Origin of the sequence: Mesorhizobium sp. M1348 (assembly GCF_040317925.1) — a bacterium.
In the GTDB taxonomy this organism is placed as follows: Bacteria; Pseudomonadota; Alphaproteobacteria; order Rhizobiales; family Rhizobiaceae; genus Mesorhizobium.
Map to the genome: position 1 here is coordinate 1 of NZ_JAMYLH010000023.1, position 57671 is coordinate 57671.

Below are 57671 nucleotides of genomic sequence, written 5' to 3' on the forward strand. Positions count from 1 at the left end.
AGTTTTCCGCGCGCAATGCCGGGCCCGCCATGGATGCCCATGCCGATCTCCATCTCGTCCAGTCCGATCTCGAAATTGGGCCGGCGGGTCTGCGGCAGCGAGCAGGGCGACAGCGCCACGCCCATGGTGAAGGTGTAATCGTTGGCCTTCCTGGCGATGCGCTCGCATTCGTCGAATGACAGCATCCGGTCGCAGGCGGCACCGGCGGCCTTGAAGATGAAGAAATTGCCGGCGACGCCGCGTCGCTTCTGCCTCTGGTCGCGTGGCGCCGAGGCGACGTCGTCGGTGGTCAGCACGGTGCGCACTTCGATGTCGTCCATTGCCGCCATTTCGGCGGCCATGTCGAAATTCATCACGTCGCCGGCATAGTTGCCATACATGAACAGCACGCCAGCACCGCCGCTGGCCGCCTTGGCGCATTCAAGGATCGGGTCCGGCGGCGGCGAGGCGAAGACATTGCCGATGGCCGCGGCGTCGGCCAGCCCCTTGCCGACGAAGCCGAGGAAGGTCGGCTCGTGGCCCGAGCCGCCGCCGATGACGAGGCCGACCTTGCCGGGGCGTGGGCCGTCGCGGGCGATGATGGAGCGGGGGCTTCCGTCCGCGCTTTTAAGCTGGCGGGGATGCGCGGCCAGGATGCCTTCCAGCATCTCGTCGACCGTGCGGTTGCCGTCATTGATGATCTTCTTGGTCTGCACCTGCATCCTCCCGATTTCGGTATTTTCGCAGATAGTACAGCGTGTTACCGGGATTTCCACCCGGGGACGGACATTTCACGCGGCGATGCGTTCCAGCGCGGCCAGGATCTGCACGCAGGCATTGGCTGCCTCTTTGCCCTTGACCTGGAAGTGTTCGAAGAAGAAGCGGTGATGGTCCGCGCTGTCATGGTAGTTGTGCGGCGTCAGCACCGCCGAAAGCACCGGCACGCCAGTCGACAATTGCACGGTCATCATACCGTCGATGACCGCACTTGCCACGAATTCATGCCGGTAGATGCCGCTATTGACGACGAACGCGGCGCCGAGGATAGCGGCATAGCGGCCGGTCTCGGCAAGCGTTTTTGCATGCAGGGGAATCTCATAGGCGCCTGGCACATCGAAGACATCGACGGCAAAGCGTTTCTCTCCGAGAACCGCCAGTTCCGCCTCGAATGCTTCAACGCATTGGTCGACGATATCGGCGTGCCAGCGCGCCCGAATGACGGCAAAGCGGATCGTTTCATAGTCGTTGTGGGAATGCTGATTCATGGGTCCATCTTTCCGTTTCGATCCAGAATCAGGACGCACGATACGGAATCCGAACCGCGAAAGCGGACCGTCTTCCGTTCGTTCTCTTCCATCCGGACTGTGACCGTCGGCTCCGGAATCACACCGGATCTGCTGACCCTTCCGGCTAACCGGAAAGCGCTCGCGGGCTTGGGCCGAGACCCTTACCGCCGGTGGGGACTTTCACCCCGCCCTGAGAACATTGACGGCGTTTGTATGGAAGGCCGCATTACCGATGTCAATCGACGCCGTGGCTGGAGCTGTAATCTCCCCCCTTGAGGGGGAGATGGCCGGCAGGCCAGAGGGGGTCGTCTCACGTAGAGCGCCAACATCTTCTCGGCCTAGAAGGCGCGGGCGCTCCACACGCTGCGACCCCTCTGTCGCCTCCGGCGACATCTCCCCTCAAGAGGGAGATCATCCGCGCTCGGGAAACATCGCCCTCAGGCCTTCGCGTGAGGCCGTAGCGACACCGCGTTCCGTGATCAAGCCGGTGACCAGCCGCGCCGGCGTCACGTCGAAGGCCGGATTGGCCGCCGGCGTGGCTTCCGGCGATACGCGGACCTGGGCGATCTCGCCGGAAGCCGTCTTGCCCCAGACCAGCGAGACCTCGTCGGGCGAGCGCTGTTCGATCGGGATTTCGGCCAGCCCGTCGCCCACGGTCCAGTCGATTGTCGGCGACGGCAGCGCTACATAGAACGGCACGTCGTTGTCGTCGGCGGCGAGCGCCTTGAGATAGGTACCGATCTTGTTGCAGACATCACCGTTGGCGGTGGTCCTGTCGGTGCCGACGACGACCATGTCGATCTGGCCGCGCTGCATCAGATGGCCGCCGGCATTGTCGACGATCAACGTATGCGGCACGCCGTGGCCGGCCATCTCCCAGGCGGTCAATTGGGCACCCTGGTTGCGGGGTCGCGTTTCGTCGACATAGACATGGACTGGAATGCCGGCTTCCGTCGCCAGATAGATCGGCGCAGTGGCGGTGCCGTAGTCGACGGTGGCCAGCCAGCCGGCATTGCAGTGGGTCAGGATATTGACTGGTTCGCCCGGCTGCTTGCGCGCCGCGATCGCCTTGATGATTTCGAGCCCATGGGCGCCGATGGCGCGGTTGAGGCCGACATCCTCGTCGGCGATCTCGCCGGCACGTCGATACGCAGCCGCGGCACGTTCTGCCAGGGGAAGCGTCAGCAGGAAGCGCTGCATTTCGTTCAGCGCCCAGCGCAAATTGATCGCCGTCGGGCGCGTTTCGTGCAAGGTTGCCCAGACCGCGTCGAGCGCCGCATCCGACGGATCGTCGGCCATCTGCATGGCTACGCCATAGGCGGCGGTGACGCCGATCAGTGGCGCCCCGCGCACCCACATGTCGCGGATTGCCGTGGCGATGCCGGCGACGGTATCGATCTTTTCGATGCGGAAATCATGCGGCAGCCAGCGCTGGTCGATGATCTCCACCGAACGCCCGTCGTCGCTCGGCCAGATGGTACGGTAGTGGCGGTCGCCGACGTTCAAATCCTGCTCTCCCGTTCGATCAGCGCGGCCAATTGATTGACCTCGTCGATGCTGTGGATCTGGCGCCGGTTGACGGCGAGGTGACGGCCGAATTTCAGCGCCCTTGCTTCACATCTGGCGCGCAGATCCGGATCGGCAATGGTCTCGAAATCAGCATTATGGGCAAGGCCGAGAATGCGCCGGTGAACCTCGACGCCGGCAAAGCCGAGCAGATCGGTCCAGATCGAATGCAGCATGTGGTCGAGCGCCTGCTCGGCGCCAAGCCTGTCGCCCTGATCTTCGAACAGGCTCTTCTGGTAGAGCATGCCGGTACGCTCGGTTCGCCACAGATGCGAGAACTCGCTGCGGAACACCGACCATGTCTCGACCGTAACGCCGAGCAGATAGTCGCGCATGGCGTCGCGGCTTCCGCCCTGTTCATGGCCGCGCTGCGAGAAGAACGCCATCCAGAAATTGGCGAGCAGCATGCCGACGTCGAAGGCGATCGGGCCGTAGAAGGCGAATTCGGGATCGATCATCCGCGTTTCGGTGTCGGTGACCATGATCGAGCCGGAATGCAGGTCGCCATGCAGCAGCGTCTCCGCATTGGCGGCGAAGATGTGCTTCATGCGCTGCGCCTCGACCTTGAGGTCGCGGTCGGCGCGCAGCTCGGCGACAATGCCATCGAGCTGCGGGCTGGTGTGCCGGTTCATCTTGGCATCGAAATACGGATCCGAGAAAACCAGGTTCTCGGTGATGTCGCAGAGTTCGACATTGTCGGCGAACAGCGCCAGATCGGCCTTGCGGGCCTTGGTCGCCATATGCAGGTCGGAGCCGCGAAACAACGTGCGGGCCATGAACAGGCCGATGTCTTTCGCGATGTTGGGCAGTTGCCGGCCCTCGATCAGCGCCCGCCGCAAGATAATGTGCGGCGACAGATACTCCATGATGATCAGCGCCTGGCCTTCATCGAAGTGGTAGATATCCGGCACCGAACCCGGCGCCCGTGCCTGTTGCCGCGTCAGCGCATGATATTCGAAGAAGGAGCGTTTTAGCGGCAGCGGCCAGCTGTCGCCGACCAGCCGGACATAGGGCAGGGCCTGCTTGACGACGGCCGCACCCTCAGCGCCTTCGACAATGAACACCAGGTTCAGATTGCCGTCGCCGACTTCACGAACCTTCCACTGGCTCGTGTCCTTGCCGATCTGCGAACGCAGGGCCTCGTTGGCACGGAGACGGCCCGCCAATGTCTCGACCGACAGTGCTTCGAACGGCGATTTCCCAGTCATCCTCACCTCCCGCTCATGTGCTCCGATGATAGCGGAGCCAACGCGGTCGGGCCAAGCTAGGAAGCCTGCTGGCAATTGTCAATCGTGTTGACAATTGCCGATATAGCCCATAGCGTCACGGTCAGGGAGGAACGAATGGGCAATGATGCCGTGTTCCGCGTCGACGGCCTGAGGAAATCCTTTGGCCATATCGAGGTGCTTGGCGGCGTCTCGCTCGAATTGCATGCCGGCGAAGTGACCGTGCTGATGGGCGCCAATGGCGCCGGCAAATCCACCCTCGTCAAGATCATCAGCGGTGTTTACGACCATGGCGGCGGCTCGATGTCGCTTGCCGGTCAGGATTTCGCCCCGAAAACGCCGGCGGAGGCGATCCGCGCCGGCGTCGTTACCGTCCACCAGAACATCAATGACGGTGTCGTCGCCGACCTCGACGTCGCCACCAATCTTACCCTCGACAGGTTGAGCGGCAGCGGCGTGCCGATGCTGTTCAATCCAGGCCGGGTGCGTCGCGAGGCCAAGGCGGTTGCCGACCGCATGGGACTGGTCATCGACCTCAAGGCCCGGATCAGCGATCTCTCTCTTGCCGACCGCCAGATGGTGGCGATCGCCCGCGCCATGGCACACCGGCCGAAAGTTCTGATCCTCGACGAGCCGACCTCCTCGCTGTCCAGTGCCGAGGCCGACCGGCTGTTCGCATTGCTCGACCGGCTCCGCCAGCAAGGCGTGGCCATTCTCTACATTTCGCACCGTATGTCTGACATCAGGCGGCTTGCCGATCGCATCATTTCGATGCGCGATGGGGTTATCTCAGGCATCTTCGACAAGAAGCCGCTGGATTACGAAGGTGCGGTCAACGCCATGCTCGGCCGCAAGATCCAGCTCGAGCGGATCGTCGCCAGGAATTCGGCCAAAGCAATTTTTGCCACGGACGGGTTGCGGATTGCAGAAGGCGCCCGGCCGATTTCGCTGACGCTCGGCGACGGCGAGGTCGTTGCCATCACCGGCCTTGTCGGCGTCGGCAAGACCGCGCTCGCCGAGACGCTGTTCGGCCTGCGCCAGCCGCTGGCCGGGACCATGATGCTGAACGGGAAACCCTATGCGCCGGAGTCGACGGGGGAAGCGATTGCCGCCGGTGTGTTTCTCGTCGCCAAGGACCGGGGCGAAAACGGCATCGTCGGCGACTTCAACATCCAGGAGAATATCAGCCTGCCGTTCCACAGGCGCATGTCGCGTCTCGGCGTCCTCAAGCGCCGCATCGAACGCGCCGTTGCCCGCCAGCAGATCCAGGAACTGGGCATCGTCTGCCGCTCGGAAAAGGACGAGATGTCCACCCTTTCGGGCGGCAATCAGCAGAAGGTGATGGTCGCCCGCTGGATGTCGCAGGGCGCAAGGCTTTTCATCCTCGACGAGCCGTTTCAGGGCGTCGACATTTCGGCCAGGCGCGATATCGCCGCCAAGCTGCGGGCCAGCGCCAGCGGCCGCGCGACGCTGCTGTTCGTCACCGAACTCGACGAGGCCCTGGAGACGGCCGATCGCATTCTGGTGCTGTCGGAGCAGACGATCGTCGGCGAGCACCGCAATACCGATGTCGATCTCGAGCGTCTGCTGGCCGAAGTAGCGGGCGGGCCGTTGCACAGCGCAGCCTGACGGCGGGAAGACAAAGAGAATTGGAATGGAGAGGGCATGAGTTCGGGTTGGATAAAGACGGCGTCAGCGTGCGGGAGCGCCGAATGATCCTGCGCGACAATGCTATTCGCTACGGCTTCATCGTTCTGTTGTTCGGGTTGATCGCCTATTTCGCCATCGCCGCCGACGGCTTCGTCTCGCCGCAAAGTGCTGTCTTCATCTTCCAGTCGGTCGCCATCACCGGCGTTCTGGCGCTCGGCGTCACCGCCACGCTGGTCGTCGGCGGCTTCGACCTGTCGATCGGCTCCGTCGCCACCAGCGCCATGATGGCGGCTGCCTATGTCATGGTGGTGCTGGAACAGAACGCCGTCGTGGCGGTCGTCGTCTGTCTCGTGATCGGCGCCGTCGTCGGCCTGATCAATGGCTGGCTGATCGTCTATATGCGGGTGCCGGACCTCTTAGCGACACTCGGCATGATGTTCCTGCTTGTCGGTCTGCAACGCATCCCGACCGAAGGCCGCTCGATCGCCACCGGCATGACCATGCCGGACGGCTCGGTCGCCAACGGCAGCTTCGGCGCCGCCTTTCTGGCGCTTGGCCGCCATCGCTTCGATTTCTTCATCCCGAACCTCATTCCGGTGTCGGTCGTCGTCCTGCTCGTGCTGGCGGTACTGATCTGGTTCTTTCTCGAATACACCCGTTTCGGGCGCATGATGTACGCGGTCGGCAGCAACGAACGCGCTGCCGAACTCGCCGGCGCGCCTGTCAAGGCATACAAAATCTGGGCCTACGTTATTTCGGGAGTATTTGCCTCGATCGGCGGCATTTTGCTCGCCGCCCGGCTTGGACGCGGCGACATCGCCTCGGGTAATAATCTGTTGCTCGACGCGGTGGCTGCTGCACTCATCGGTTACGCGGTTCTCGGCGCCGCCAAGCCAAACGCCTTCGGCACGGCCGTCGGCGCGGTGTTTGTCGGCGTGCTGCTGCAGGGCCTGACGATGATGAACGCGCCTTACTACACGCAGGATTTCGTCAAGGGCGTGGTTCTCGTGGTCGCCCTTGTCTTTACCTTCGCCCTGTCCGGCAGGGGCAGGAGATAGGGTTCGACCGGGTCACATTTTGGGTTCAACAAGTGGAGGAAGCGACGTGAACATCACAAGAAGACTTTTGGGGAAGGCAGCGCTCGGGCTTGCCGGCGCAACATTGCTGATGCAGATGCCGGCGATGGCGCAGGACAGGCCGGCGCCGTTCGACAAGCCGGGTGCCGTCAAGATCGCGCTGGTCCGCTATCTCTCGACCGGCGACTTCTTCCAGGCGTATTTGTCCGGTGTCGAAGCGCAGGCCAAGGCGCTCGGCGTCGACCTGCGCGTGCTCGACAGCCGCCAGGACGCGGCGCTTCAGGCGGACATGGTCGACCAGGCCATCGCGCTCGGCGTCCAGGGCATCATCATCCAGCACGGCTTGACGGAATCGATGAAGGACGCCGCCCAGCGCGCGGTCGACGCCGGCATCAAGGTCGTCGCCTTCGACGTCAATGTCGAAAACCCCAAGATCCCGCAGATCGAGCAATCCGACCGCGACCTCGCGCGCCTCGCACTCGAACAGGCGGTCAAGGACAATGGCGAGAGCTGGAAGGCCGGCTATGTCTATGTCGCCGGCATCGCGCCGCTCGACCGCCGCAACGAGACCTGGGTCGAATTCAAGAAGAAGTATGCAGGCATCGACGAAGTTGCCATGTTCGGCACGCTCGACAACCCGATCGCCAATTCGGTCGCCAACCAGGCCCGCTCGGTGTTGTCGGCCCACCCCGACATCAAGGTGATGTTCGCGCCCTATGACGAATTCGCCAAGGGCGTGAAGATCGCCGTCGACGAGGCCGGGCTGAACAAGGACATCAAGATCTATTCGGCCGACATCTCGACCTCGGACATCGCCGCGATGCGCGAGCCCGACAGCGCCTGGGCGGCAACCGCCGCTACCAACCCGGCCGTCGTCGGTCAGGTATCCGTGCGTGCGCTGGCGCAGCTTCTGGCCGGCGAAGATCCCGGCCACAACGTCATCGTGCCGCCGACGCTGATCACCCAGAAGGACCTGCTCGACAAGGACATCAAGAACATGGAGGATCTCTCGGCCAAGCTGCCGCAGTTCGCCCATGCCGATGTCGCAATGCCGGCCTGGATGCCGAACCCGAACGCGAAGTAGTCTTTCGCTATCGGCAAAGAAAAAGAGCGGCTCGCGGGCCGCTCTTTTTGTTGGTCCGGTGTTTAGATCTACCTCAACGCCGCTGCGATGTTGCCGCCGTCGACCGTCGTCACATCGGCGGTGGTCCGCTCGGCCAGCGCTTGATGCAGAAAGGCCTGGGCGACGTCTTCGGCCGTCACTTCCTGCCCGAGCAGGTTGCCGGACATGTACTCCTTCTCCGACACGCCGCGCGCGCCCGAGCGGCTGGCGATCATGGCTTCGGTCAACAGCCCCGAACGGATGCGGTCGGCGTTGACGGCATTGGAGCGGATGCCATTCGCGCCGTAGTCGAGCGCATATTGCCTGGACAAAAACAGCGTTGCCGCCTTGGGAATTCCATAAGCGCCGAACTTCGGCCCCGGATTGACCGCCTGCTTGGAGGTGTTGAACAACAGCACGCCGCCGGTGCCCTGTTCCAGCATGATGCGCACGGCATTCTGCGCCGCCGACTGGTGGGCGAAGAAATTGAGTTCGAAGCTCTTGCGCAAGGTTGCGTCGTCGAGCTCGCCGATCCGGCCCTCCCAGGCAGCACCGGCATTGGAGACGAGAATGTCGAGGCCGCCGTAGACGGCGACCGCTTTGTCGAACGCAGCGCGCATCTGCGCCGGATCGGTGATGTCGGCGCCAATGCCGATCGAACCGTTGCCAGCTTTTTTTGCCGCCTCGGCAGCCCTTGACGCATCGAGATCGACGACGACGGTATGGGCACCGTTGTCGGCGAATAGCTTTGCCGTGGCCGCACCGATCGCGCCGGCGCCGCCAGTGACCAGCACCACCTGGCCGGTCAGCGGCTTCGGCTTGTTGGCGGCGAGCTTGGCCTGTTCCAGCGACCAGTATTCGAGCGGGAACAGGTCGGCTTTGGAGAGCGGGCGGAAATCGCCGACGGCTTCGGCGCCGCGCACTGCCTCGATCCACATTTCGCCGACGTCGGAGGCGATCTTCGCGTCCTTGAGCGTGCGGCCGTGGCCGAACATGCCAAGGCCGGGCACCAGCGTCAGCCGCGGCATCGGGTCGAGCATGGTGCGCTTCACATCGTCGAGCGCATCATTGGTCTCGAAATAGGCGCGATAGTCCTTGGCGAATTTCTCGACATGCTCGCGGATGACGGATTTGTAGTCGCCGACCTTGTCAGCGTCGGGCGCCGGCAGTGCCATCGGTCCGGTCTTGATGCGGATCGACAGGTCGGGTGTCGAGACGCCGCGCCCGGCATAGTCGGCAATTTTTGCCGAATTGATGAAGTCGACGATCGCATCCGAGGTCCGGAAATCGCTGATCATCCGGTCGAAGCGGCCTTCGCCGCGCGCCACCGCCGCCGCGCCGCGCAGCATCGGCGCAATCTCCGCGGGCTTCGCAAGCCTGGCCGGCAGGGCCACTTTTTCGGTGCGCGGCTTGCCGTGGCTGGCGATGAAATCCTCGGCGACGTTCACGTAATGGATCATCCGGTCATAGGCCTGCTTGGCATCGTCGCCGAAGGTGAAAATGCCATGCTTGTCGAGGATCAGGCCTTCGACCGTCGGATCGGCGTCGAAAACATCAGCGGACGCCTTCGCCAGATCGAAGCCCGGCATGATGTAGGGCACAAAGCCCATCTTTTCGCCGAACACCTTCCGGCTCAGCGCCTCGCTGTCCTCCTGGTCGACGATGGCGAGGATTGCGGTCGAATGCGTGTGGTCGACGAATTTGTGCGGCAGGAAGGCGTGCAGCAGCGTCTCGACGGAGGGATTGGGCGAGGACGGATCGATGAGGTTCGCCCGCTGCAGCGCGACCATGTCCTCATCGGAGAGCTTCTTCAGCGACCGCGCCTTCAACAGCGCGCCGAGCTTGACCGCCGGCAGGCCCTGCGGCTCGATGACGCCCATGTCCCAGCCGCTGCCCTTGACGCAGAGCACGTCCCATTCGTCGCCGACAAGATCGGTGGCCCTGGTCTTGCACGAGGTGTTGCCGCCGCCATGCAGGACGAGCCGCGGCTCGCCGCCCAGCAGCCTGGTCGTGTAGACGCGCAGCGCCAGATCGCGGGCCACACCCTTCTTTGCATAGTCGGCGACCAGCTTCTCCGCCTCGTCGTCATTCCACAGGTTCTTCATGTCAGCTTCGTCCGATTTCTCTTTGTTGTGAACAGGAATGCCGCGACAAATTGATGACAACGCGCCGGCGGCTGGAAATGTACTGTCTAGGCGACCTTTTCTGCTGCCGCTCCGGCATGGTCGAGCAGCCGTCGCGCCATCCGTGCGTCGACGACGAGATGAGTGCATAGCCCGCCGGCGATCGCCGCGACGAGCGGTTCGAACTTGCTCTCCTCCTGCACCACCACAAGGCGCTTTTCGATGCTGCGCAACGATGACAGCTCTGCCGAAATCAGCCGGCGGTTGTAGCTGCAGTCGAGCGCCTGGCCTTGGGCGTCGATGATCTGCCCGGCAATGACGCCGGCCGCACCCGCTTTGCGCAATACAGCCATTTCGCTTGGCGTCAGCGCGCCGCATTTGACCAGATGGCTGTCGGTGTCCACCGAGCCTACCGAATACAGCGCCAGGTCGCATTCGCCGATGCCCGACAACTGCTCGCGGATCACCGGCTCGGCGCGCAGGCCGCGTGCCAGTTCTTCCGTCGTCAGCACCAGCGGCGCGTAAAAATTCAGCCCCTTGGCATTGAGCCGGCGTGCGATTTCCATCGTACATTGGTCCGGCCGGTACGAATAGGGGGCGCCCAGATTGCCGCAGAGCTGCACCACGGTGACGTCCTGCAGATCGGCATAGGACATGATGTCGGCGATGGTGTAGATCGTCCGTCCCCAGGCGACGCCGATGCGGTCGCCCTTCCTGATCAGCTCGAGAAAGACGCTTGCCGCCAGCACCGCGATATCGGTCGAGGGGTCGGCGACATAGCCGTTTTCCGGCGCGATCCAGACCGCGTCGAGCCTCAGCGCGTCTTCCAGCTTGCGTGCCAGCACGTCGTCGGTGAAAAGCTGGGTCGAGGTCGAGATGTTGACGATGCCGGTCTCGCGCGCCTTGCGCAGATACATCGCCACCGAGGCACGGGAAATCTTGAGCTGGCTGGCCACCTGGTCCTGGCGCAGGCCGTGTGCGTAGTAAAGCCAGGCGGCCTTGTGGATAAGCTGTTCTGCCGGTCGGATCGCCATGCCATCTCCTCGCTGACATTATTCACGGCTCTCGACAAAAGTCAAATTAAGACAGGAGGCATGATATGGCATTGGAGCATTGCCGATGTCAGTAATTGCACATTTATTGTTATTGCGGTACCATTTGATCAGACAGGAGATCCGAGAATGAATGTATCATTGGGAGAGCGATGGGAAACCTTCGTGTCCAATATTGTCAAACGCGGCCGCTACGGCTCTGCCAGCGAAGTCGTGCGTGAGGGCCTGCGCCTGGTCGAAGAGCGCGAGGAAAAGTTGAAGGCGCTGCGTGCCATGGTGGACAAGTCGTTTGCCGAAGGCGGCGAAGCCTCGGAGCAAGATATTGACGCGGCCTTGGAAGCCAAGGCCAAGCAGCTCGCAAAGGAAGGTTTTTAGGAGTGCCGCGGCTGCGCATGCTGCCGTCGGTACAGACAGATTTGGTCGATATCCTTGAATACATCACCGGCCAAAGCGGCAGCCTATTGATCGGCCGGCGCTTTGTGGATGCGTTGCGTCAGAAATGCCGCGATCTGGCGAGCTTGCCTGCGACGATCGGTCGTGCTCGTCCCGAACTCCGGCCTGACGTCCGAAGTTTCGCTTTCAGGGGGTACGTGATTTTCTTCCGTTACTATGGCGATTTCTTCGAGGTGGCGAACATTGTGGAAGGACATCGGGACATCGATGCTTTGTGGCCAGAGGGTGAAGGCGAGTAGGGGCGCCCAGGTGGATAGGCGAAGCCGCATACCGTTGAGGTGGCTTCGATGAGATATTCACCAACGGCGGGCACTTGCATCGCGAAAAGACGGTCGCAACAGACCGGCGATGCACAAATCCTACACCGTGTTCAAAGCCTGGTGGTAAGAAGGCCTAATAACACATTGCGGAGGACGGGATGGGCAATCCTTACGAACAGGACCTCGACAGGAACCCGGCCAACCACCAGCCGCTGACGCCGCTGACCTATTTCGAGCGGGCGGCAAAAACCTTTCCCGACCAGACCGCCATTATCCATGGCCGCCAGCGCACGACCTATCGCGATTTCTGGAAGCGCTCGCTGAGGCTTGCCTCGGCGCTGGCGAAGCGCGGTATCGGCAAGGGCGACACCGTCACCGTTATGCTGTCCAACACACCGCCGATGCTGGAAGCGCATTTCGGCGTGCCGATGACCAGGGCGGTGCTGCATTCGCTCAACACCCGCCTCGACGCTGCGGTCATTGCCTTCCAGCTCGACCACGCCGAAAGCAAGGTGCTGATCGTCGACCGCGAATTCGCCGGCGTGGTTCGGCAAGCGCTGGCGCTGGCCAAGGTCAAGCCGCTGCTGATCGATTACGACGATCCCGACTATGCCGCCGATGCGCCCTATCCCAAGGGGGAACGGATCGGCACGCTGGACTATGAGGCGTTTGTCGCCGACGGCGACGAGGATTTCGCCTGGTCGATGCCGGACGATGAATGGGATGCTATCTCGCTCAACTACACCTCTGGCACGACAGGCAATCCGAAGGGCGTCGTCTGTCACCATCGCGGTGCGGCACTCATGGCCTATGCCAACACCATCCATGCCGGAATGGGCAAGCACCCGGTTTATCTGTGGACGTTGCCGATGTTCCACTGCAACGGCTGGTGCTTTCCCTGGACGCTTGCCGTGCAGGCCGGCACGCATGTCTGCCTGCGCTGGGTGCGGCCGAAGCCGATCTACGACGCCATAGCCGATCACGGCGTCACCCATCTGTGCGGTGCACCGATCGTCATGTCGGTGCTGATCAACGCCAGGGACGAGGACAAGCGGCAGTTCCCGCAGACCGTCAGCTTCAACACCGCCGCAGCGCCGCCGCCTGAGGCGGTGCTGTCGGGCATGGCCGATGCGGGCTTTGCCGTCACGCATCTCTACGGCCTGACCGAAACCTATGGCCCGGCCGTCGTCAACGAATGGCACGGCGAGTGGGACCGGCTGGAGAAGGGGGCGAGGGCGGCGAAGAAGGCCAGGCAAGGCGTACGCTACGCCGCGCTCGAAGGCCTGATGGTGATGGACCCGCAGACGATGCAAGAGACGCCGGCCGACGGCGAGACTATCGGCGAGGTAATGTTCCGCGGCAACATCGTCATGAAAGGCTATCTCAAGAACCGCAAGGCGAGCGACGAGGCCTTTGCCGGCGGCTGGTTCCATTCGGGCGACCTCGGCGTCATGCATCCTGACGGCTACATCCAGCTCAAGGACCGTTCCAAGGACATCATCATCTCCGGCGGCGAAAACATCTCCTCGATCGAGGTCGAGGAGGCACTGTACAAACATCCCGCCGTCGGCTCCTGCGGCGTTGTCGCCCGATCCGACGACAAATGGGGCGAGGTGCCGGTCGCCTATGTCGAGCTGAAGCCGGGCAAGGCGGCGACCGAGGCCGAAATCATCGAGCACTGCCGCGCGCTGCTCGCCCGCTTCAAGGTGCCGAAAGCGGTGATCTTCGCGGAAATCCCGAAGACTTCGACGGGCAAGATCCAGAAGTTCCGGCTGCGGGAGATGACGAAGCAGCCTTAACGCCTGATCTGAAAACATCAATTCAAAATCCTTTGCGTCGAACAGACGGGGCGGCGTTGCAGGCGCGCCCGGCGGGACCCACATGCTTTTCATGGTCCAACTCCGTCCAGAGATGTCACCATCTGTCATCAGCGGCCAAAATCGGCCTTGACAGGTGATGGTTTTCAATTTACGAGTGACGAAATTCTAAATTCGTCAGTCGTAAATTTGGCAAACAAGATGCTGGAAACTCTAGACACCACCGCCGATTCCGCCCGCCAGGAAAATGTCACACGCATCCTGGATTGCGCGGAGCGATTGTTCCGCCACTACGGCTACGGCAAGACCAACGTCGCCGACATAGCGCGCGAACTCGGCATGTCGACCGCCAATATCTACCGCTTCTTCGCCTCCAAGGTGGAAATCCACCAGGCGGTTTGCGGCCGTATGCTCGAGACCTGCTACCGGTTGACCTACGAAGCCTGCCATAGTCCCGGCACCGCCAGCGAAAAGCTCCGCCGCTACGTGCATACGCACTATCAGTGGACGCTCGAGACCATGATCGACCAGGAGAAGGTGCACGAGATGGTCATCGTCGCCATCGAGCGCGACTGGCATGTCATCGAAAAGCACATCGACAGCATCCACGAACTGGTTGCGGAAGTGATCCGCGAGGGCATCGCCACCGGCGAGTTCGTCGATCAGGATCCGGTGATCGCGTCCCGGTGTTTCGGTGCTGCTATTATCAGCCTCTGTCATCCGCAGATGATGGCCCAGTGCCTCGCCAAGAAGAACCGGGCGACACCGGACGAGCTTACCGAGTTTGCCATCAGAGCCTTGAAGAAATGACCGTTGCCGCCCGTCGGGCGGTGATGTCGGCAATTCATCCCCACAGTTCGGGAGTACGAAAAGTGTCTTTGTCCAAGTCCATCACCTACAGGCGACCGGCCGCCGGCCTGGCACTGATTATCGTTGCCGCTCTCGGCCTCGCCGGCTGCTCGCAGGAGAAAGCCGAGGTCACCGAGATCATCCGCCCGGTCAAGGTGGTCGAGATCGCTAAGGCGAGCGATACCCGTCAGCTCTCCTATTCCGGATCGGTGCGTGCTCGGACCGAGATGAATCTCGGTTTTCGCATCAACGGCAAGATCACCGAGCGCCTTGTCGACATCGGTGACCGCGTCAAGCCCGGCGACGTTCTCGCCCGCATCGATCCCACCGACTACGAGCTTTCGGTGAGAAGCGCTCAGGCCAGCCTCGATGCTGCCGACCGTCAGGTCGAGACAGTCGAGCTTACGCGCAAGCGCGCCGAACAGCTCTACGCCAAGAATTTCGCGCCGAAGTCGCAGCTCGAGCAGGCAACGCTCGCCTATAATCAGGCGGTCGCCACGCGAGACTCCGCCCGCTCACAGCTTGCCCAGGCACAGAACCAGGTCCGCTATACCGATCTCAAGGCGGACAAGAACGGCATCGTCACCGCCGTTGCCGCCGATGTCGGCCAGGTCGTCGGCTCCGGTACGCCGGTGGTGACCGTTGCCATCGACGGCGAGAAGGAAGTGCTGATCGCTGTTCCGGAAACCGATATCGCCGAATTCAAGCCGGGCAAGACCGTCAAGGCGGGCTTCTGGTCCGATGAGGCGCTGACGCTCGACGGCAAGGTCCGCGAAGTCGCCGGCAGCGCCGATCCGCAGTCGCGCACCTTTGCCGTCCGCGTCAGCCTGCCCAACGATCCGCGCGTGCTGCTAGGCATGACCGCCTCCATCGAAGCCGCGGCGGATAACCGGCAGCAGCTGGTGTCGATCCCGCTGGCCGCGTTGGCGCAAAAGGACAGCCAATCGATCGTCTGGACAGTCGACCGCAATGGCGGGACCGTCCATGCGCATCCGGTCAAGGTCGCCGCCTTCACCCCCGACGGCGTCAGCGTCGCCGATGGGCTGAAGCCGGGCGACGTGGTCGTCGCCGCCGGCACGCAGTTCATGACCGAGAATCTGAAAGTCAAGCTGACCGGTGATGCAGCGCAACAGTCGGCGTCGGCCGATGACGACGCCGCAAGGCGCTTGCGCTGACGGCCAGGCAATCCACAGTTTCCGGGCGGCAGGCGGCCCCCCGATTTTCGAGATCTCAGGTCGATGTAACCCCCACGTCGATCCTCGCGTCCCACCGCGATGTAGATCTCTCAACTCGGAAAGCCTCGCCGCCCGGAAGCCCACATCGGAAGTTCCTTGGGCATGCGAAAGCGCGTGCTCTGTTGATCAAATTGAAACGGACTGACGCCGATGACCACCGACACCAATGAAAAGCGATCTTTCAATCTTTCGCGCTGGGCAATCGGCCATCCGAGCATTGCCCGCTTCCTGTTCGGGCTGATCATCGTCGCCGGTGCGCTCGGCCTGATGCGCATGGGCCAGAAGGAAGACCCCGATTTCACCTTCCGCGTCATGGTCGTCCAGGCGATCTGGCCTGGCTCCTCGATCAAGGAGATGGAGGACCAGGTCGTCAACAAGATCGAGCGCAAGCTGCAGGAAACGCCGCATCTCGATTTCGTCCGCTCCTACACCCGCGCCGGCAGCGCCATCATCACATTGCAGGTCAAGGGCGACACCAATCCCGCGCAGGTCGCGGATGCGTTCTATCAGGTGCGCAAGAAGGTCGGCGATATCTCGAATGAACTGCCGCAGGGCTCGCTCGGGCCCTACTTCAACGACGAATTCGGCGACACATTCATCACCCTGCATTCGATCAGCGGCGACGGCTACAGCTATCCCGAGCTGAAGAAATTCGCCATCCAGGCACGCGACATGCTGCTGACGACGCCCGGCGTCGAGAAAGCCGTGATCATCGGCGACCAGCCGGAAAAGCTCTACATCGACGTTTCATCCAAGGTACTTGCCGAACGCGGCCTGACGTTGACCGACCTGCAGAATGCGATCAGGGGCCAAAACAATGTCGACCCGGCGGGCTCGGTCGACACCGGCCAGCGTTCCGTGCGCATCTCGGTCGAAGGCGACGTCACCAGGGCGGCCGACATCCGCGAGCTTCGCCTGCGCGCCGGCAACCAGGTGACGCGCCTCGGCGACATCGCCACGGTGACCTCCGGCCTCGAGGATCCCTATCAGCGCAAATACCGTATCAACGGTCACGACAGCGTCCAGCTTGGCGTCGTCATGGCAAAGGGCTTCAACGTCACCGACGTTGGCAAGGACGTCGAAGCGACCTACAAGCGCTTCGAGGAGGCGCTGCCCTATGGCGTCTCGGTCAATCAGATTTCCGATCAGCCGGGCGTCGTCAAGGATGCGGTGGCCGAGTTCATGGAAGCGCTCGGTGAAGCGCTGCTGATCGTGCTTGTCGTCTCGTTCCTGTCGATCGGCTGGCGTTCGGGCCTGGTGATCGCCATCGTCATTCCGCTGGTCCTGGCAGCCACCTTCGCCATCATGTACGAACTCGGCATCGACCTGCAGCGCATCTCGCTCGGCGCGCTGATCATCGCGCTTGGGCTCTTGGTCGACGACGCGATGATCGTCGTCGAAATGATGGAGCGAAAGCTCGAGGAAGGCTTGGTCAAGGTCGAGGCGGCGAGCTTCGCCTATTCCTCGACCGCTTTCCCGATGCTGACCGGCACGCTGATCACCACAGCCGGCTTCATCCCCGTCGGTTTCGCAGCCTCGACGGCCGGCGAATATGTGCGCACCCTGTTTTACGTCGTCGGCATCGCGCTGGTCGTGTCCTGGTTCGCTGCGGTCTATTTCACGCCATGGCTCGGCCACATGATCCTGAAGCAGCGCAAGCACGCCGGCAGCCATCACGATGTCTTCGACACGGGTTTTTACCGCCGTCTTCGCTCGACCGTGTCATGGGCGGTGCGCCATCGCATCATCGTCCTGGTGATGACGCTGATGACCTTTGCCACCAGCCTGTGGGCGTTCCAGTTCATCCCGCAGAATTTCTTCCCGCAATCGTCGCGTCCGGAAATCCTCGTCGATCTCTGGCTGCCGGAAGGCACCAGCATCAAGGAAGTCGAGACGCAGGCCAAGGCGCTCGAAGCCAGGATGATGGACGACAAGGACAAGCGCTTCATCGCCACCTATATCGGCGAAGGCGCGCCGCGCTTCTTCCTGCCGCTCGACCAGCAGCTTCGCAACCCGAACTTCGCCCAGCTTCTGGTCATGGCCAATGACGAACCGGCCCGCGAGCGGCTGATCGTCAAGCTGCGCACCGTCCTGGCCGAGGATTTCCCATCGATCCGCGCCAAGGTTGATCGCCTGTTCCTCGGTCCGCCGACTGGTTGGCCGGTGCAGATGCGCGTCATGGGTCCGGATCGCCAGGAAGTGCGCCGCATCGCCGACGAGGTGAAGGCGAAGTTCCAGGCAAATCCGTTGCTCGGCGCCATCCACGACGACTGGCTGGAGCCGGTGCCGGCGATGAAGCTGGTGATCGACCAGGATCGTGCCCGTGCGCTCGGCGTCACCTCGCAGCGCATCCGCCAGATGCTGCAGGCGACCATGTCGGGAGCGCCGCTCGATGATTTCCGCGACGGCGAGGAGACGGTTTCGATCGTCGCCCGCGAACCGGAGGCAAGCCGTCACCTGCTGTCGGCGGTCGATTCCGTCTATATCCCGACGGATTTCGGTGGCTCCGTGCCGCTGTCGCAGGTCGCCAAGATCGTTCCGGTGCTGGAGCAAGGCGTCGAATGGCGGCGCGACCGCTTGCCGACGATCAGCGTACGCGCCACGCTGCCGGACGGCGTGCAGCCGAACGATGTCGCCATGAAAATGTACAGCGACATGCAGGGCCTGCGCGCCAGCCTCGCACCCGGCTACAAGATCGAGATCCAGGGTGGCGCCGAGGATGCGGCCGAAAGCCAGGCCTCGATTGCAGCGAAAGCGCCGATCATGCTGGCCGTCATCGTCGTGTTGCTGATGATCCAGCTGCAGCATTTCGGCAAAGCCATGCTGGTGCTGGCGACCGGTCCGCTTGGCATCATCGGCGCGGCGGCGGCACTCTTGATCAGCGGCGCCCCGTTCGGCTTCGTCGCCATCCTCGGTGTCATCGCCCTGCTCGGCATCATCATGCGCAACTCGATCATCCTGGTCGATCAGATCGATCAGGACATCGCCGCCGGTGTGGAGCGCTCCGAGGCCATCATCGGCTCGGCGGTCCGCCGGTTCCGGCCGATCGTGCTGACGGCGTTGACTGCGGTGCTGGCGCTGATCCCGATCTCGCGCGGCGTCTTCTGGGGGCCGCTCGCCTACGCCATGATGGGCGGCATTCTCGTCGCCACGGTGCTGACCATCCTTGTCCTGCCGGCAGCCTACGCGCTGTTCTTCGGCAGGGAGCCCAAGAAGGTGGTGGAGCAGGCGGCCGAGACGGAAGAAAAGAACGAAAGGCCGCAACTGGCCCTGGCGGCCGAATAGAGCTGTTGGCAAATGTGACCTCCGGCGGTTTAATCCGCCCACCAGGCGTAGGCGCCGGAGGAGGACCGTCATGACCATAGCTCAGACAAAGGCACCGCTGCGGCTGCCGATCGACGGGCGCCATCGCCAGATGTTCATCGGCGGTGGCTGGGTCGATGCCCGCTCCGGCCGGACCATGGAGAGCCGCAATCCCGCCACCGGCGCGGTCATCGCCACGGTTCCCCGCGGCGACCGCCAGGACATCGACTTGGCGGTGACTGCTGCGCGCAAGGCGTTCGAGGGCCCGTGGAGCCGGTTCAAGCCTTATGAGCGGCAGGTGCTGCTGCTGAGGATCGCCGACCTCTTCGAAAAGCACTGGGAAGAGATCAGCCGCTCCGACACCACCGACATGGGCATGCCGATCGTGCGCACCCGCGCCAACCGCAACCGCGTCATCGGCATGCTGCGTTACTATGCCGGCATGGCGACGGCGCTGCACGGCGAGACCATCGAGAATTCGCTGTCCGGCGAAATCGTCTCCTTCACCCGCAAGGAGCCGGTCGGTGTCGTCGGCGCCATCATCCCGTGGAACGCGCCGACGGCAGCGTCGATCTGGAAGATCGGCCCGGCGCTGGCGACCGGCTGTACTATCGTGCTGAAACCATCGGAAGAGGCGCCGCTGACGCCGCTTTTGATCGCCGACATCATGAACGAAGCCGGCGTCCCGCAAGGCGTCGTCAACATCGTCACCGGCACCGGCACCGAGGCGGGCGCGGCACTCGCCGAGCACATGGGTGTCGACAAGATCGTCTTCACCGGCTCGACGGCGACCGGCCAGTCGATTGTGCGGGCCTCGGCCGGCAACCTCAAGCGCGTCTCCTTGGAACTCGGCGGCAAGTCGCCGGTCATCGTCTGCGCCGATGCCGATCTCGACAAAGCGGTGCCGGTGGCGGCAATGTCGGTCTTCGCCAATTCCGGCCAGATCTGCATTGCCGGCTCGCGCCTGTTTGTCGAACGCGCCGTCCATGACGAGTTCGTCGAGCGACTGGCGGCATATGCCAAGGGTCTCAGGGTCGGCGACGGCATCGACCCCGCGACCGAGATCGGTCCGCTCGTCTCCGAAAAGCAGTTGCAACGGGTCACCGGTTACCTCGAGGCCGGCACTGCGGAAGGGGCGAAACTCGTCACCGGCGGCGAACGGCTTGTGGAAGGCGCGCTTGCCGCCGGCAATTTCGTCGCGCCGACGGTCTTTGCCGGTGTCTCGGACGACATGAAGATCGCCCGTGAGGAGATCTTCGGGCCGGTGATTTCAGCCTTGCCGTTCGATACGCTGGACGAGGCGGTCGAGCGGGCCAACAACACGCCTTACGGCTTGGCTGCAGGGGTCTTCACCCAAAATCTCGCCACCGCCCATCAGCTGTCGCGCAAGATCCGCTCCGGCTCGGTCTGGGTCAACACCTATCACGCCATCGATCCGGCCGTGCCCTTCGGCGGCTACAAGATGAGCGGCTACGGCCGCGAGGGCGGCGCCGAACACCTTGACGAATATCTTAACACCAAGGGCGTGTTCATCAAGATCGATTGAGCCCGCTAATGCATGTCGCGCAAAAGTGTGCAGCGGTTTTGCGATAACGACATGCATAAAAACAAGAATCTAAGGCGCGTCGCATGAGGCCGATCGAACGCGACGCGCTTTTAGCCCAGAAACGAAAAACCCGCCTCAGCGGCGGGTCTCGGGGCGAATCAGCACCATAGCGAAATTAATAGCATAGCTGCCGGCACAAAGCAAGAACAAAATGCAGGGACCGGGCGCATCGCGCGCCCGATCCCTCAAGGCAAGCCTCAGATGACGAACAGCCAGTTGGCGAGCAGCATCACCGCGACGCCAGCGACCAGCGTCAGATAGGGCAGCATCCCGGCCTTTCGCACTGCGAGGTCGGACGAGTTCATGCCGAGATCGGCCAGCATGTGGTCGGGGAACTTGCCCTTGTCCTGGATGTAATGCCGGAAGCAGAACACCGGGATGATCAAGGCTGCAGTGATCAGCCCGGCCCACAATGCCATCGGGTTCCAGACCTTGGCGCCGGCGCCCATGAAGACCGCGTTGACATAGGCAAAGATCGCACCGAGGCCGAGCAGCCAGCTCGGCGCCTTCCATGGCCGCGCGATGTGGCCATTGTCGATGCGGTGGATCCAGCCGGCATTGAGGTTGAGGAAGTTGAAGATGATGTAGCCGCAATTCGACACCGCGAGGATGAAGAAGAAGCTCGTCGCGTCGGCCGAAGCGATGGCCAGCACAATCAGGTTGAAGATCAGGTCGGTCCACATCGCCCGCGTCGGCGCACCGTGCTCGTTGACGTGGCTGAGGTAGCGCGGCAGCCAGCCGTCGACCGAACCCTGGTAGAGCGTGCGCGAAGAGCCGGCCATCGCCGTCATGATGCAGAGCACCAGCGCCAGGATCATCAGCATGACCAGCAGGCTGTGGATCAGCTGGCCGCCGCCGACCATGCCGGCCAGCGCATCGGCAACGCCGGAGCCGTCGACGATCGGCGTCGCCAGCATGCCGTTCAAGCCGAGCACGCCCTGGAAGGTGAACGGCACCAGGATGAACAGCAGCATACAAAGCAGGCCGGAGTAGAAGATCGCCTTGAAGGTATCGGTGCCGGGGTTCTTGAATTCGGAGGTGTAGCAGACGGCGGTCTCGAAACCGTAGGTCGACCATGCCGCGATGAACATGCCGCCGAGCACCAGCGTCCAGCCGGCGATGTTCCATGCGCCGGGCTCCGGCGCATAGGCTGCCGCCAGCGGCACCAGCGGCGAGAAGTTTGCCCAGTTGATCTGGCCGGTGACGATCGGCACCACGCCGACGATGAGCATCGGGATGATGACCAGCAGGCCGATATATTTCTGCACATTGGCCGTGCCCAGGATGCCGCGATGCTGGATCGAGAAGATGATCAGCATCAGCACCGCGCCGATGAAGAAGGTGGCGTTGAAGGTGAAGGAAACCGGGCCAAGCGTGTGACCGTAGAGCGTCCAGTTGCGGATCGCCGGCGTCGCCGCCGCGGTGACCGCGGTGATGGCATCGGCGGCGCTGGTTCCGGCATGGGCTGCGATATAGGCGGCGACTTCCGGCGAAGTGTGGGTGAACAGCGGCACCGGCGCCAGTGCGTTGAGGATATAGGCGGCGGCGATCGAGCAGCCGAGCGACAGCACCGGCGACCAGGCGAACCAGTTGCACCACACAGAAAGCGGCGCGATGAATTTCGAATAGCGCAGCCAGGCGGTGGCGCCGTAGATCGAGGCGCCGCCGGACTTGTTCGGGAACAGGCCGGCGATTTCCGCATAGGTGAAGGACTGCAGGAAGCCCATGATCATGGATACTGTCCAGATCAGGAAGGCCAGCGTTCCGGTGGTGCCGGCAATGCCGCCGATCGAAAACAGGACAAGGGCCGGAACGCCGCTTGCGACCCAGAAGGCGCCGCGCCAATCGATGTTCCGGTGCAGCTGCCCTTCGGCAGGCGGCACCAAGGTGGTGACTATCGTGCTCATGTACGTGGATTCCCCATTTTTGATGTTCCCCATCGGCAACAGCCGCAATCTCGCGAGGCGTCATCGACGCTCACGTTGAACGGCCCAGGCGTTTTCCGCTCAGTAGTATTTTATTCTTAGCAGTGAAGATTGACCCAACGCGCTTTCACGTCAAGCGCTTTGTGACGCTGTGCACATTGCTGTGAAAGACAGGACAAGCAGCCGCATCGCCGAAAGGCCGGACTAAGCCTCCCGTGGGGGCGATCGATCAGGAGCGCGGCCTGGTCTTTTGCGGATCGTAATGGGCGAAGGCGACGACGCGCGCCGGCAGCCGCTTGCTGTGGCCGTCGAGCTTGCCGATCTCCACCTCGGTGCCGATCGCCGAATGCGCGACCTCGAGCCTGGCCAGCGCGATGGTCTTGTTCAGCACCGGCGAGCGCATGCCGGAGGTGACGATGCCGATCTGGGCGCGGCCGACATGCACGCAATCGCCATGGCCTACCGCGACATTGGCGTCGATGTCGAGGCCGACCAGCTTCCTCTGCGGGTTTTCCTTGCGCCGGATCAGCGCCTCGCGGCCGATGAAATCGTCGCTCTTGGTCTTCAGCGGCACGGTGAAGCCGATGCCGGCCTCGAACGGATCTGCCTGGTCGGAGAACTCGTAGCCGGCAAAGATCAGCCCGGCCTCGATGCGCACCATGTCGAGCGCCTGTAGCCCCATCGGCTTCAGGCCGTGCGGCTGGCCGGCCTGCCAGATCGCGTCGAACACCTTTTCGGCGTCGCGCGGATGGCACCAGATCTCGTAGCCGAGCTCGCCGGTGTAACCGGTGCGCGAAACCACGACGGGAATGCCGTTGCCGCCACCGATGCGGGCGACCGCGAAACGGAACCATTCAAGCTCGTCGATCGACGGCTGCAGCGGCGAGGTCCAGATGATCTGCCGCAGGATGTCACGGCTTTTCGGTCCCTGCACGGCGACGTTGTGCATCTGGTCGGTCGATGAGCGCACCAGCACGGTGAGGCCGAGTTTTTGCGCCGTCTCGCGCAGCCATTCGCCGGATAGATCGTCGCCGCCGACCCAGCGGAAATTATCCTTGCCGAGCCTGAGCAGCGTGCCGTCGTCGATCATGCCGCCATGCTCGTAGCACATAGCGGAGTAGACCACCTGACCGACGCCGAGTTTCTTGATGTCGCGGGTCAGCGTGTATTGCAGCAGCGCTTCCGAATCCGGGCCGGTGACCTCGAACTTGCGCAGCGGCGACAGGTCCATGATCACGGCGTCCTGCCGGCAGGCCCAGTATTCATCGATCGGGCCTTGCCTGGCGAAGGAATTGGCCAGCCAATAGCCCTTGTACTCGACGAAGTTGCGGGTGTGCTTGGCAAAGCTCGAATGAAAGGCGGTCTCGCGGGTCATTTTCGGTTCCGAATCGGGCGTCATGCGTCTGGCGATCGCTCGCGAGAATTTATGCTGGCCGGAATAGGTTCGCACATGGATGTCGGTCAGGTTCCAGCCATTGGCCGGCGTCGTGTCGTCGGGGCAGGCGGACGAGACGCAGACGATGTCGGTCAGCGCCCGCAGCAGCACATAGTCGCCCGGCCGCGACCACGGCTCGTCAGAAACCACGATGCCATGCGCGTCGATTGACGTGTTGAAGAAGAAGTTGATCGCCATCCAGCCGGCGCGGGGCGTGACGCCCTTATCGGCGAGCGCCCGGTTGAAATTCTCCGAGCAGTTGGGATGGCCGGGATAACCGATGTCGTCGTAATATTTGGCGGCGCAGGCGAGCGCGAATGCATCGTGGCGGCCGCAAGTGTCCTGGATAACCTCGACCAGCGGCTCCATGTCCTGGTCGTAGTATTTCGAATGTAGGCCGGGCATCGGATAGCTCGAGCCCATCAGTGTGCGGGTCGTGGTCACGTCGAGCGGATGATCGCGCCCCCTGTCCAGCTTGCGCGCCGAAAAGCACTGGAAGTCGGTGCATTGGCGCCCGTCGACATCGATGATCTGCAGATAGTCGCCCGCCTTGACGAAATAGGCTTCCGCCGTCGCCGAATGGACGCGCAGGTCTAGCACGGGATCGGCCAGCGGGTCGGCAAGTTGCGACTCCGCCGCCGGGCGGATGGTGGCGCGGCGGACGATGACGCTAAGCGGCGTCGCCGTATCGTGGCCGTCGACCAGCATCGGACCACCGGGCGCCGCAATCAGCATCGACCCATCGCGGGCGACGGTAAAAACTTGTTGGGTACCGGCAGGGGTGGTGCCGCCGAAAACGCGAACCGCCTTTGCCTGGTCGAGCTGCACCTGGCGCCGCTCGATCCCCCGGCGCAAGGAAGCGAGGCTGTCGTCGCCTTCGGCCAGCAGCGCCTTGATGCCGGCGGCATTGCTGTTCGATTTCTCGCCGAGAATGCCGGGATCGGTCGCGCCGCTGCTGTCCCATGCCAGCAGCTCGCAGGCCTGCCCGCCTTCCACATCGCGCACGGTGATCGTATCGCCGGCCTCGACCTCGATCAGCACCGCGCCATTGCCCTGAACCGGATAGCGCTCCATCCCGGCCGGCAGCGCGATCTGGCCTGGCCGCAGGATCAGGCTTGGCCGGGGCGGTCCGGCGGCGACGGCGGGGTAGGGCGACTGGCTCATCTCAACCCTGGTTTCGAGAAACAAGTTTGCCTGTGTGTGAAATTATTTTAGCGGGAAGAATAGGGCAGAAGAGCCGGAGTTGGCAAGTGAAGGTGGAGCAGCTCGGCCTTATCCTTCCGATTGTCGGCGCTGCCCCTCATTGCCCTGCCGGGCATTTCTCCCCGTATAGTGACGGCGAGAAAGATCCTGTCACCAACGATTTCGCCAATTATCGGCGTTGCAGGAAAGGCGCAGCCGTCGCGGCAGGCCCCCTTCTCCCCGTCACTATACGGGGAGAAGATGCCGGCAGGCAGATGAGGGGCGGCGCCGACGCAGACAGTTTACCCCAATTCCTCGGAATGCCCGATATCGACGCCATACTCCGCGGCGGCATCGAGCATCGTATGCCACAGGCTTTCGGCAAACGTCGCAAATACCAGAAGATTGAACACCGCCTGTCCGTCCGGCCGGTCATTGCCGCGCCAGAGATTGATGCTGGTGTGATCGACCGAGGTCGCGGCAGCGGTGCCGGCCGGGAACGCCGCCGGGTGCAGGTCTAGCGACGACAGTTTGGCCAGCATCGCGCGTGCCTTTTCTCCCGAAACGCTGATCAGCACGCGGGCATGCGACTGGTCGGACAGCGAGGCGGATTGCGCAAACGCCTGGCTCAGCGGTTCGCTCGCGTGCTTGCCGCCATTGGACAGGACGAGGAACTGATCCGGTCCCGACCAGATCAGCGTAGCGTCGGGAGCTCGGACCGCCTTGGGCGTTTCCGGGGCGGCCATGCCAAAACGCGCTTTGGCAGCCTTTGCCAGTTCGGCCCATTTGCCGCGCCGCGCCATCACCTGGATCAGGTCGAAATTGCGGATCTCGGTGAGCGATACGCTGGCCGCCGTGCGGCGCGCGCCATAGGCGCCGACGACAAGCGTTTTCTCCAGCGGACTGCGGGCAATCCAGGAAAACTCAGCCACGCTGGCGCCCTCCATCCGGATCGTAGAAAACCGGGCTGCACAGCTCGACATCGTAGTCTTCGCCGCGCAGTGGGTCATGCGCATGGACGATCTCGCCGATGCGCTCGCGCCCTCGTTCGACCAGGCCAAGCCCGATCCATTGGCCGAGCACCGGCGAGAAGCAGACCGAGGTGACATAGCCCTGGTCGTTATCGGGATCGGGTGTCTTGTCCTTCGGGATGATATGCGCGCCGGAGCGCAGGCGGCGTGTCTTGTCGACCGGCTTGATGCCGACCACGACCTGCCGGTCCGGCGCAATCAGCGCCTCGCGCCTCGCCATGACGCGGCCGATGAAGTCTTTCTTGGTCGACATCATCTTGCCGAGGCCGAGGTCGGCGGCGGTCGTCGTGCCGTTCAGCTCCGGGCCGGCGACGTGCCCCTTTTCGATGCGCATGACGCCGAGTGCCTCGGTGCCGTAGGGCGTCACGCCGAATGACTTGCCGGCCAGCATCAAATTGCGCACCAGCGCGTCGCCATAGCGGGTGGGGACCGAGATCTCGAACGCCATCTCGCCGGAGAACGAGATGCGGAACAGCCGCGCCTTGATGCCGCCGCGAAGCGCGACTTCCCGCGCCCCCATGAACGGAAAACCTTCATTCGACAGATCCTCGGCCGGATCGACGATTTCGCGAAGCAGGTCCCGTGTCTTCGGCCCTGCGATCGAGAATTGCGCCCACTGGTCGGAGACGGAGGTCAGCTGCACGTCGAATTCGGGGACCAGCACCTGCCGGCAGAATTCGAGATGCTGCATCACCAGCCCGGCCTTGGCGGTGGTGGTGGTCAGGAAATAGTGATCCTCGGCCAGCCGCGAGGTGGTGCCGTCGTCATAAACGATGCCGTCCTCGCGCAGCATCAGCCCGTAGCGGGCTTTGCCGACAGCAAGATTGGAGAAGGTGTTGATGTAGACACGGTCGAGGAAGGCGCCGGCATCCGGGCCGTGCACGTCGATCTTGCCGAGCGTCGAGACGTCGCAGAAGCCGACGCCGGAGCGCACCGCCCTGACCTCGCGCGTCACCGAGTCCAGCCAGTCCTTTTCGCCGGCGCGCGGATACCATTGCGCCCGCTTCCACAAGCCGGTGTCGACGAACACCGCGCCCTGTTCGGCTGCCCAGTGATGCGACGGCGTCAGTCGTGTCGCATGGAAGTTCTCGTCGCGATGATGGCCGGCGAAGGCGCCGATGGCGACCGGCACATAGGGCGGCCGGTAGATCGTCGTGCCGGTCTCGGGAATGGACTTGCCTGACACAGCTGCCATGATGGCGAGGCCGGCGACATTCGAGGTCTTCCCCTGGTCGGTCGCCATGCCGAGCGTCGTATAGCGCTTGAGATGCTCGACCGACTCGAAGCCTTCGCGCTGCGCCAGTTCGATGTCGGACGCTGTCACGTCATGCTGGTAATCGACGAAGGCTTTCCCTTTGCCGGCCACATGCCAGAGCGGCGTTAGCGAAAACGCCTCGCTGTCGGCGACCGGCGATGTGCCGGCATTGCCGCTGCGTCCAGCGTTCTGCGCTGCCGCAGCACCCGCGGCAAAGCCCTGGCGCAGGCACTCGGCAAGTCCGAAGGCGCCGTTGGCGGCGCCGGCGGCCACCATGCCCGGAGGCGGGCAATCGGGCACGAAAGCGGCGATATCGTCCTGCCATTTCGGCCGGCCGCGATGATAGGAGGTCAACCCGACCGCCGGATTCCAACCGCCGGAGACGGCAAGCCCGTCGGCCTCGACCTCGGCCCGTGCGCCGCCGGTGAGCGCCACCGCGATTTTCCGAACGCCGTCCTTGCCGCCCTCGACTCCGCTGACGGAACCGTTAAGCACGGCAAAGCCGCCCTTGGCGGAGAGCGCGCGATGCGCGGCGGACACGTCCGGGCGCGCATCGATGACCGCCGCGATTTGCAACCCGGCGGCAAGTGCGGTCTCGACGGTGCGCCAGCCGTCCTCATTGTTGGTGAACAGCGCGATCCGCTTTGCCGGCGTCGCCGCGTAACGCGCGACATAGGTCCGCATAGCCGAAGCCATCATCACGCCGGGCGTGTCGTTGCCGGCAAAGACGATCGGCCGCTCGATGGCGCCGGCGGCAACGACGCAGCGCTTGGCCACGATCCGCCACAGCCGCTGGCGCACCTGGTGCTCGGGCGGCGAGGGCAGATGGTCGTTGACCCGCTCGATGGCGCCATAGGTGCCGCCATCATAGACGCCGAACAGTGTCGTGCGGTTCATGATGCGGACATCGGGGAGCGCTGCGAGTTCCCCCAGCGTGCGTGAAATCCATTCGGCTGCCGGCTCGCCGTCGATCATGCCGCCGTCGGCGAGCAGGCGACCGCCAAACGCAAAATCTTCCTCGCACAAGATGACACGGGCGCCGCTGCGCCCGGCCGCCAATGCCGCCGCGAGCCCGGCGGGGCCGGAACCGGCGATCAGCACGTCGCAATGCGCCCACGCCTTGTCGTAATGGTCGGGATCAGCAACGCCAGCAGCGCGTCCGAGGCCGGCGGCGCGGCGGATCGCCGGCTCGTAGACCGCTTCCCAGAATTTCGCCGGCCACATGAAGGTCTTGTAGTAGAAGCCGGCGACGAAGATCGGCGCAAACAGCTGGTTGACCGCCATCAGATCGTGGCGCAGCGATGGCCAGCGGTTTTGGCTCGCGGCTTCGAGCCCGTCATAAAGCTCGGCCGTGGTCGCCTTGGTGTTCGGCTCGCGCCGCGCTCCCGTGCGCAACTCAACCAGTGCGTTGGGCTCTTCGGATCCAGCGGTCAGGATGCCGCGCGGCCGATGGTATTTGAACGAGCGGCCGACCAGCTTGATGCCATTGGCGATCAGCGCCGAGGCGAGCGTGTCGCCTTGGAAGCCGGCAAAGCTCTTGCCGTCGAAGCGGAAGCCCAGCGGCGCGGCGCGATCGATGAGACCGCCGCTCGCCAGCCGGTGTGTCTGCGCGGGGCCAACCATCAGGCCCCAACCTCGAGGGCACCAACGCCTGCAGCCGGTTCGACCGCCGAAATCTCGTGCGTCAGCGTGTTGCGGGCGACCTTCAGCCAGGCCCGGCAGCCGCCGCCATGATACCAGAATTCGCTCATCGGCCCGGCGACATTGTCGCGCAGATAGACGTAGTCGAAGACCTCGTCTTCGGAGGCCTCGGCTGCCGGGCGCGCCGGCTTGCCGTCGCCGAGATAGGTGAACTCGCCGAGTTCGCGTTCGCCGCAGAAGGGACAGACAATACGCATGCTTCTTCAGCCAGCCATCAATGCAGGTTCGGTTGGGCGCCTTGGCCCTTTTCGTCGATCATCGCACCTCGCCGGAAGCGGTCGAGGCGGAAGCGGGTGGCTTCGTTGTGCGGCTCGTCGCGCGCCAGAAGGTGGGCAAAGACCAGGCCGGAGCCGGGTGTTGCCTTGAAGCCGCCATAACACCAGCCGGCGTTGAGATAGAGCCCGTCGACCGGCGTCTTGTCGATGATCGGCGAGCCGTCCATCGACATGTCCATGATGCCGCCCCACTGGCGCAGAAGCCGTATCCGGCCGATCATCGGCATCAGCGCCATGCCGCCCTCGCAGACGTCTTCCATCACAGGCAGATTGCCGCGCTGGGCGTAGGAATTGTAGCCGTCGATGTCGCCGCCGAAGACCAGCCCGCCCTTGTCGGATTGGCTGACGTAGAAATGGCCCGCGCCGAAGGTCATGACATTGGGGATCAGCGGCTTGATCGCCTCCGAGACGAAGGCCTGCAGCACATGACTTTCGATCGGCAGCCGCATGCCGGCCATCGCCGCAACGCGCGACGAGGAGCCGGCGACGGCCATGCCGACCTTGGCGGCACCGATCCTGCCGCGGCTCGTCTCGACGCCCGTCACTTTGCCGTTGGCCTCGCGGACAAAGCCGGTCACTTCGCAGTTCTGGATGATGTCGACGCCGAGCGCGCTCCCCGCATGCGCATAGCCCCAGACCACGGCGTCGTGGCGCGCCGTGCCGCCGCGTCGCTGCAAAAGCCCGCCCTGCACCGGAAAGCGCGCATTGTCGAAGTTCAGGAACGGCATCATCTTCCTGACCGCCGCCAGATCGAGCAGTTCGGCATCGATGCCGTTGATGCGCATGGTGTTGCCGCGCCGCGCATAGGCGTCACGCTGCGCGTCGGAATGGTAGAGATTGATGACGCCGCGCTGGCTGACCATGGTGTTGTAGTTGAGGTCCTGCTCCATGCGCTCCCAGAGCTTCATCGAAAGCTCGTAGAAACCGGTATTGCCGGGCAGCCCGTAATTGGAGCGGATGATGGTGGTGTTACGGCCGGCATTGCCGGAGCCGATCCAGCCCTTTTCCAGCACCGCGACATTCCTGATGCCGTATTCGCTGGCGAGGAACCATGCCGTCGCCAGGCCATGGCCGCCGCCGCCGATGATCACCACGTCGTAGTGGCTCTTCGGGCTGGCTTCGCGCCAGGTGCGCTGCCAGTTCCTGTGGCCGGAAAATGCCGCCCGGGCGAGGGAGAAGATCGAGTATTTCATGAACCTGTTTCGCGCCGGGCGTGCAACAATTCCGGATCAGATGTCGAGCGTGTGGTCGCGCTCCCACTGGGTGAAGTGGGAAGCATAGGAATTCCATTCCTGCTGCTTGAGCTTTAGATAGGCCGACGAGAATTCCTCACCCAGCGCCGCCTTGAGCGATTTGTCGTTGTCAAACTCGCGCAATGCGTCGAGCAGGTTGAGCGGCAGCTTCGGCGCGCCCTCCACCGTATGGCCGAACTGGTACATGTCGATGTCGTAGCGCCTGCCGGGATCGGCCTTCGAGCGGACACCGTCAAGGCCGGCGGCGATGATGACGGCCTGCAGCAGATAGGGGTTTGCCGCCCCGTCCGGCAGGCGCAGCTCGAAGCGGCCGGGGCCGGGCACACGCACCATATGGGTGCGGTTGTTGCCGGTCCAGGTCACCGTGTTCGGCGCCCAGGTGGCGCCGGAGATGGTGCGCGGTGCGTTGATGCGCTTGTAGGAATTGACCGTCGGGTTGGTGATGGCGGCAAGCGCGGAAGCATGTTTCATGATGCCGCCAAGGAAATTCCTGCCCTTGGCCGACAGGCCGAGCTCCATCGCATTGTCGGCAAAGACATTGGTCTTGCCGTCCCTGTCCCACACCGAGATGTGGGCATGGCAGCCATTGCCGGTCAGGCCCTGGAAGGGTTTCGGCATGAAGGTGGCGCGCAGGCCGTGCTTTTCGGCAACCGACTTCACCATGAATTTGAAGAAGGAATGCTTGTCGGCGGTCGCCAGCGCATCGTCGAAGGCCCAGTTCATCTCGAACTGGCCGTTGGCGTCCTCGTGGTCGTTCTGATAGGCGCCCCAGCCGAGCGCCAGCATGTGGTCGCAGATCTCGGCGATGACGTCATAGCGGCGCATCACCGCCTGCTGGTCGTAGCAGGGCTTCGACGCCGTGTCGTATTCGTCCGAAATCGTCTTGCCGTCCGGCGAGATCAGGAAGAACTCGGCCTCGACGCCGGTCTTGATGTGCATGCCGTCGCCGGCCGCCTCGGCAATCAGCCGCTTCAGCGTGTTGCGCGGCGCCTGCTCGACCGATTTGTCGTCCATGATGCAGTTGGCGGCGACCCAGGCGACTTCGGGCTTCCACGGCAACTGGATCACCGAATCAGGATCCGGCACCGCCAGCATGTCGGGATGCGCCGGCGTCAGGTCGAGCCAGGTGGCAAAGCCGGCAAAGCCGGCACCGTCCCGCTGCATGTCGGCGATCGCCTGCGCCGGCACCAGCTTGGCACGCTGCCCACCGAACAGGTCGGTGTAGGATATCATGAAATATTTGACGCCCTTCTCCTTGGCGAAGGCGGCGAGATCGTTCCCCATTATAATTCCTCGCTTACTGGCATTTTTGGTTTGTCTTAGAAGCCGTTCTTGCCCGGTATCCAGTTGGTGCCGGCCAGCGGCACGCCGGCCATGGCGGCGGCTTCGATCGTCAAGGCCACAAGATCCTCGGGCTCGAGATTGTGCAGGCTGTTCTTGCCGCAGGCGCGGGCGATTGTCTGAGCCTCAAGTGTCATCACCTTGAGATAATTCGCCAGCCGTCGTCCGGCCGCAATCGGATCGACCCGTTTCATTAGCTCGGGATCCTGCGTGGTGATGCCGGCCGGGTCGCGTCCCTCATGCCAGTCGTCATAAGCGCCGGCGGTGGTGCCGAGCTCGTTGTATTCCGCTTCCCAGCGCGGGTCGTTGTCGCCGAGCGCGACAAGCGCTGCCGTGCCGATCGACACCGCGTCGACGCCGAGCGCCAGCGCCTTGGCGACGTCGGCGCCGTTGCGGATGCCGCCGGAGACGATCAGCTGCACCTTGCGGTGCATGCCGAGATCCTGCAGCGCCTGCACCGCCGGCCTGATGCAGGCAAGCGTCGGCTGGCCGACATTTTCGATGAACACTTCCTGGGTTGCGGCGGTGCCGCCCTGCATGCCGTCGACGACGACGACATCGGCGCCCGATTTCACCGCAAGCGCGGTATCGTAATAGGGCCGCGCGCCGCCGACCTTGACGTAGATCGGCTTTTCCCAGTCGGTAATCTCGCGCAGTTCGAGGATCTTGATCTCGAGGTCGTCCGGCCCGGTCCAATCGGGGTGGCGCGAGGCCGAGCGCTGGTCGATGCCTTTCGGCAGCGTGCGCATTTCGGCGACGCGGTCGGAGATTTTCTGGCCAAGCAGCATGCCGCCGCCGCCGGGCTTGGCGCCCTGGCCAACGACGACTTCGATCGCATCGGCGCGGCGCAGATCGCGCGGGTTCATGCCGTAGCGCGACGGCAGATACTGGTAGACCAGCGTCTTCGAATGGCCGCGCTCTTCCTCGGTCATGCCGCCGTCGCCGGTGGTGGTCGAGGTGCCCGACAGCGTCGCGCCACGGCCGAGCGCTTCCTTCGCCGGGCCGGACAGCGAGCCGAAGCTCATGCCGGCAATGGTGATCGGGATTTTCAATTCGATCGGTTTTTTCGCATAGCGCGAACCGAGCACGACGCTGGTGTCGCAGCGCTCGCGATAGCCTTCGAGCGGGTAGCGCGAGATCGAGGCGCCGAGGAACAGAAGGTCGTCGAAATGCGGCAGCTTGCGCTTGGCGCCGGCGCCGCGGATGTCATAGATGCCGGTCGCCGCGGCGCGGCGGATCTCGGAAAGCGTGTAGTCGTCGAAGGTCGCGGATTTGCGCGGCGTCGTCGGCGGGTTGCGATAGGTCATTGAGCCTCAATACGCGTCGGCGTTGTCGATATTGAAATTGTAAAGCGTGCGCGCCGAGCCGTAGCGCTTGAACTCCGCCGCCTTGACGCCGGTCACGCCGGCGCGGTCGAGCAGGTTTTGCAGCAATTCGAGATGCTCGGGCCGCATCTCCTTGGCGATGCAGTCGGCACCGAGGCTTTCGACCTTGCCGCGCACGAAAAGCCGCGCCTCGTAGATTGAATCGCCGAGCGCATCGCCGGCGTCGCCCAGCACCACGAGGTTGCCGGATTGCGCCATGAAGGCCGACATGTGGCCGATATTGCCATGGACGACGATGTCGATGCCTTTCATCGAGATGCCGCAGCGAGATGACGCGTTGCCTTCGATAACCAGCAGCCCGCCCCGGCCGGTGGCGCCGGCATACTGGCTGGCATCGCCTTTGACGATGATCTGGCCGGACATCATGTTCTCGCCGACGCCGGGTCCGGCCGAACCATGCACGGTGATGGTACCGCCGTCGTTCATGCCGCCGCAATAATAGCCGACGCTGCCGCGCACATCGATGGCGACAGGCTGGTCGACGCCGACGGCGACCGAATGGCTGCCTCGCGGGTGCAGCACCTCCCAGGCGGTCTCATTTGAACCGGGGGCCAGATCGTGCAGCGCCTGGTTGAGCTCGCGCAATGACATTTCGGCCAGGTCGAAGACCCTCGATGCCTGGCCCGGCTCTCGCGCGGCCTTGGAGAGGTTGATTGCCGGCATTGGTTCAATGCTCCCAGAAATAGACGGTTGCGGGCTCGGGTTCCCAGACCTTCGCATTGTCTATGCCGGGCAGTTTGGTGAGCGCACGATATTCCGAGCCGAAGGCGACATACTGGTCGGTTTCGGCCATTACGGCAGGCTTGCAGGCGATCGGATCGCGCACCACGCCGAAACCGTTCTTGGTGCCGACGACGAAGGTGAAAAAGCCGTCGAGATCGCTCAGCGTGCCTTCCAGCGCCTCGCCCAGATTCTTGCCATGCGCCATCTGCGAGGAGAGATAGGCGGCAGCGACCTCGGTATCGTTCTCGGTCTCGAATGTCATGCCTTCGCGGATCAGCTCGCGGCGGACATTGTTGTGGTTGGACAGCGAGCCATTATGCACCAGGCACTGGTCGGCGCCGGTCGAGAACGGATGCGCGCCCATCGTTGTCACCGCCGATTCGGTCGCCATGCGGGTATGGCCGATGCCGTGCGTGCCGGTCATCTCGCGGACGCCGAAACGGTCGACGACCGCTTCGGGCAAGCCGACTTCCTTGTAGATCTCGACGACGTCGCCGGCACCCATGATGCGGATGTCGGGGCGCAGCGCCTGGATCGCCTCACGCGCTTGGTCGATCTTGGCAGGCGTCGTCCGGACCACCGCATGCGTCGACTTCGCAGCAATGCTCACCGGCGCACCGATCGCCTTGGCGAGTTCGGCGTCGAGGCCGCGGAAATCGTGCTCCGGCTTAGCCGACTGGATGGTGATCTTGGCTTCATTGGAGGGCGCGCCATAGATGGCGATGCCGGCGCTGTCGGGACCGCGATCGCTGAGGGAGATCAGCATCTCCGACAGCATCGCGCCAAGCTGTGGCTCGAGCGACTTGTCCTTCAAAAACAGTCCGACGATTCCGCACATGTCAGGCTCCCGAGATTTGTTCCCTTGGAGATGTATCGAATGCGTCCGGGGAATTCAATTGGTATGAAAAAAATTTTCCTGTCGTTATATATCGGCTGAGGCGCCGCCAACCGCACTATCGCCGCGCGCGCCGCCATTGTGAACCCATTTGGCATAGCGGATGCGCGCGATCTTGTAGGCATCCAGGATCGACAGGGCATAGATCAGGAAGCCGCCGGCATGGCGTCCGATGAAGCTGGCGTCGGGCGGCGCGATCTTGGCGGTGACCCAGGCGAAGATCACCATGAAGAACAGAAATTGCAGGCCGCGCACCGGCACGCCGAGAACGACATGCCCGCTCGCCGGCAAGACGATCGCAGCGCCGAGAACCAGATATGGGCTCGGTGGTGCGGGGGAGGTGGTGATCTGGCTGGTCATGCCGCTTGCCGTTCGCTTTGATTGATGGCATCGCGCAGCGCCGAAGCCGACGACAGCAGCCTCTCGATCAGCACCGGATCGAGCCTGACCGTGCCGAATTCGGCTTGCCGGAATACGCCGTAGCGCGCCCGCTCGGCCTCGGCCAGAAGCCAGACGATGCGCACGCCGTTCGGTGTGATCAGCAATTCCTTGGCGCGCCCCTCGGCAAAGACATCGAGGTGATCGGCGATGACGGCTTCGGGGAAGCGCACGCCCTTGCGGTCGCTCCGCAGCACCGCCTCGGCCGGAAATCCAGCCGCCTTCGGCAGCGTATGGTCGAGATGATCGAAATTGGAAAAAGTCGTCGGCGATCCTGGCCGCATCATCATGTCGAAAGTGCCTGGTATCGCGACCTTTTCGGTGATCGAAACGCTCAGCCAGCGCGCCGGCAGCTTCCTGATCGCCAGCGTGTCGACGATGGTCCGCACCTGCACCCGCCGGCCGTTCCACGAGCCGGCGAAGGTGACGACGCCGGTAGTGCCGTCCGAGATATTGGCGACGTCGGGGATGACGGCGCGGATTCCGGCTTCCTCGGCGGCAAGCGCGGCCAAGGCCTTGATGCGGCTGGCGCGCGCAAGCCAGGCGAAATGAAGGACGAGAGCCAGGGCAACCGCCCCGGCGAGCAATGCTGAGATCACCTAACGCACCTTGTCACGCAAATGTCCGCCCGACAGGGCGCGCCTCCCGTCAGTACCCCTGCGGCTTCGGCCACGGCATGGTGAACTGGGCGCCGCGGCGCACGAATTTGTAGCGGTAGAAGTGGAACCACAGCGAGATCAGGAAGTAGAAAGCGACCATGGCGATCAGCTGCGAACCGAAGCCGAGGAAGATCGCAAAGAAGGTGACCACGCAAAGGCAGAACAGCACGATCGCCGGCAGCGGATGGAACGGATGGGTGTAGCCGCGGCGGATCGAGCCGAGCGGCCACTTCTTCCTGAACATGATGATGTTGATGCTCATGAAGGTGTATTGCAGCACGCCCGACAGGATCGAGAAGGTGATCGCCTGGTTGAGGTCGGCGATGAAGGCGAAGGCCAGCGCGATCGGCAGCAGGAACAGGATCGAACGGTAGGGCGTGCGGTATTTCGGATGCACCGCCGAGAACCAGGTCGGCAGATAGCGGTCGCGGCCGAGCGAGAACCAGGCGCGCGCGGCGTCGTTGATGCAGCCATTGGCGGAGGCGAGTGCGGCAAGCAGCGTCGCGATGAACAACAGGTTCTCCAGCAGCGCACTGCCGGTCAGTTTGCCTGCGTCCCACAGCGGATAGTAGGTGATGCCGAGATATTCCCAGGGCATCAGCGAGGCGCAGACATACCAGGTCATGGCGGCGGCGATCAAAAGCGTGATCATACCGGCCATCGTGCCGTAGGGCAGCGAGCGCGCCGGCGAGCGCACTTCCTCGGCGGCCTGCGTGGTGCCCTCGATGCCGAGATAGTACCAGATGCCGAACTGGAAGGCGGCGATGACGCCGATCCAGCCATAGGGCAGGGCGTTGCCGGGGGTCACCAACTCGTTCAGCTTCAGCACGGCGCCTTGCGTCCACGGGCTGACCGAGAAGAACAGGATGACGATCGAGACATAGGCGACGGCGGTGATGACGAAGTTGACGTTGAGCGTCATCAGCACGCCGCGATAGTTCAGCCACGCCAGAACGACGATGGTCGCTGCGATGAAGGAATTGTGGTTGAGGCCCTCGACGCCGGCCTTGGCGACGATCGTGTCGCCGAGCAGGATCGCGTCCGACACTTCGAGCATGGTATAGGCAAAGACCAGGAAAAGCGCGACGTTGAAGGCCATCAGCGGCCCGACAATGTGCTTTGCCTGGGCATATTGGCCGCCGGCGGCAGCGACCGTCGAGGTGACTTCGGAATCGATCATCGCCACCGACGTGTAGAGCAGCCCGACGATCCAGCAGACGATCAGCGCGGCCAGCGCGCCGCCCTTGTCCGCCGCGAAATTCCAGCCGGTGAATTCACCGACCAGAACGATGCCGACGCCGAGCGCCCAGACATGGGCGGGGCCAAGCACCCTGAGCAGCGAAACCCTGTCGCCTTGCACTTGCACCGCTGGTTCAGCCGTGATCGTCATCGTTCAATCCCCCACTCAGATCCGGTGTTTTTCGGACACGGCTTCAAGTTCGCCTTCCCTGGACGAGGTCAGCATCTCTTCGGAATAGGTCGTATCGATCTTGAACCAGTCGTAGAGCATCCACAGCGCGAGCACGATCGAGATGCCCCAGCATGCGTAAGAGAGTGCCACCCACATGACGATGCTTCCCTATCTATTTGTCGCCGAACTTTTCGTCGATGACGTCGCGGTATTCGCGGTCCGATGCGCGGAACAGAAAGATGAAATAGCCGATCAGCACCGCGGCCATGATGATCAGCGTCGGCCAGTCGATGATGTAGTGGAACCGGTTCTGGATGATGTCGTGCGCGGTTTCCGGCGTGTAGCCGAGCTTTTCCCAGATCGAGGCCATGGTCGGGTTTTGTCCGAGCGCTTCCCACGTCTTGGCGTCGAGCGCGTCGATGGATTTTGCCGCCCCTGCCAGCCCTAGTTTCAGCGGCAGCCACAGCGCGACGAAAATCGCGACCACGACGACGGCGATATCGAAAACCTGTCCGGCCTTGCTCTGTTCGGGCGGTGTATAGCGGGCCATGCGTCTCCCCCTCAGGACTTGCGGTTGCGGTAGGCGTCGGCATTCTTGATGTCGAGGCCGTAGATGAAGTCCTTGTCTTCCTTGTAGTGGTTGACCATCGCCAGGATCGCGGCCGTGTTGAAGATCAGCACGGCGCCGGCGGCGACCGCGACAACGAGCTTGATGCCGGCGTCGGGAATGTACGGCCATGTCATGAACAGGACAAAGAGGATCGTCGCCCACAGGCAGACGATCAGGAGCATGGATCCACGCACGTCGGAACGGTACAACGCTTCGACGCGCTGTTGCAGGTCGGACATCGGCTTTCCCCTTTTTCAACGCCCGGTCCGGATTGGCCGGTCATTGCCCTCTTTCAAGAGAGTGAAATTTTTTTCATAAAATCCGGCCGAATTTTGGAATTGTCAAGACGATTTTACACAGCGTTAACCGTTTGTTTGGTCCGCGGATTTGCCTGACAATGAAATTATTTGCTTACGGGTATTGCAGGCTCCCGGCGTTTGCGATCAATATTCGGCAACGCTCCCGCCTGTGTGCCGGGAGCAGGGGAAAGCAAAAAGTTCTGTCGAACGGAGGACCAGCGGATGACGGCATCCTGGAGATTTTCGGCCCTTGCGGACCGCCACCGGGCGCTCGGCTCGAAGCTCGAGGACTGGAGCGGCATGGGCACCGCCTGGACCTACGACAAGGACGCCGACGAAGAGTACATCGCCATCCGCACCAAGGCCGGCCTGATGGACGTGTCCGGTTTGAAGAAGGTCCACATCACCGGGCCGCACGCCTCGCACCTGATCGACCTGGCGACGACGCGCGATGTCGAAAAGATCTATCCCGGCAAGTCGGCCTATGCCTGCATGCTCAACGTGGCCGGCAAGTTCACCGACGACTGCATCCTCTACCGCACCGGCCCGAATTCCTGGATGGTCGTGCATGGCTCGGGCACCGGCCATGAAGAGCTGCAGCGCGCATCGGTCGGTCGTGACGTGTCGCTGCGCTTCGACGACAATCTGCACGACCTTTCGCTGCAAGGCCCGACGGCGATCGATTATCTGGCAAAGCATGTGCCCGGCATTCGCGACCTCAACTATTTCCACCACATGCAGACGCAACTGTTCGGTTTTCCGGTGATGATCTCGCGCACCGGCTATACCGGCGAGCGCGGCTACGAGATCTTCTGCCGCGGCCAGGACGCCGGCACGATCTGGGACAGGATCCTCGACGAGGGCAAGAGCGCCGGCATCATTCCGTGCCGCTTCACCACGCTCGACATGCTGCGCGTCGAGAGCTACCTGCTGTTTTACCCCTACGACAATTCGCAGAAATACCCGTTCGAGAACGAAGGCCCGGGCGACACGCTGTGGGAGCTCGGTCTCGACTTCACCGTCAGCCCCGGCAAGACGGGCTTTCGCGGCGCCGAGGAGCACTATCGCCTCAAGGGCAAGGAACGCTTCAAGATCTTCGGCGTGCTGCTCGAAGGCAAGGAGCCAGCCGACGAGGGCGCACCGGTCTATCGCGACGGCAAAAAAGTCGGCGTGGTGACCTGCGCCATGTATTCGCCGCTGGTCAGGAAATCGATGGGCATCGCCCGGCTCGACGTCGACTGCGCGGTGCAGGGCACCAGGCTTGAGATTCGCAACAAGAGCGGCGCCATCAGCGCAACGGCCGAGCCGCTTCCCTTCGACGATCCGAAGAAGACCAAGCGCACGGCGAAAGGCTGAGGCATACTGCGGGTATGGCAGCGAAAAGCATCATCAGCCGCCCGGTCTATGGGACCCTGTCTCCGCAGCCTGGCAAGCATCATCTTTTCATAGCGGATGCAGAGGGAGCGCTGGCGATTGCCGATCTGGCCGCTAAGGCCCCGGCGGATTTCTTCGGCGGCGCCCACATCATCTTCATTCCCGGCCGCGACGGCAAATATGCCGATGTGCTCGAAGCACTGAAGCCGGCGCAGTTCTACCTCGGCCATTCCTTTGCCAGCGCCCTGCCGCGGCTGAAGCAGACGCTGGCCAACGCGCATATGGGGCTCAGGCTCTATCTTGCCGGCACCGAAGGCCTGATCGGCCAGGCCATGCAGGCGGCGCTCGAAGCCGGCATCGACCACACCTCGATCCAGACCGAGCATCGCGGCTCGCTGGCGCGCCGCATGCAGTGCGTCCATTGCAAGGGCATCACCGAGAACGTCACGACGCAGCCGGCGACCTGTTCGCATTGCGGCCTCTTGCTTCTGGTGCGCGACCACTATTCGCGGCGCCTCGCCGCGTTCCAGGGCGTCTGCATCAATGCCGAGGACCGCAGCGAAATTCCTCCAACGGAGGAGGTCTTTCGATGAGCACCGGCACCACCAAGCTCGACGTTGTCGTCAGCGATGTCGTTCCGGTCAACGAGCTGGTGACGCGCTTTCATTTCCGCAGGCGCGACGGCGAGCTTTTGCCGACCTTTTCCGGCGGCGCCCATGTGGTCGTCGAGATGCGCGATGGCGAACGCACCAGGCTCAATCCCTATTCGCTGATGGGCTCGCCGCTAGACACCCGCGAATACACCATCTCGGTGCGCCGCGACGACGCCGGCCGCGGCGGCTCGCTGTTCATGCACAGGCAGGTCAGGCCGGGCACGGAGATGGTGGTCAGCTATCCCGTCAACCTGTTCTCGCTCGATCTGCGCGCCAGGAAGCATCTGATGCTGGCCGGCGGCATCGGCATCACCCCGTTCATGGCGCAGACCGCGCAGCTGGCGGCGGAAGGCGGCAATTTCGAGCTGCACTACACCTGCCGCACCGCCTCGCTCGGCACCTATGCCGATCTGCTGAGAGAGCGCTACGACCGCCGGGTCAGGTTCTATCACGACGACCGCGACGAGCGCGTCGATCTCGACCGGCTGCTGTCGTCGCAGCCGCTCGGCACGCATCTCTATGTCTGCGGCCCGTCCGGCATGATCGGCTGGGTGCGCGAGCGTGCCGCGGCGCTCGGCTGGCCTCCCGAGACCGTGCATTTCGAGCATTTCGCGGCGCCGCAGCCCGGCGCGCCTTTCGACGTGACGCTGGCGCTCAGCGGCAAGACAATCCGTGTCGACGAGCAGCAGAGCCTGCTCGAGGCAATCGAGGCGGCCGGCGTCGATCCGCCCTATCTCTGCCGTGGCGGCGTCTGCGGCCAGTGCGAGACCAACGTCATTTCGCATGACGGCAAATTCATCCACAACGACCATTGGCTGAGCGAAGAAGACCACCGTTCGGGCTGCAAGATCATGCCCTGCGTGTCGCGCTTCGAGGGTCGGTCGCTGGTGCTGGAAAGATAGGAGGCGAGCTTGGGCATCACCTTTCGCAAGGAAACGTTCCGCGACGACTTCACCTTCAGGAACAGCCCGGAGCACATCAGGCGGTTTCCTTTCCCGTTCCATGAAGACAGCTACATGTATGCGGTCAATATCGAGCCGCATGTCGTCGGGCCGAAGGGCAGCGTGCTGGAGAATTTGATCGACGTCGACGAGCACTATGTCGCCGAAATGCAGGACCGCGCTTTGGTGCTGGCCGAAGACCCGCTGCGCTGCCAGTCGCTGCCGCACATGACGCTGGCCGGCTGGGATCTGCTCGAGCTTTTGATGGAGCAGCAGGCGCTGGGCTATCCCGAGCATTTCACGCTGACGCGCGACGGCGACCGCTGGCGCTGGATCAACCGGCCGCTCGGCATCGACGACAGCTTCACCTTCGGTGACGTCTCGACGCTGCCCTATGGGCCGATGGAATATATCACCCGCCAGAGCCAGGGCGATTTCTGCATCCTCGACCAGCGCGACGGCAATCTGTGGATGGATGCCGGCATGGTCACCACCCAGGCCGACTGGTCGCTCGATTTCGACATCGGCATGAACTTCTTCGAATGGCACGCGCCGGTGCCGCTGGCGCATGAGAAGGGGATATTCGTCCGGGCGCTGAAGTTCCTCACCAACATTCAGCAGGGCAAGCCGGCGCGCCGGCTGAACTGGACGATGACCATCAATCCGCGCCTCGACACCAGCCCGGAAAATTACCACAAATGGGGCTCGGACCGCGCCACGGTGACGCCGGAAAATGTCGGCGAAAAAGTGCATCTGCGCGTTGAGCTGCAGAGCTTCTGGCGGCTGCCGCGCTCGAACGCGATCGTCTTCCCGATCCGCTGCTACCTGATCAAGATGGACGAGCTGGTGACGCAGCCGAAATGGGCACGGCGCCTGCACCGCGTCATCCGCGACCTGCCCGAGGAACTCGCCAATTACAAAGGCCTGACGCGCTATCGGCCGACACTGGTCGAGTGGCTGTCGAGGTTGGATGATGGCAGCCCGACGTCGCCTGGGTTCGGGCCGGATTGAGTTTTTCTCGCCCCTGTTGGCGCTGCCCCTAAAGCAGCCAATCTCCCCCCTAGAGGGGGAGATGCCCGGCAGGGCAGAGGGGGGCGCCGTGGAGCGCCGGCCTTGCCCAATCTCCCACCCCAGCGCCTCCGCGAAGCTCACGCCGCGCCGCCCAGCCCAGCCACGATCACGACATGCTGACAGACATTGTCGATATCGCGAATGACATCGTCGTTCCAGAAGCGCAGGACCGTCCAGCCCAGCGCTTCGAACTTCGCGGTTCTTGCAGCGTCCGATTCCGACGTTTCGGCCTGGCCATGCTGGGAACCATCAAGCTCGACGATCAGCTTTTTGTCCGGGCATGCAAAATCGACGACATGGCCGGCGATAGGCATCTGGCGTCGAAATCCCAGTCCCATCAACCTGTGTGCCCTGATCTCATTCCAAAGCTTGAGTTCGGCATCGGTCATCGCCTTGCGCATCCTGCGCGCATTGCGGCGGTTGTTGGCGGATACTAGATTATGCGTCATCGCGGTTCGCCCCCCTCTGTCCTGCCGGACATCTCCCCCTCAAGGGGGGAGATCGAATGTCACTTCGGCTTTCGCCAATCCCCAATGCTGCAAAAGAGTAGCCGTCGCGAAGCCGCCGATCTCCCTCACGAGGCGACCAAGGGGGAGATCGAGCTCCGCTAACCCGCGCTTTGCGGGTAGCAGATGATCGACAAATAGCGCATCGGCAGAACGCTCAGCACTTCCGGTCCGTGCGGCGCGTCGGCGTCGAAGAACAGGCTGTCGCCGGGCTTCATCGGGTAGAGATTGCTGCCGTGCCGGTAAACCACTTCGCCTTCGAGCATATAGAGGAACTCCATGCCCTCGTGCTGGAAGGTCGGAAACACGTCGGAATCCTCGGTGAGCGTGATCAGATAGGGTTCGACGACGACGCCGCTGGTGTTGGAGCCGATATGGCCGAGCAGATTGTACTGGTGGCCGGCGCGCGTGCCGCGGCGTTCGACGTCGAGCCCTTCGCCGGCCTTGACGAAGACGGCACTGCGCTCTTCCTCGAAGCGGCGGAAGAAAGCGGTGACAGGAACGCCTAGCGCCCGCGACAGCGCCTGCAACGTGGTCAGCGACGGCGAGGTGATGCCGTTCTCGATCTTCGACAGCATGCCCAACGAAATGTCGGTGGCGGCAGCCAGATCGGCCACCGTAATGCCGAGCTTCTTGCGGAATGCCCGCACCTCGCGGCCGATCGCGACCTCCAGGACTTTTTCGCGGGTATCGCGAATGGCGTGCGGGTTTTGTGTGAGCGGCGCGCGTATCTTGCGCGGATCGATTACAGCAACCGACGGCTTGGCTTTGCCCGCGGCGGCTGCAGCAGGCTTTAGACTGGATGCTTTTTTCGCCATGTTGCCACCCCGGACCTTGCCGATTCATTTCACTCACGGTGAACATATTCGGTGCCGATACAGAAGCGCAACTCTCACGGCAAGCCACCCGTGTCGAATTGCGCAATGTCCGGATTTCGCCCGAGCTACCACGTCGCTTGGAAATCCAGCTTGGTGAAACGAGGGTTTCGCGACAAGACCTGTTGACAGCATCGAAGGGGCAATTACTGTCCTGTCAGTGAAATTTGTTTCGTTAGGGAAATGAGATCGGGAGGCCCGCAATGAAAGATCGTGTTGCCGTCATCGGAGCCGGGCCGTCCGGCATGGCCCAGCTCCGGGCCTTCAAGTCGGCCGCCGACAAGGGCGCCGACATTCCCGAAATCGTCTGCTTCGAAAAGCAGTCCGACTGGGGCGGCCTGTGGAACTACACCTGGCGCACCGGCCTCGACGAACGCGGCGATCCCGTGCATGGCTCGATGTACCGTTACCTCTGGTCGAACGGCCCGAAGGAATGCCTCGAATTCGCCGACTACACCTTCGAGGAGCATTTCGGCCGGCCGATCGGCTCCTATCCGCCTCGCGCCGTGCTGTGGGACTACATCAAGGGCCGCGTCGAAAAGTCCGGCGTGCGCCAATGGGTACGCTTCAACAGCCCGGTGCGCATGGTCACCTTTTCCGAAACGACAAAAAAATTCACCGTCACCGCGCATGACCGCACCAACGACCTCACCTATTCGGAAGAGTTCGACAATGTCGTCGTCGCTTCGGGGCATTTCTCCGTGCCCAACGTTCCCTATTTCGAGGGCTTTTCGACCTTCAACGGCCGTATCCTGCACAGCCACGATTTCCGCGACGCCATGGAATTCAAGGGCAAGGACATTTTGATCATCGGCCGCTCTTATTCGGCCGAGGACATCGGCTCGCAATGCTACAAATACGGCGCCAGATCGATCACCTCCAGTTACCGCTCGAAGCCGATGGGCTTCAAATGGCCGGAGAATTGGAAGGAAGTGCCGCTGCTGCAGAAGGTCGTCGGCAAGACGGCGCATTTCAAGGACGGCAGCACCAAAGACGTCGACGCCATCATTCTGTGCACCGGCTATCTCCATTCCTTCCCGTTCCTCACCGAGGATTTGAAGCTCAAGACCGCCAACCGCATGTGGCCCGACGGGCTTTACGAAGGCGTCGTCTGGGAGAAAAACCCCAAGCTGTCCTATATCGGCATGCAGGACCAGTTCTACACCTTCAACATGTTCGACGCGCAGGCCTGGTTCGCCCGCGACGTCATCATGGGTCGCATCAAGCTGCCCTCGGCCGAAGCGATGGCCGAGCACGGCAAAAAGTGGCGGGCACGCGAGGAAACGCTGGAAGACGCCGAGCAGATGATCTGGTTCCAGGGCGACTACACCAGGAAGCTGATGGAGCAGACCGATTATCCCGGCTTCGATGTCGAGGCCGTCAATCAGACCTTCATGGAGTGGGAGCACCACAAGGCGGAAGACATCATGGGCTTCCGCGACCATTCCTATCGCTCGCTGATGACCGGCACGATGGCGCCGCTGCACCATACGCCCTGGCTGCAGGCGATGGACGATTCAATGGAAAGCTATCTCGAGGTGAAGGGGGTCGCGGCGGAGTAGGCCAGGGGTCGAATACCCAAATCGTTTGGACGGGCTGCGTCGTCGCAGAGGTCCGGACGACGCAAGTTGACCCTGTGGTTTCGGTTTTGACGCCTTCTCGGCGCTGCGTGAGATCGCGGTGTCGCGGGAAGCAAGCGTTTGAAGGCCCGTCGTTTCGCTGATTACGGTCCTGGCGCTCTTCACTACCGGCTGACGCAAAAAACCTCTCGTTTTCCCACTATTGTTCCCACTGCACGTCAAACGCTGCCGGCCGAGGTTTAGCCGTCCGGGCAATCCCGGTCGAGCAACATCCGAACCAGGAGTGAATGACATGCAGGAGGATACAATGGTCATGGAGAAGTCTTCCGTTAAGAAGGCGCCGCGGGAGCCAAGGAACGGCGTTGACACGCCCACCCTTCTGGCCACCATCAACGCAGTCGCGGGGCAGCCCGAGCTTGCCAAGTTCCAGTTCCGTGCCAAGAGCCGCTGGATTGCCGGCACGCACAGCAGCAGCACCATGGCCAATTTCTTCGGCGCTGGCACCGAGCAGTCTCACAAGATGGCCTACCAGGCTGACAGCGACCATCCAGCGGTGCTGTGCGGCACAGACAACGGCCCGACGCCGGTCGAATATCTTCTCCACGCGCTTGCTTCATGCCTCACGGCCGGCATCGCGAACATCGCGGCCGTGCGCGGGGTGACGCTGCATGAGGTGGAATCGACCGTCGAAGGCGACATCGACCTTCGCGGCATCCTCGGCATCTCGAACGAGGTCCGCAACGGCTACCAAGGCATCCGTATCTCCTTCAAGATCAAGGGCGATGCTCCCGCTGAGAAGCTCGAGGAAATCGTGACGCAGTCGCGTGCCCGTTCCGCCGTGTTCGACGTGCTGACCAACGGCGTGCCGGTCTCGGTTGTCGTGAAAGGCTGACTTCGGTCCGGAAGAGCAATATCGCCGGCCTCGTCCTGGAAAAGGATGGCGCCGGCGATCTGTTGCCCCTGCTTGCAAGGCGCGGATTCCATGCAGCGTACAGACGTGGCCATTATCGGCGCCGGACAGGCGGGTCTAGCCATGAGCCGATGCCTGTCCGAGCGCGGCGTCGACCACGTCGTGCTGGAGCGCGGCCGGATCGCGGAGCGCTGGCGCAGCGAACGGTGGGACTCGCTCCGCCTGCTGACGCCCAACTGGATGACGCGCCTGCCCGGCGGCGGCTATCGCGGCGCCGATCCCAACGGCTTCATGACAATGGCTGAGACCGTCGGGTTCCTGGAGGATTACGCGTGCTCGATCACCGCGCCGGTGGAGGACGGTGTGGAGGTGCTTTCGGTCGAAACGATCGACGGAGGCTTCCGGCTGCTGACCGATCGCGGCCAATGGAGCGTGCGTGCGGTCGTGATCGCGACCGGATACAGCGACAGGCCACGCATTCCGCCACTGGCAAAGGAGATCTCCTCCCGCATCAGGCAGATCGTGCCGCGGGACTATCGCAATCCCCGGCAACTGGCTCAGGGCGGCGTTCTCGTGGCCGGGGCCTCGGCGACCGGCATACAACTTGCGGAGGAGATCAATCGGTCCGGCCGCCCGGTAACCCTGTCGGTCGGCAGCCATACACGCCTGCCGAGGCTCTACCGCGGGCACGACATCCTGTGGTGGCTCGACCGGCTGGGAATGCTTGCCAAGCCCGTCGCCGAAGTCTCGGATCTCGCCGCGGCACGGCGGCAGCCCTCGCTACAGCTCATAGGTACACCCGAGCGCAGGTCGCTCGATCTCGCCGGCCTTCGGCAGCAAGGCGTTCGTCTTGTTGGTCGAGCCATTGCCGCTTGCGATACACGCATTCGGTTCAATGGCGATCTCGCCGACACGACCGCGGCGGCGGAACGCACACTGAGGCGCGTGCTGGCCAACATAGACCGCGCGGCCGCCGGCGAGGGCCGCTACTCAATCGATCCCGGTTCCATTCCGAGCCTGATCCTGAGCGCCGAACCGACCGAAATCGACCTCATCGACGAGGGTATCGAGACCATCATATGGGCCACCGGCTATCGCCGCGAATACCCATGGCTGAAGTTGGATGTGTTCGACGCCCGGGGCGAAATCCTGAACGATGGCGGCGTCTGCGCGTATCCGGGACTTTACGTGCTAGGCCTGAATTTCATGCGCCATCGAAGCTCCAGCTTCCTCGACGGCGTCGGCCGCGATGCCGAGGCTTTGGCGGCTCACATGGCAATGTTTCTCGACGCCTCTCGCCGAGCCGCGGCCTGACCGCCGAATACAACGCTGGTGCGGCAAAAATCGACGTTGCCATCAACGCTGACGCTCACGCCCGACCACGACAAGGGCTCCACTGGCGCCATAGTTAGCGCCCGCAACCATGGAGAAAATCGAAATGAGTACAATGATGAACCCTTCCCTGTCCCTCACCACAACGCGAGGTTTGCGCTGGGCCGGCGGAACGATGCTGGCCGCAGTCTGGCATTTCATTCGCATCCAGCGGGACCGTCGACAGCTTAATGAGCTGCCGGACTACATCCTGCGCGACGTCGGCATCACCCGCTTCGAGATCAACTCGATCACCTGGTTTGCCGGGCGTGACCCCAGCCGCCGCACGCGTTCAGGCGGCACTGGTGCAGTTTCTGCCGAAGGCCAGCCTCGACTTCCACGCATTGATCCATGAGTCGATGTCAGCAAGCGAATATGCCCGATTTGGCTTTTCGGTCTTGGTATTGCGCGGCGAATTTGCTTCAGTTCCGACGCGGCTCATCGCCCGGGAACTCATTTCCCGCGTTCAGGGCGCAATCGGTACGATTGTTCCTGGCGCGGGACACATGGGGCCGCTGACCCACGCAGATCTGGTGGCGGATCGTTTGGTCCGGCAGATTTTGTCCCATGACACCGCGGGATCGCGAGCTGCATGACCGCAACTTGCCTGTCCCACAGGCAGCACGACCCTTCGAAGCAGATCCGTGGGTGCGGAGAATTCACACCGTAGCTTCTATGCGATCGCGTATCATATTTCCGGCCGGCTCCTCCGTGTCGAAGAAATCGTCCCGCATCTGCATTTCTGTGTAGAGCTTGGCCGCTTCCGCGAGAGTGGCATCCGCGCCAGCGATCTTGCCGCGCCGCTTCGCAAGCCCGAGAGCTAGCAAGGAGCGGGCAAGCTCCGGCCGCAATTCCACCCGCCTGGCAAGATTGCAGGCCTGTTCGAGCCAGCCAATCGCCGATCTGGAAGGTTTCAGCTCGGCAAGGCCGCGCAGTACGATGATCTGGCTCCACGGATCGCCGCGCCCCCGTGCTAACTCGAGCGCATGGCCGAGATTGGCCGCAGCTTCCGGCTCACAGAGGCGCGCACGCACGCATGCGAGCACAGCGCGCGCGTGACATTCGAACTGGGCAAGATCGAGCCGCTCAGACTCGGTCACCGCCATCTCCAAGGTGGCGCCCGCGTCGTGGTTGCGGCCCAGCAGGAATTCCGCATGCCCGAGCACCGTCAACAGCCATGGCCGGAGTAGGATAGATCCGCTGGTCGCGGCTTCGGAGGACCACAATTGCAGCGCCTCGACAAGCGTCGGCTCGGGTCCGCGCAGGACGCCCACCACACCGGTGAAATAGGCGGCCGCGCAGCTGTCGATCGGGCGCGCCACTTCGGCGGCGACCTTATGCAGTTCGGCAAGCGAACGCTCCGCATCGTCAAACCGGCCAAGGCGCGCTTCCGCTTGCGCACGGTGCCCCAGGTACCAAACCGCACGCGCACCGAGCTGTCCGAAACGCTCCAGACGCCAAGCTTTGGTGAATCTCTCCTCATGCGGAACAAGCCGCTCCAGCACCTGCCGGGCCTCGCTGCGGATCAGAAGCGCCTGTGAGGCGGCCAGATCCGACTCGCTTATGCAGCGCTGCACGCCGTTTGCCGTGGCGCCGCGCTTGAGTGTATCGGCCGGTTCCAGCGCCTCCTCGTAGCGGCCGTGGGAGCTGTTAAGATAACTCAAGTGGAGCAACACGTCGGAAATGAGTTGCGGATCGCCCAGTTCCATGGCCAGTTCGCGCGCTTCCAACAGCTGCGGCAGCACCTTCCGGTAGGCCCCGAGGGCGCCGTAGGCGGGTCGCATCCGCACCCGCAGGTTGATCGCCTGGGCCAGGGTTGTCGGATTTCGGGGCAGCGCGGCGACCGCCTTGCGGGCGCTTTCCAGGAACTGGACCGCGGCGGAATAGGCCGAACGTTCCTCCGCCCGACCCGCCGCTTGCAGCAGATAATCCGCGGCAGATTCCCATGCCTCGGCACGAAGAGCGTGTTCGGCCAATTGCTCGATGTGGTGGTTCAGCGACCCGGCATAGAGTCTTTCCGTCGCAACCAACGCAGCCCGATGCAGCCTCTTTCGGTCCTCCGCCAGCAGAGATTCGTTGGTCACCTTCAGCGTCAACGCGTGCTTGAAGGTATATTCCACGTGAGGATAGCTCTGGACCTCGAACAGGAATTCCAGACTCTGCAGTTTGGCCAGGCATGCCTCCAACTCCGCCTCCGAGAGCGGCGAGAGCGCCCTCAGCAGCGGAAACGGAACATTCTTGCCGATAACCGAAGCCAGTTGGAGTACTTGCCTTTCCGAGTCACCTAGCTGCTGGATGCGTGCGGCGATGAGCGATTGAACCGTCGACGGGACGGTGATGGATTCCACCGGTCTCGTGAGCTCGTAGCGGCCCAACTGGCCGGCAAGGACGCCGTCCGCCACCAGTCCGCGCACCATTTCTTCCAGAAATAGCGGTGTGCCCTCGGCCCGCTCGGCAAGCGATTTCCGCAGTTCCCCCAGGCTGGGATCGGATCCTAGCAATTCGGTGAGGAACTGCTCCATTTCATCTCGCGCGAACCGCTCCAGTCTTATCTGCTGGAAATAGCCGCGGCGATTCCATTCGTGCCGATACTGCAGCCTGTAGGTGGCGAGCAGCATGATGCGGTTGGCACCCATGACTTCGACCAGCCTGTTCATTACAGCCTCGCTCTCGGCATCGATCCAGTGCAGATCCTCGATAAGCACGGCGACGGGTGCGGCTCGGCTCAAGGCAACGAGAAAAGCGCTCATCGCTTCGGATACGCGTGAGGTCCGCTCCCGCGCATCGAGATGCCGCCAGGAAGAATCGTTGACCGGCAGGTCCGCGAGGAAGGAGAGCGGCGCCGTGTGACGTGGATCCAGGTTCAACTCCGCCTGTTTGAAGGCAAACAGGCGCTCGGCTTCCGCCAAGCCGTCTTCGCCGCGAATGCCACAGGCCGAGAGCAGCAGCTTCTTTACAGCCCCGAGAGCAACTGACGAATCAAATTCCAGACCGCCGCATTCAAGCACAGTAAAACCGGCCACCTCGTCGAGGGAGAGAAATTCATGGGCAAGCCTCGACTTGCCCATGCCGGGGTCCGCGACGATCCCGACGACCTGGCCGTGGCCCTCCCTGACCCTGCGCCAGGTTGCAAGAAGGATTTTGAGCTCGAGCTCGCGGGCCACCAGTCCGGTGAGGCCGCGGTTGGCCCTCAAGTGCCAGCGCGACAGAGCGTGATTTTCGCCCAACAGCTCGTAAACGCGTTCGTCGCGGCCAAGTTGTGGATGCTCCGAATGCGCCAAGCGGTGCATCTGCACATAGCCCCCGGCTGCTGCGCGCGCCCGGCCTGTCGCGGCGATCGTCGCACGGTGCAAGGCACGCATCAGCCGGTTGGCTGCACGCGGCGCGGCTCCGGCCAGTTCAACCTTGCTGGCTTGGGTCGTCCATTGCTGCCGTACGATCACCTCGCCGGTGTCTATTCCGACCCTCAACTGGATCCCGCCCTGGGAAAGCTCCTCCACCGCCAGCTTGGCCGCAAGCGCGGCGCGGCATGCAAGATAAGCGTGATCCTCCGTGGCGCGAGCGAGGCCGAATGCTGCGGTGATTGTCCCGTCAGCAGCCGACGTGACGACGCCGCCATGACTCTCCACGACTTCTATCACCCGATCCTCGACGGGCTGGAATTCGCGGATCGCCACTTCCGGATCCTCCGTTTCGAGGAGATGCATGGGACTGACCACTTCCGTGGCTAGTACGGTTATGTACTGCCGGGAGCGGTTGATTCCCAAGGACGCCGGAGGGCCGGCCAATTGCTGCGTCTGTTCAGGGTCGGCAAGGAAACGACGCGTTTCCTCCACGAAGGTCGCGAATGCCGGTTCATGGCCAAGCAGCACGTGGTTGGCGCTGTCGAGCGCGACGAAACGCGCGCCGGGAATTTTCCCTGCCATCGCTTGGCCATGGTCGAACGGAATGACTGCGTCCCGCGTGGCATGCATCACCAGAGTCGGAACGCGGACCCGTGGTAACAGCTCGTCCACGTCGATGACGGCGCCTTCCTCGAAAATGCGATGGGCAATCTCCGGCGAGACGGTATTGCGTTGCAGCTCGTTGTACCAATTCCTCTGTTCCGGCGTTGCTTCAGGAATGAAGAGGGAGGTGAACATCTGCCGGAACACAGGGTCGTCTTGGCCCCACCCTTCCTGTATCAGCGATCCCATCGCTTCGCGGCGCGCTATTTCGCGCTGATTGCCCCGTTTGCGCCAGCCTTTGGTAAATCCGCCATACAGCACCATCCCGGCCACGCGCTCGGGATGCCGGACGGCATAGGCTATCGAAACGGCGCACCCTTGGGAAATGCCAAGCAGGGAAACGCGGCGCAGACCGGCCGCATCGATGATGCTCTCCAGGTCGGCGACCATGGCTTCGAAGGATAGGTCGGCGGGATACCGGTCCGACAGACCGTTGCCGCGCTGGTCGTAGCGTATCAGCTGGTAGTGCGCCGAGAGGCCCTCGATCCAATGCTTCCACACCGGACTGTCCCATTCGAGCTCGAGATGGGACATCCAGTGCGCGGCCCTTACCAAAGGGGGACCTTGACCACTCAAGGAATAGGCCAGGCGCGCGCCATCGGGCGTCGTGCACCGGCGGATCTCCTGCGCGAGGACTCGCTCCGGCGGAGGACGGAGCTGTATCTCCGCTGCAGGCCAAACCTGCGGAGTGACGGTCTCTCCGCTGGGAGCGGCCGCGGGTTCGGTTCTCGAAGCGCGGCTCTGGACCATGGCGGATTGCCGTGCTGCCTCGCTCAGCCGGCGGATGTCCGCTCGAAGAGCCTCGTCTTCGGGCTCCAACCCGTGAAGGACATGGGCGTACGGAAGCGCCCGCGCCGGCTCATCCGCCAGCCGGTCGACGAGCACCCGAAGGATGCGCAGATGCGTCACGTGCAGTTCGTCGGCGGTCGCAATGCGCCAGGCTTCGAATTCCGGACAGCGCGGCAATGAGAGGTCATCCAGGAAACCTCCGCGGAACGCTCCGGCGAGTGCCTCCAGTTTCTCCCCTTCGAGAGCCTCTATGTCGCGAGCGCCAAGGCCGCGGAGCGGCGCGACGTCCAGCACGATTTCGCTGGTGTTCAGGCGAACTGCGTTACGGTCGGCTTCCAGGATCCCGCCGTCCCCGAGCTCGACAACCTGTCGGATCTTCGAGAGGCTCCAGCGCAGGGCGCCGCGAGGATCGTCCGGTACCTCCCAGAACATCTCGCAAAGGCGCTCGCGCCGCTGCGGGCGCTCTACGAGGGCAAGATAGGCCAGCAGCGCCCGCGTCTTTTTCGAAGGCGGCAAGGAAACGACCTCGCCAAGGCGAAGGACGGTCAGATCTCCGAGAACGCGAATTTCGAGCGACACTTTGTTGATCCTAGTGCGCCTGCTAAATTAGCGATGGATTGTATCAAGTCCGTGCCGCTGCCGAAAGCGTTCGTTTCCGGAGCGCGAGGTTTCCGCCTGCGCTGATTTGCTCTTCTCTTCGTGAGAGAGCCGGGACGGACAGGTGCGGATGAAAGCCGAGCCGGAAACGGGATCACGCCCGTTCCGGCTCGGCTAGTGCTGGTAACGGCACTCTGAAAAGCCCGTAGGCGGGATCTCACGCTGCCGCGCGCACCCATCGAGGCAGCAGGCTCTCGGGATTTGCGCATGCGCTGGACGTGTAGCTTGCCCCGACGAACTCCAGCCGGGCGGCGAGCGTGCCGTCCCGCCAGGCCGCAAGCGTATCCATGCAGCCACCGATATGCTCGCCGCCGACAAAGACCTGCGGAATTGTAGGCGAACCGATCCGGGCCCTCAGGGCCTTCCGGATTTCCCCGTCCAGGCCGTTCTTCTGGAATTCTGGAGCATCGATTTCGATGGACCTGTAGGCGATTCCCGCGCGGTCGAAGAGCTTTCTTACCGTCCAGCAGAATTCGCACCATGTCAGCGCGAACATGACCACCGGACGCTCCGGATCACGGATCGCCTTGTCGACCATCGCATGCGCCGACTGATCGATTTGGATTTCGTTTACAGGTGCCGATGAAAGGGCGAAGGATGGCGGCCGGTCGAAGCGGTAGCCGGGTGTGGAGTGAGAGATCGCCTCTTCGGCGGGCGACATTTCCTCGCTGATGTGATCGAACAGGATCGTGCTGAGATACCGCTCACCCGTATCAGGCAACATACAGAGCACGTTTCGGTCCGGGCCGACGCGTCGAGCGATTTCCAGTGCCCCGCTCAAGGTTGCCCCGCCGGAGATGCCCGCCAGTATTCCTTCTTCCGTCGCAAGCCGGCGCGCGGCTTCCAGAGCGCTGGCGCCTGAAACGGGTAGGATCTCGTCCACAAGATCGTCAGCCATCGCGTTGCCGACGATCTGCGGAATGAAATCAGGGCTCCACCCCTGCATCGGATGTGGCCGGAAGCGGGTGTGCGCCCGAGTCGGCAGCCCCTGTTCGTCGAAAGTTTGGGGAATGCCACTCGACAGCAGCGCCGAATTGTCGGGCTCGCAGACTATGATCCGCGTTTCCGGCCGCTCGCGCTTGAGCACTCGCGCCACACCGGCAAGTGTTCCGCCGGTCCCGGTGCCGGTGACCCAGTAGTCGAGTGGACGGTTCTGGAACGCCGCGAGGATTTCAAGCGCTGTCGTGCGGGCATGAATATCGGCGTTGACGGGCGTCTCGAATTGCCGGCACAGGAACCAGCCGTGCGCTCCGGCCAGTTGGACCGCCTTGGCGAGCATGCCGCTGCCGCGCTCGACGGCAGGGGTCAACACGACCTTGGCCCCGAAAAAACGCATCAGCTTGCGGCGTTCGAGGCTGGCGTTTTCCGGCATGACGATGACGAGAGGGTAGCCTTTCCTCGCGCAAACCATGGCGAGTCCTATGCCCGTGTTGCCGCTCGTCGCCTCGATCACCGTCTGGCCAGGCCGAAGTGCGCCGGAACTCTCCGCTTCTTCGATGAGCGCGGCGGCAAGCCGGTCCTTGACCGAGCCGCCAGGATTGAACGCCTCGAGCTTGGCATAGAGCGAAGCGGCGCCGTTGTTGATGCGGGAAAGGCGGACGACCGGCGTATTGCCGATCGTGTCGAGAATGCTGTCGTAGATACTGCTCATCTCAGCTGGTCCTTGCTTGGTGACGACGGTGCTCCGCCGGTCCGTTCGATCTCTGAGGTTGGCAGGAAGGCCGTGGTTTGCAGCGTTCGAACCAACGTTGAAGTAAATGGATTTCGACGTTTGAATCAGCGGCACATCGCAGGATCCGGAACGCGGCTGCATGGGACCTGCGCTCTTGCGCTGGATGATGCCGCCAATGCGCCCAGAACCACGAGACTGGCCGCGCCTGCGACAAATGCCGCCAGGAAAGCGGGCCCATAGCTGCCGAAGCTGTCATAGACAAAGCCGCCGAAATATCCGGCCACGCCCATCCCCACCCAGGCGATCAGCATGACGATGCCGAGTGACTGGCCAAAGCGTTCGGCTGGCGCAAATTGGCGCACGCAAAGGATCAGGCATGTCATGTTTCCGGCAAAGCCGAAGCCAAAAACCGCCGACAGCGCCAGCAGGCTCAGCTGCTGGTCCAGCGCGGGAAAAATCGCAACGCATGCCGTCTGAATAAACGACGCCAGGGCGTAGGCAGAAATGTTGCCTGCCCGGTCGGCGAGGAGCCCGAATACGATCCGCCCGATGGCGCCGAACAGCATGGCGATCAGCAGGCTGAGCGATCCGACATCCGAAGATCCGCACACGGCCGTGACGAAGCTCGTGAGGTGCATCAGCGGGACGCCCATGCAGGCGCAGCAGAGGAAGGCTGCGGCAGATAGCAGCGTCACCGGGGAAAGATGGCCACCTTGGAAGCCTGGCCTCGCTGAAAAATGCGCCGGTGCGGCAAGGATCCGATTGACGGGCGGCGCCTGAACCGCCGGCATGAAGATCGCCAGCGCAGCCGTCGTCGCCACAGCCATGATCGCGTATGCGAGGCGCCAGCCGACGCCATCGATCAATGCATTTGCGGCGTAGGGCAGTACGCCCTGGCCCAGGGCTCCGCCTGCTGTGACGATCCCTATCGCCAGGCCGCGGCGGCGGTCGAACCAGAGCCCGGTCACGGCAAGTACCGGCGCATAGAGACAGGCAAAGCCTAGCCCGCCTAAAGCGAAGTTGGCGGCATAGATCTGCCAGAGCGAAGTGGCAAAGGAAAGCGCGGCGAGCGCGACCACCATGCCAGCCGAGCCGATGAATAGCAGTGTTCTGATATTCAAACGGTCCACAAGCCGGCCCCAGAACAGCCCGCCCAGGGCCATGCCGACGCTCGATAGCGTGTAGGCAAGGCTGATGTCGGCTCGCGACCAGCCAAACTCCGCCTCAAGCGGTCTGATGAAAACGGATGTGAGTGCCAGGCTGCCAAATCCGAAAGCCATGGCGATCGTGGCGCCGGCCGCGGCCAATAGGCCGCGCAGCCGTATTGTGCTGTCCCGAACCTCCCTGCCTGCAGTTGGTGATATTTGACGATTCGACATGTTCTTGCCCCTCGAAGGATCTCTTCGAAGCTGTCATCGGCCAGCGATATGGAAGCAGGCGTGTGCGTCAGCGTGGAAAGCTCCACCGCGGGCCGTGGAAACGGCCCCGCCTAGACCTGCAGCCTCGTCTCGGTGAACGGCGGATTAGTGAGATCTTCTGATCATCGCCGCGCCATCACGAGGGACTGGTTGACGCCGAGCATGATCTCGAGAAGCGCCAGTGGCAGTTGAGCGCGACGGAGGACAGGGCCTGTATATAGCAAGTCGGCGACTATCCATCGGAGGCCTGCCTTCAGCTAACCTCCCGCGCCGGGTCGGCTGCCAGCGCCAGGGAATTTGCGACGTGCTCGAGGTGCTCCTCGTCCAGGATGCTGGTCGCGACGCGGACGGCGTTCGTTTTTCCGGTCGAAAACTTCGCCCCGGCATGGACCGCGATGCCGTGCGCGGCCAGCGTGACCATCGCGTAAGGTTCCGAGGCAACCGGAATGAGGACGCTGAGACCGTGTCCGGCGTCGATCGCGACATTGCGTTTCGCCAGTTCGCCGGCGAGCCGTGCGCGACGGCGGCGGTAGACCTCCTTCGCCTGCTCAACGAGGTCAGCCGTGGCAGGATCCTGTAGCAGCCAGGCGGTGGCCGCCTGCAGGATACGGCTGGTCCATCCCGAGCTGAAGCTGCGATAGGACTGGATCTGCTCGACGATCGTCGCCGATCCGGACAGCACGGCGAGCCGCAGGTCCGGGCCATGGGTCTTGGAATAGGACAGGATGTGGACGACGCGATCGGGAAAGCGCCGGCCCAGCGAAATGCGCGGCGCCGAGGCAATATCGCCGACGCCGTCATCTTCGACGATCAGTACGTCGGTGCCGGCGAGCAGGTCGCCGATGACTTCCAGCCGCGCCGACGACATGCAGGCGCCGGTCACCGAATGGACGCGCGGCTGGAACAGGAACGCGACGGGCCGCTGCCGCAGAGCGTTGGCAAGTGCATCCGGCAAGGGACCTTCACTGTCGCAGTCCACCGGGATGATCGGCACGTCGAGATCTTCGAGGATGTCGAGAAGGCGAAGCGCCGTCGGGTTCTCGATAGCCACCGGCGCCCCCGACGGGACCAGCGCATGCAGCAAGGTGTAGATGGCGTTGTAGCCGCCATTGGTGGCCAGGAACGCGCCAGGATCGTACGGCCATGACGGGCGCACGGCGGCCTCCAGCTCGGGCAGAATGCGCACCCGCTCGTAGCTGTTGAGCTTTTCGGCGCGCGCGCCATGCGCCAGCGCGATGTCGAGCGGCGGCAACAGCATCACATCGGGCTCCGCGATCGCCAGGTTCAGAACGTCCGCACCGTAATTGCCGCCGCTCATGTGGCGCTCGGGCCGGGCGGCAAAGCGGTTGCCCATGATCCAGGTGCCGTTGCGCCCACGGCCGCCGATGATCTTGTAGCGCCGAAGCTCGCTCCACGCCTGCGAGACAGTCGCCGGGCTGACGCCAA

46 protein-coding genes and 1 riboswitch (1 of these 47 running past the window's edge) are annotated in these 57671 nt (G+C 63.2%); of the genes, 18 read left to right on the top strand and 28 right to left on the bottom strand.

Features of this window, described 5'->3' with window-relative positions; genetic code table 11:
- The 4 genes from NKH13_RS26980 to mtnK all read right to left on the bottom strand — a co-directional run.
- Positions 1–701: dihydroxyacetone kinase subunit DhaK (locus NKH13_RS26980; protein ID WP_352915714.1), on the bottom strand; the 701-nt coding region annotated here is incomplete at its 3' end.
- Positions 702–770: 69 nt separating this feature from the next.
- Positions 771–1244, bottom strand: coding sequence for a 6,7-dimethyl-8-ribityllumazine synthase (locus NKH13_RS26985; RefSeq protein ID WP_352717878.1), 474 nt, complete (start codon positions 1242–1244; stop codon positions 771–773).
- Positions 1245–1320: 76 nt separating this feature from the next.
- Positions 1321–1467: riboswitch (FMN riboswitch) on the bottom strand.
- A gap of 209 nt (positions 1468–1676) precedes the next feature.
- Positions 1677–2771 carry an S-methyl-5-thioribose-1-phosphate isomerase gene (gene mtnA / locus NKH13_RS26990; RefSeq protein WP_352717879.1) on the bottom strand — a complete coding sequence of 365 codons (1095 nt, stop codon included), beginning with the start codon at positions 2769–2771 and terminating at the stop codon, positions 1677–1679.
- Complete coding sequence (gene mtnK / locus NKH13_RS26995; RefSeq protein WP_352717881.1) at positions 2768–4039, bottom strand: S-methyl-5-thioribose kinase; 1272 nt, start codon at positions 4037–4039, stop codon at positions 2768–2770. The genes mtnA and mtnK overlap by 4 nt, the downstream gene beginning before the upstream one ends.
- A 135-nt stretch (positions 4040–4174) precedes the next feature.
- Here mtnK and NKH13_RS27000 point away from each other — a divergent pair, with 135 nt between their 5' ends.
- The 3 genes from NKH13_RS27000 to NKH13_RS27010 all read left to right on the top strand — a co-directional run bounded on the left by NKH13_RS27000 (position 4175) and on the right by NKH13_RS27010 (position 7867).
- Positions 4175–5686, top strand: coding sequence for a sugar ABC transporter ATP-binding protein (locus tag NKH13_RS27000; protein WP_352717882.1), 1512 nt, complete (start codon positions 4175–4177; stop codon positions 5684–5686).
- Positions 5687–5769: 83 nt separating this feature from the next.
- Positions 5770–6765 carry an ABC transporter permease gene (locus NKH13_RS27005; RefSeq protein ID WP_292653853.1) on the top strand — a complete coding sequence of 332 codons (996 nt, stop codon included), beginning with the start codon at positions 5770–5772 and terminating at the stop codon, positions 6763–6765.
- A 46-nt stretch (positions 6766–6811) separates the two neighbouring features.
- Positions 6812–7867, top strand: a complete 1056-nt coding sequence (locus NKH13_RS27010; RefSeq protein ID WP_352717884.1) for a substrate-binding domain-containing protein — start codon at positions 6812–6814, stop codon at positions 7865–7867.
- 68 nt (positions 7868–7935) lie between these two features.
- On the opposite strand, the gene NKH13_RS27015 is transcribed toward NKH13_RS27010, so the two are convergent.
- Entirely contained in the window at positions 7936–9990 is a 2055-nt protein-coding gene (locus NKH13_RS27015; RefSeq protein ID WP_352915720.1) for a bifunctional aldolase/short-chain dehydrogenase, read from the bottom strand.
- Positions 9991–10076: 86 nt separating this feature from the next.
- Positions 10077–11042 (bottom strand): sugar-binding transcriptional regulator, encoded by a 966-nt coding sequence (locus NKH13_RS27020; protein ID WP_352717887.1) that lies wholly within the window; start codon positions 11040–11042, stop codon positions 10077–10079.
- Positions 11043–11189: 147 nt separating this feature from the next.
- Between NKH13_RS27020 and NKH13_RS35710 the strand changes: the two genes are divergently transcribed.
- The 7 genes from NKH13_RS35710 to NKH13_RS27055 all read left to right on the top strand — a co-directional run bounded on the left by NKH13_RS35710 (position 11190) and on the right by NKH13_RS27055 (position 20523).
- Positions 11190–11435 carry a type II toxin-antitoxin system ParD family antitoxin gene (locus NKH13_RS35710; RefSeq protein ID WP_352977862.1) on the top strand — a complete coding sequence of 82 codons (246 nt, stop codon included), beginning with the start codon at positions 11190–11192 and terminating at the stop codon, positions 11433–11435.
- Positions 11436–11437: 2 nt separating this feature from the next.
- A complete protein-coding gene (locus tag NKH13_RS27030; RefSeq protein ID WP_352717889.1) occupies positions 11438–11752 on the top strand; it encodes a type II toxin-antitoxin system RelE/ParE family toxin in 315 nt (104 codons plus the stop codon).
- A gap of 179 nt (positions 11753–11931) precedes the next feature.
- Positions 11932–13572: an acyl-CoA synthetase gene (locus NKH13_RS27035; RefSeq protein WP_352717890.1), complete on the top strand. Its 1641-nt coding sequence runs from the start codon at positions 11932–11934 to the stop codon at positions 13570–13572.
- Between the two features lie 219 nt (positions 13573–13791).
- Complete coding sequence (locus tag NKH13_RS27040) at positions 13792–14400, top strand: TetR/AcrR family transcriptional regulator (RefSeq protein WP_352466058.1); 609 nt, start codon at positions 13792–13794, stop codon at positions 14398–14400.
- Between the two features lie 62 nt (positions 14401–14462).
- On the top strand, positions 14463–15614 hold the full coding sequence (locus NKH13_RS27045) for an efflux RND transporter periplasmic adaptor subunit (RefSeq protein WP_352466059.1): 1152 nt from the start codon (positions 14463–14465) through the stop codon (positions 15612–15614).
- A gap of 210 nt (positions 15615–15824) precedes the next feature.
- The gene (locus tag NKH13_RS27050) at positions 15825–18959 is read left to right on the top strand and encodes an efflux RND transporter permease subunit (protein ID WP_352915726.1); all 3135 of its coding nucleotides are present in this window, start codon (positions 15825–15827) and stop codon (positions 18957–18959) included.
- A 70-nt stretch (positions 18960–19029) separates the two neighbouring features.
- Positions 19030–20523: an aldehyde dehydrogenase family protein gene (locus tag NKH13_RS27055; RefSeq protein ID WP_352717894.1), complete on the top strand. Its 1494-nt coding sequence runs from the start codon at positions 19030–19032 to the stop codon at positions 20521–20523.
- A gap of 257 nt (positions 20524–20780) precedes the next feature.
- Here NKH13_RS27055 and NKH13_RS27060 read toward each other — a convergent pair whose 3' ends face one another.
- The 16 genes from NKH13_RS27060 to NKH13_RS27135 all read right to left on the bottom strand — a co-directional run bounded on the left by NKH13_RS27060 (position 20781) and on the right by NKH13_RS27135 (position 38341).
- Positions 20781–22490 carry a trimethylamine N-oxide permease gene (locus NKH13_RS27060; protein ID WP_352717896.1) on the bottom strand — a complete coding sequence of 570 codons (1710 nt, stop codon included), beginning with the start codon at positions 22488–22490 and terminating at the stop codon, positions 20781–20783.
- 247 nt (positions 22491–22737) lie between these two features.
- Positions 22738–25107, bottom strand: a complete 2370-nt coding sequence (locus tag NKH13_RS27065; RefSeq protein ID WP_352717898.1) for a trimethylamine N-oxide demethylase — start codon at positions 25105–25107, stop codon at positions 22738–22740.
- 320 nt (positions 25108–25427) lie between these two features.
- The gene (locus tag NKH13_RS27070) at positions 25428–26057 is read right to left on the bottom strand and encodes a sarcosine oxidase subunit gamma (protein ID WP_352717899.1); all 630 of its coding nucleotides are present in this window, start codon (positions 26055–26057) and stop codon (positions 25428–25430) included.
- Positions 26050–29034: a sarcosine oxidase subunit alpha gene (locus NKH13_RS27075; RefSeq protein ID WP_352717901.1), complete on the bottom strand. Its 2985-nt coding sequence runs from the start codon at positions 29032–29034 to the stop codon at positions 26050–26052. Before NKH13_RS27075 ends, NKH13_RS27070 begins: the two co-directional genes overlap by 8 nt.
- Positions 29034–29309: a sarcosine oxidase subunit delta gene (locus tag NKH13_RS27080; RefSeq protein WP_352915730.1), complete on the bottom strand. Its 276-nt coding sequence runs from the start codon at positions 29307–29309 to the stop codon at positions 29034–29036. The genes NKH13_RS27075 and NKH13_RS27080 overlap by 1 nt, the downstream gene beginning before the upstream one ends.
- Positions 29310–29326: 17 nt before the next feature.
- Positions 29327–30580: a sarcosine oxidase subunit beta family protein gene (locus tag NKH13_RS27085; protein ID WP_352915733.1), complete on the bottom strand. Its 1254-nt coding sequence runs from the start codon at positions 30578–30580 to the stop codon at positions 29327–29329.
- A 36-nt stretch (positions 30581–30616) separates the two neighbouring features.
- Positions 30617–31924 (bottom strand): type III glutamate--ammonia ligase, encoded by a 1308-nt coding sequence (gene glnT, locus NKH13_RS27090; protein WP_292653869.1) that lies wholly within the window; start codon positions 31922–31924, stop codon positions 30617–30619.
- A 35-nt stretch (positions 31925–31959) separates the two neighbouring features.
- Entirely contained in the window at positions 31960–33288 is a 1329-nt protein-coding gene (locus NKH13_RS27095; RefSeq protein ID WP_023673984.1) for an FMN-binding glutamate synthase family protein, read from the bottom strand.
- A 6-nt stretch (positions 33289–33294) separates the two neighbouring features.
- Positions 33295–34029 carry a GltB/FmdC/FwdC-like GXGXG domain-containing protein gene (locus NKH13_RS27100; protein WP_352915737.1) on the bottom strand — a complete coding sequence of 245 codons (735 nt, stop codon included), beginning with the start codon at positions 34027–34029 and terminating at the stop codon, positions 33295–33297.
- 4 nt (positions 34030–34033) lie between these two features.
- Positions 34034–34927 carry a class II glutamine amidotransferase gene (locus NKH13_RS27105; RefSeq protein WP_352915739.1) on the bottom strand — a complete coding sequence of 298 codons (894 nt, stop codon included), beginning with the start codon at positions 34925–34927 and terminating at the stop codon, positions 34034–34036.
- 84 nt (positions 34928–35011) lie between these two features.
- Positions 35012–35344, bottom strand: coding sequence for a hypothetical protein (locus tag NKH13_RS27110; protein ID WP_352717912.1), 333 nt, complete (start codon positions 35342–35344; stop codon positions 35012–35014).
- Positions 35341–36021, bottom strand: a complete 681-nt coding sequence (locus NKH13_RS27115; RefSeq protein ID WP_352717914.1) for a hypothetical protein — start codon at positions 36019–36021, stop codon at positions 35341–35343. Before NKH13_RS27115 ends, NKH13_RS27110 begins: the two co-directional genes overlap by 4 nt.
- A 49-nt stretch (positions 36022–36070) precedes the next feature.
- A complete protein-coding gene (locus NKH13_RS27120; RefSeq protein ID WP_352717916.1) occupies positions 36071–37471 on the bottom strand; it encodes an APC family permease in 1401 nt (466 codons plus the stop codon).
- A 15-nt stretch (positions 37472–37486) separates the two neighbouring features.
- On the bottom strand, positions 37487–37648 hold the full coding sequence (locus tag NKH13_RS27125; protein WP_023673991.1) for a hypothetical protein: 162 nt from the start codon (positions 37646–37648) through the stop codon (positions 37487–37489).
- 16 nt (positions 37649–37664) lie between these two features.
- Positions 37665–38042 (bottom strand): hypothetical protein, encoded by a 378-nt coding sequence (locus NKH13_RS27130; RefSeq protein WP_023673992.1) that lies wholly within the window; start codon positions 38040–38042, stop codon positions 37665–37667.
- An 11-nt stretch (positions 38043–38053) separates the two neighbouring features.
- A complete protein-coding gene (locus NKH13_RS27135) occupies positions 38054–38341 on the bottom strand; it encodes a hypothetical protein (protein WP_292653877.1) in 288 nt (95 codons plus the stop codon).
- Positions 38342–38623: 282 nt separating this feature from the next.
- Here NKH13_RS27135 and NKH13_RS27140 point away from each other — a divergent pair, with 282 nt between their 5' ends.
- The 4 genes from NKH13_RS27140 to NKH13_RS27155 are packed head-to-tail and all read left to right on the top strand — an operon-like array spanning position 38624 to position 42380.
- The gene (locus NKH13_RS27140; protein WP_352915743.1) at positions 38624–39757 is read left to right on the top strand and encodes an aminomethyl transferase family protein; all 1134 of its coding nucleotides are present in this window, start codon (positions 38624–38626) and stop codon (positions 39755–39757) included.
- A gap of 14 nt (positions 39758–39771) precedes the next feature.
- Entirely contained in the window at positions 39772–40368 is a 597-nt protein-coding gene (locus NKH13_RS27145) for a dimethylamine monooxygenase subunit DmmA family protein (RefSeq protein ID WP_352717920.1), read from the top strand.
- Positions 40365–41330, top strand: coding sequence for a PDR/VanB family oxidoreductase (locus tag NKH13_RS27150; protein ID WP_352915745.1), 966 nt, complete (start codon positions 40365–40367; stop codon positions 41328–41330). Before NKH13_RS27145 ends, NKH13_RS27150 begins: the two co-directional genes overlap by 4 nt.
- A 9-nt stretch (positions 41331–41339) precedes the next feature.
- Positions 41340–42380, top strand: coding sequence for a heme-dependent oxidative N-demethylase family protein (locus NKH13_RS27155; protein ID WP_352717924.1), 1041 nt, complete (start codon positions 41340–41342; stop codon positions 42378–42380).
- Between the two features lie 137 nt (positions 42381–42517).
- Here NKH13_RS27155 and NKH13_RS27160 read toward each other — a convergent pair whose 3' ends face one another.
- Both NKH13_RS27160 and NKH13_RS27165 read right to left on the bottom strand, forming a co-directional pair.
- Positions 42518–42889, bottom strand: a complete 372-nt coding sequence (locus tag NKH13_RS27160) for an endonuclease domain-containing protein (protein ID WP_352717926.1) — start codon at positions 42887–42889, stop codon at positions 42518–42520.
- Positions 42890–43047: 158 nt separating this feature from the next.
- Positions 43048–43764 (bottom strand): helix-turn-helix domain-containing protein, encoded by a 717-nt coding sequence (locus NKH13_RS27165; protein ID WP_352717928.1) that lies wholly within the window; start codon positions 43762–43764, stop codon positions 43048–43050.
- Between the two features lie 260 nt (positions 43765–44024).
- Here NKH13_RS27165 and NKH13_RS27170 point away from each other — a divergent pair, with 260 nt between their 5' ends.
- The 4 genes from NKH13_RS27170 (at position 44025) to NKH13_RS27185 (ending at position 48037) form a co-directional block, all read left to right on the top strand.
- Complete coding sequence (locus NKH13_RS27170) at positions 44025–45383, top strand: trimethylamine monooxygenase (protein ID WP_352915750.1); 1359 nt, start codon at positions 44025–44027, stop codon at positions 45381–45383.
- 310 nt (positions 45384–45693) lie between these two features.
- Positions 45694–46293: an OsmC family protein gene (locus NKH13_RS27175; protein WP_352915751.1), complete on the top strand. Its 600-nt coding sequence runs from the start codon at positions 45694–45696 to the stop codon at positions 46291–46293.
- Positions 46294–46383: 90 nt separating this feature from the next.
- Positions 46384–47625 (top strand): NAD(P)-binding domain-containing protein, encoded by a 1242-nt coding sequence (locus tag NKH13_RS27180; protein ID WP_352915754.1) that lies wholly within the window; start codon positions 46384–46386, stop codon positions 47623–47625.
- Between the two features lie 109 nt (positions 47626–47734).
- Positions 47735–48037, top strand: coding sequence for a DUF1127 domain-containing protein (locus NKH13_RS27185; RefSeq protein ID WP_352717936.1), 303 nt, complete (start codon positions 47735–47737; stop codon positions 48035–48037).
- Positions 48038–48341: 304 nt separating this feature from the next.
- Here the strand turns inward: NKH13_RS27185 and NKH13_RS27190 are convergent, their stop codons facing one another.
- From NKH13_RS27190 to NKH13_RS27205, 4 genes are all read right to left on the bottom strand, one after another.
- On the bottom strand, positions 48342–53057 hold the full coding sequence (locus tag NKH13_RS27190) for an alpha/beta fold hydrolase (RefSeq protein ID WP_352915756.1): 4716 nt from the start codon (positions 53055–53057) through the stop codon (positions 48342–48344).
- Positions 53058–53292: 235 nt separating this feature from the next.
- Positions 53293–54786: a cysteine synthase A gene (gene cysK, locus NKH13_RS27195; protein ID WP_352717939.1), complete on the bottom strand. Its 1494-nt coding sequence runs from the start codon at positions 54784–54786 to the stop codon at positions 53293–53295.
- Between the two features lie 125 nt (positions 54787–54911).
- Positions 54912–56186, bottom strand: coding sequence for an MFS transporter (locus tag NKH13_RS27200; protein ID WP_352717941.1), 1275 nt, complete (start codon positions 56184–56186; stop codon positions 54912–54914).
- 292 nt (positions 56187–56478) lie between these two features.
- Positions 56479–57671, bottom strand: partial view of an aminotransferase-like domain-containing protein gene (locus NKH13_RS27205; RefSeq protein ID WP_352915758.1) — the 3' portion only. 145 nt of this gene lie beyond the right edge of the window; only the last 1193 of its 1338 coding nucleotides appear in the window; the start codon falls outside the window, past its right edge; the stop codon is at positions 56479–56481.

Bases quoted from the DNA above. Each gene is read 5' to 3' on its own strand.
- NKH13_RS27080 (WP_352915730.1), bottom strand. From the start codon at position 29,309: ATGCGTATTGTCTGTCCCTTCTGCGGCGAACGCGAACTCGGCGAGTTC.
- cysK (WP_352717939.1), bottom strand. From the start codon at position 54,786: ATGAGCAGTATCTACGACAGCATTCTCGACACGATCGGCAATACGCCG.
- NKH13_RS27055 (WP_352717894.1), top strand. From the start codon at position 19,030: ATGACCATAGCTCAGACAAAGGCACCGCTGCGGCTGCCGATCGACGGG.
- NKH13_RS27170 (WP_352915750.1), top strand. From the start codon at position 44,025: ATGAAAGATCGTGTTGCCGTCATCGGAGCCGGGCCGTCCGGCATGGCC.
- NKH13_RS27060 (WP_352717896.1), bottom strand. From the start codon at position 22,490: ATGAGCACGATAGTCACCACCTTGGTGCCGCCTGCCGAAGGGCAGCTG.
- NKH13_RS27160 (WP_352717926.1), bottom strand. From the start codon at position 42,889: ATGACGCATAATCTAGTATCCGCCAACAACCGCCGCAATGCGCGCAGG.
- NKH13_RS27040 (WP_352466058.1), top strand. From the start codon at position 13,792: ATGCTGGAAACTCTAGACACCACCGCCGATTCCGCCCGCCAGGAAAAT.
- mtnK (WP_352717881.1), bottom strand. From the start codon at position 4,039: ATGACTGGGAAATCGCCGTTCGAAGCACTGTCGGTCGAGACATTGGCG.
- NKH13_RS27130 (WP_023673992.1), bottom strand. From the start codon at position 38,042: ATGGCCCGCTATACACCGCCCGAACAGAGCAAGGCCGGACAGGTTTTC.
- NKH13_RS27050 (WP_352915726.1), top strand. From the start codon at position 15,825: ATGACCACCGACACCAATGAAAAGCGATCTTTCAATCTTTCGCGCTGG.
- NKH13_RS35710 (WP_352977862.1), top strand. From the start codon at position 11,190: ATGAATGTATCATTGGGAGAGCGATGGGAAACCTTCGTGTCCAATATT.
- NKH13_RS27110 (WP_352717912.1), bottom strand. From the start codon at position 35,344: ATGACCAGCCAGATCACCACCTCCCCCGCACCACCGAGCCCATATCTG.
- NKH13_RS27085 (WP_352915733.1), bottom strand. From the start codon at position 30,580: ATGAAATACTCGATCTTCTCCCTCGCCCGGGCGGCATTTTCCGGCCAC.
- NKH13_RS27135 (WP_292653877.1), bottom strand. From the start codon at position 38,341: ATGTCCGACCTGCAACAGCGCGTCGAAGCGTTGTACCGTTCCGACGTG.
- NKH13_RS27005 (WP_292653853.1), top strand. From the start codon at position 5,770: ATGATCCTGCGCGACAATGCTATTCGCTACGGCTTCATCGTTCTGTTG.
- NKH13_RS27075 (WP_352717901.1), bottom strand. From the start codon at position 29,034: ATGGTTGGCCCCGCGCAGACACACCGGCTGGCGAGCGGCGGTCTCATC.
- NKH13_RS27035 (WP_352717890.1), top strand. From the start codon at position 11,932: ATGGGCAATCCTTACGAACAGGACCTCGACAGGAACCCGGCCAACCAC.
- NKH13_RS27185 (WP_352717936.1), top strand. From the start codon at position 47,735: ATGGAGAAAATCGAAATGAGTACAATGATGAACCCTTCCCTGTCCCTC.
- NKH13_RS27180 (WP_352915754.1), top strand. From the start codon at position 46,384: ATGCAGCGTACAGACGTGGCCATTATCGGCGCCGGACAGGCGGGTCTA.
- NKH13_RS27150 (WP_352915745.1), top strand. From the start codon at position 40,365: ATGAGCACCGGCACCACCAAGCTCGACGTTGTCGTCAGCGATGTCGTT.
- NKH13_RS27020 (WP_352717887.1), bottom strand. From the start codon at position 11,042: ATGGCGATCCGACCGGCAGAACAGCTTATCCACAAGGCCGCCTGGCTT.
- NKH13_RS27100 (WP_352915737.1), bottom strand. From the start codon at position 34,029: ATGCCGGCAATCAACCTCTCCAAGGCCGCGCGAGAGCCGGGCCAGGCA.
- NKH13_RS27165 (WP_352717928.1), bottom strand. From the start codon at position 43,764: ATGGCGAAAAAAGCATCCAGTCTAAAGCCTGCTGCAGCCGCCGCGGGC.
- NKH13_RS27145 (WP_352717920.1), top strand. From the start codon at position 39,772: ATGGCAGCGAAAAGCATCATCAGCCGCCCGGTCTATGGGACCCTGTCT.
- glnT (WP_292653869.1), bottom strand. From the start codon at position 31,924: ATGGGGAACGATCTCGCCGCCTTCGCCAAGGAGAAGGGCGTCAAATAT.
- NKH13_RS27105 (WP_352915739.1), bottom strand. From the start codon at position 34,927: ATGTGCGGAATCGTCGGACTGTTTTTGAAGGACAAGTCGCTCGAGCCA.
- NKH13_RS26985 (WP_352717878.1), bottom strand. From the start codon at position 1,244: ATGAATCAGCATTCCCACAACGACTATGAAACGATCCGCTTTGCCGTC.
- NKH13_RS27175 (WP_352915751.1), top strand. From the start codon at position 45,694: ATGCAGGAGGATACAATGGTCATGGAGAAGTCTTCCGTTAAGAAGGCG.
- NKH13_RS27065 (WP_352717898.1), bottom strand. From the start codon at position 25,107: ATGAGCCAGTCGCCCTACCCCGCCGTCGCCGCCGGACCGCCCCGGCCA.
- NKH13_RS27000 (WP_352717882.1), top strand. From the start codon at position 4,175: ATGGGCAATGATGCCGTGTTCCGCGTCGACGGCCTGAGGAAATCCTTT.
- NKH13_RS27200 (WP_352717941.1), bottom strand. From the start codon at position 56,186: ATGTCGAATCGTCAAATATCACCAACTGCAGGCAGGGAGGTTCGGGAC.
- NKH13_RS27120 (WP_352717916.1), bottom strand. From the start codon at position 37,471: ATGACGATCACGGCTGAACCAGCGGTGCAAGTGCAAGGCGACAGGGTT.
- NKH13_RS27125 (WP_023673991.1), bottom strand. From the start codon at position 37,648: ATGTGGGTGGCACTCTCTTACGCATGCTGGGGCATCTCGATCGTGCTC.
- NKH13_RS27015 (WP_352915720.1), bottom strand. From the start codon at position 9,990: ATGAAGAACCTGTGGAATGACGACGAGGCGGAGAAGCTGGTCGCCGAC.
- NKH13_RS27140 (WP_352915743.1), top strand. From the start codon at position 38,624: ATGACGGCATCCTGGAGATTTTCGGCCCTTGCGGACCGCCACCGGGCG.
- NKH13_RS27095 (WP_023673984.1), bottom strand. From the start codon at position 33,288: ATGACCTATCGCAACCCGCCGACGACGCCGCGCAAATCCGCGACCTTC.